Here is a 40,872-nt window from a genome sequence, read left to right as displayed (position 1 = left end):
CACCCGACCACCACCCCTCAACGAGGCTCCCCCGGACTCCGTCCGGGGGGACCCCCACCGCGCCGCCCATTCACCCTTTGCCTCTTGGAGCCGTGTGATGCCCGAAGCCGTGATCGTCTCAGCCGCCCGCTCCCCGATCGGCCGCGCCTTCAAGGGCTCGCTCAAGGACCTGCGCCCCGACGACCTCACCGCGAAGATCATCGAGACCGCTCTGGCCAAGGTCCCCGAGCTCGACCCGACCGACATCGACGACCTGATGCTCGGCTGCGGTCTGCCCGGCGGCGAGCAGGGCCACAACCTCGGCCGCATCGTGGCCGTCCAGATGGGGATGGACCACCTCCCCGGCTGCACCATCACCCGCTACTGCTCCTCCTCGCTCCAGACGACCCGGATGGCGCTGCACGCCATCAAGGCCGGCGAGGGCGACGTCTTCATCTCGGCGGGCGTCGAGATGGTCTCGCGCAGCGTCAAGGGCACCTCCGACGGCCTGCCCGACACCCACAACCCGCTCTTCGCGGACGCCGAGGCCCGTACGGCCGCGCGCGCCGAGCAGGAGGGCGCGGACTGGCACGACCCGCGCGAGGACGGCCTGATCCCGGACGCGTACATCGCGATGGGCCAGACCGCGGAGAACCTCGCCCGCCTCAAGGGCGTCACCCGCCAGGACATGGACGAGTTCGGCGTACGGTCCCAGAACCTCGCCGAGAAGGCGATCAAGAACGGCTTCTGGGAGCGGGAGATCACCCCGGTCGAGCTGCCCGACGGCACGGTCGTCTCCAAGGACGACGGCCCGCGCGCCGGCGTCACGGTGGAGGGCGTCCAGGGCCTCAAGCCGGTCTTCCGCCCCGACGGCCTGGTCACCGCCGGCAACTGCTGCCCGCTCAACGACGGCGCCGCCGCGCTCGTGATCATGTCCGACACCAAGGCCCGCGAGCTGGGCCTGACCCCGCTCGCCCGGATCGTCTCCACCGGCGTCTCCGGCCTGTCCCCGGAGATCATGGGCTACGGCCCGGTGGAGGCCAGCAAGCAGGCCCTCCGGCGCGCCGGCCTGAGCATCTCGGACATCGACCTGGTCGAGATCAACGAGGCGTTCGCCGCCCAGGTGATCCCCTCCTACCGCGACCTGGGCATCGACCTGGACCGCCTGAACGTCAACGGCGGCGCCATCGCCGTGGGCCACCCCTTCGGCATGACCGGCGCCCGCATCACCACCACCCTGATCAACTCCCTCCAGTGGCACGACAAGCAGTTCGGCCTGGAGACCATGTGCGTGGGCGGCGGCCAGGGCATGGCGATGGTCATCGAGCGGCTGAGCTGAGCTGTAGCGGAGGGTGGGGGCCGGGTGCGAGGAACGAGTGCCCAGCACCCGCCCGCAGCGGAAGCGAGGCTCAGCGCGACCAGCGGCACGCGCGGCTGAGCTGAGTTGTAGCGGAGGGTGGGGGCCGGGTGCGAGGAACGAGTGCCCAGCACCCGCCCGCAGCGGAAGCGAGGCTCAGCGCGACCAGCGGCACGCGCGGCTGAGCTGAGCCGCGTGACGCATCGCCCGGCAGGGGTGTGCGGGGAAAACGGACCAACTCCCGTTTCCCGCGCACCCTTCGCTGTTGCCCGGACACTCTCGGCGAGACCGCGTGACCCGGATCACCCGTTGACAAGATCGCGACCCAATCGCCGCCACGATTGTGACCAACATCCTGGGGCGGCAGCGTCCTTGCAGCTCAGGCGGGGGTCGCCCCGGCGCACGAGACCCTGGGGCCTGGCTATTTCGGGGCAAATTACACCGGGAAAGGTCGCCGACCAGGGCCAGGCTGATGTAGGAAGTCGGGGAACAATCTGCTAACGGGAGTACGCCGGCGAGCGAGCCGCTACAGCGAATGCGTGGACCCGTGAGCGAGCGCATCAAGGGGGGCACCCCGGCCGACGGCCGGGGGAAGTCCGAGCGAAGCGAGGTTTCGGCATGAGCGTCACCACCCTCGTCCTGCTGCCGGCCGCGGGCGTCGCGGTGGTGCTGGGCGCCGTCGCCCTGCACACCGCCCGTACGCTGCGCCGCCAGATCGGCGCGCTGCACGCCGACCTCGTCGCCGCCCGCGCGGACGCCGAGGCCCGCGCCGAGGACGCGCGGCTGGCCGCCGCGGCGATCCCCGCGGCCCGTACCGTCCCGGCCGCCGAGACCCCGCTCGCGGACATACGCGCCGCGGTCGCGGACGCGCTGGCCGAGGAGCGCGAGCGCGAGCTGGCCGAGGCCCGTGCCTTCTGGGCCGCGCAGGAGGCCCGGGACTCCCTGAACGCGACGGACGCCCCATCGCTGCTCGGCGGGCTGGCCGGCCTCGGCGACGAGGGTCCGCCCGACGGCCGCGAGGGCCGGCGCGAGCTGCCCGAGCGGCTGGAGCCGGACCGGCTCGACACCCAGCCGTTCGTGCCCCGCCAGGCGGATCTCGCCGGGCTGGAGCCGCTGCTGGGCCCGGAGGTGCTGGAGCCGCTGCCCGCCCTGGAGTCCGTCGAGGCCCTGGAGACCGTGGAGGCGCTGGAGGCGCTGGAGACGCCGGAGTTCGAGCTGGCCGAGGAGACCGAGTCCGCCGAGCTGGCCGCCGCCCGCCGGCGCCACCCCTCGCACCCGGACTTCTCCCCCGCCCCGGTGATCGGCGACCACGAGCGCACCGTCGCACGCCTGGAGGAGCTGGCGCGCGAGAGCACCCCGCTCGTCGACGTGCGCCCCGGCCCGCTGGGCACCCTGGACGTCTATGTCTTCGCCGACGGCACCACGCTGTGCCTCACTCCCGGGCACCGCGAGACCGCCGAGAGCGTCGCCGGTGCGCTGCACGCGGGCCACGCCCCGGTCCTGCTGGGCGGCTCCAGCATCTCCGGCGGCTACGCCCTGACGTTCTCCTGGGGCGAGGACCGGGACGAGAACGTCTACATCCTCGCCGACCGGGTCATCGCCTCCCTCTGACCCGCCGACCCGGCGCGGCGGCCCGGACCGGCCCTAACAGCGTTCCGCCGCCGCCCGGACCCATTGCACGGCCTCCGCCAGCTGTTCGGCGGGGGCCACTTTCGCGTCAGCTTCCGCTGCCGGCCCGGCGGCGTCCGGGGCGCCTGCGGCGGGTGCCGCCGCGGCGACGCGCAGCGCCTCGACGAGATCGTGGCCGGCCACCGCCAGTTGGTCCCCGGCGGCGAAGATCCCGGCGTCCGGGAGCTCGTGGGGCCGCTGTCCGGGGCGTTCGATCAGCTGCGCGCGGGTCGCCAACTTCCGCGCCAGGGCGAGCCCTTCGACTGCGGCTCCGCGCCGCAGGGCGCTCTGCGGCAGCGACCTCAGGCGGTCGGCGAGCGCGTCCACGGCGGTCTGCAAAGGCTTCACGTCAAGCACATCGTGAGCCTATGCGCCACTCCCGGGTGGTTGCCAATGCCGGAACGCTGAGGCACGGTGAGCAAAAGAACCAGCATCGACCGCGTCCGGAGGCGCCGATGTCTCAGCTCTTCTCCGAAGAGACCCACCGGAACATGCTCTCCCGTATCCCGCAGTGCACCGGCCGGGAAATCTCCGAATGGCTGCGCACCGTTGACGAAGGCCCCGCTCTCATCCGCTTCGACGAAAAGGTCAGCTGGCTGCGGGGCGAACACAATCTCGCCCACGGACACGCCAAGGCGATCGTCCACGAACACGATCTCAGGCGCGCCGCCCGCAAGTTCTGATCCGGGCGCGGCAGTGCCCCCGGAATGCGCCGAGGGCCCGCAGGCGGTTGCCTGCGGGCCCTCGGTCCGCTTCGCGGTCCGGCGTCAGTCGCGCAGGATCGAGATCAGCCGCAGCATCTCCCAGTAGATCCACACCAGGGTCAGGGTCAGGCCGAACGCGGCCAGCCAGGACTCCTCGCGCGGCGCGCCGTAGGCGATGCCGTCCTCGACGTGCTTGAAGTCCATGGCGAGGAACAGCGCGCCGAGGACCACGCCCACGATGCCGAAGACGATGCCCAGGCCGCCGCTGCGGAAGCCGAGGCCGTCACCCCCGCCGAACACCATGAACAGCACGTTCACCAGCGACAGCAGGACGAAGCCCAGTGCCGCGATCATCACGAAGCGGGTGAAGCGTTCGGTGACCCGCACGATGCGCGTCTTGTAGGCGATCAGCATGGCGACGAACACCGCCATCGTGCCCAGCACCGCCTGCATCGGGGCGCCGTTCATCTTCGGCAGGTCGTTGATGAAGCCGCTGAGCGCACCGAGGAAGACGCCCTCCAGCGCCGCGTATCCCAGGATCAGCGCCGGGACCGGCTTGCGCATGAAGGACTGGATGAACCCCAGCACCATCGCGACCAGGCCCGCGCCGATGGCGAAGGCGAGCTGGCCGGTCAGGAAGATCCAGCCGACGGTGGCGCCGGCGATGACCGTGCCGAGCGTCAGGCCGGTGCGCGTGACGACGTCGTCCATCGTCATCGGGCGGGACTGCGGGGTGTACTGCGGTGCGTACTGCGGCGCCTGGGTGGCGTACGGGTTGGCTCCGGCGTACGGGTTGGCTGCGGGGCCCCCGGCCTGCGGCGGTGCGTTGAAGCCCGCGTAGCCGGTGTCGCGGCTGAACCCCCGTCGCGAGAAGACCGGGTTGCTGCTCCTCATCTCACTCCTCCATGGCCGCCCTGCGCGGCCTTGACGCAAGCGTAATGGCTTGGCAAAGACACGTCTCTCGTACCTGGGCAGGATCTTCCCCTAAGTTACGGAGGACACGTCTCCTGCCTGGAGGACGTTCAGGAGGGCCCAGAGGTGCCCGTATCGGCCGGCGAGTTGCCGGACCGCGCCGCCTTCGTCACATCTGCCGCTGTGTCATATGCCACTCCGCCGTCAACGCGGCGGCCGTGCAGACCCGCCTGAAGGTCCGGACAAAATCCGGGTAATCGATCTTTTCCCGTCGTGATCGAACGAGCATTTCCCGCACCGTCAACTCCGACAGCCCCGGGTCACCGGCATGATCGGAATCCGATAAATGTCTGATCGCAAGGCGCGCGGGCAACCGATTCACCCCGGCCGCCGTCTTACCAACTAGCCGGAACCTGCCCTTCCTCGCGCGCCACCCCGTCACCACCCGTAGCGGACCGAGTGCGGACGGTCGTAAACCCCGAGTGGAGATGGGGCTATTCTTGCCGGAAACAGCAGCGAAAGAGGGTTGAGGTGCCTGTGCCTGACGTCTCAGTAGTCGTCATTGTCTACAACGACGCCGACCGGTTGCCGACCGCGGTCCAGTCCGTGCTGGATCAGACACTCCGGGACGTCGAGGTGGTGATCGTCGACGATTGCAGCACCGACCGTTCTTTCGACGTCGCGCAGCAACTCGCAGCCACCCACCCCGAGCGGGTCAGAGCCTTCCAGCTGCCGGAGAACAGCGGCGCCGGCGGCGAGCCGCGCAACGTCGGCATTCAGCACACCAGGGGACAGTACGTCATGTTCCTGGACAGCGATGACGTCCTGGAACACAACGCGTGCCGCAATATGCTGGAGGCCGCCGAGGAAACCGACTCGGACATCGTCTCCGGCCTGTGCGTCCGGCTGCACAAGGACACCCGTAACCAGAAGCGCGACGAGTGGTACTCCTGGCTGTATTCCACGACCCGCACGCTGGATTCCGTTACCGAATTGCCGGACCTTTTTGTGTGGGACACCCTCTCCACCAACAAGTGCTACCGCCGCGATTTCCTCATCGAGAATGATCTCCGTTTCCCCAAGGGGATGTTCTACGAGGACCTGATGTTTATCGCCGACGCATATCTCGCGGCGGAGCGCATCACCCTGATTCCCAATCAGGTCTACTTCTGGCACGTCCACGAGCAGGCCGCCGTGAAGTCGGTGACGAACCGTCGGCACGAGATGACCAATTACATCCACCGGCTCGAAGTGCACCGGCGCATCGACGCCCTGCTGGAGCAGCGCGGGCTCACCGGGATGAAGCTCGCGAAGGACGTCAAATTCCTCAAGCACGACCTCGTGCTGCACCTGCGGGACCTGCCCTTCCGGGACGACGCCTACCGCCAGGAGTTCGCCGAGCTCTCCCGGGAGTACCTGGCGGGCATCGCGCCCGAGGCGTACGAGCGCGTCCTGCCGATACAGGCCATCTGTGCCTACCTGCTCCAGAAGGGCGACTGGGACAACCTGATCCCGGCGGTGGACACCCTCATCAACCGCGACAAGGTCTCCTCGCCGCTCGCCGAGCACGACGGCCGCATCTACTGGTGCGACGGCCACTTCGACGACGCCTTCGGCCGCCAGGTGCTGGACGTGACCGACATCGGCTACCACGAGAAGCCGGTCAACCAGCTGTTCCTGCGCAACCAGATCACCCGGTTCTCCGAGGCGGGCAACGCGGTCTCCCTGGCCGGGCGGATCACCAACCCGCTCGGCGTGATCCCCGAAGGCGCGAAGCTGAAGGCCGAGCTGGAGTTCAGCGCCCGCCGGCGCAGCCTCCAGTCGTTCACCTTCCCGGTGCAGACGGTGCGCCACGACGGCGACGCCATCGCCTGGGAGACCACCGCGGACATCACCGCGCAGCTGCGCCCGCTGGGCATCGTCGACACCATCTGGGACGTCCGGCTGTCCCTGGACGTCAACGGGGCCCGCACCACGACCCGGCTCACCGTCTCCGACACCGAGCTGGCCGGCGGCCCGCTGCCGGTCCGGCCGCGGCTGACCCGGATGGTCGCCGACCACATCGAGCCGCACGCCTCCTCCAAGGGGCACCTGGCGTTCCGCCTGATCAGCGAGAGCCGCAACGCCGAGCGCGTCCAGGAGCTCATCGCCAAGGGCGTGCGCGGCAAGCCGGGCACGCTGGCCAAGAACGGCTTCCGCAAGGCGAAGGCGCTGCGCAAGACCCTCACCTCCGGGGACAGCAAGCTCCGGGCGTACCACGAGGTGTTCAGCCGGCTGCCGATCAAGAAGCGCACGGTGGTCTTCGAGAGCCACCTGGGCAAGCAGTACAGCGACAGCCCGCGCGCCATCTACGAGGAGATGCGCCGGCAGGGCCTGGAGTTCGAGGCGATCTGGTCGTACGCCGGGTCCCCGAAGGACTTCCCCAAGGACGCGACCCTCGTCAAGCGCTGGTCGCTCCAGTACCTCAAGGCGCTCGCGCAGGCCGAGTTCTGGGTGGACAACCAGAGCTACCCGCTCAAGCTCACCAAGCGCCCCGAGACCACCTACATCCAGACCTGGCACGGCTCGGCGCTGAAGAACATGGGCTTCGACCAGCCCTCGCTCAAGGCGCAGACGCGCCAGCAGCAGGCCGAGCAGCAGGAGTCGCTGGACCGCTTCGACCGGTTCCTGTGCCGGACCGAGCACGACGCGCGGACCCTGGCCAAGGCGTTCCGCCTCAAGGAGAAGACGCTGCTGCGGGTCGGCTACCCGCGCAACGACGTGCTCGTCAAGGCCCGGCAGCGGGAGGCCGAGCTGGGCCGCCGGGAGCGCGGTGCGCTCGCGGCGGAGCTGGGCATTCCGGCCGACAAGACCGTGCTGCTGTACGCGCCGACGTTCCGCAAGGCGGGGGGCCGGCACGGCCGGTTCGCCCTCCCCTTCGACGTGGAGCGCTTCGCCGACGAGTTCGGCGACCGCTACGTCCTGCTCGTGCGCTCGCACTACCTCAACCACGTGGTGCTGCCGCCGACGGTGCAGGGCCGGGTCATCGACGTATCGGCACGGCACGACATCAGCCCGATCCTGGAGCTGGCGGACGGTCTGGTCACCGACTATTCCTCGGTGATGTTCGACTACGCGCTGCTCGACCGGCCGCTGATGTTCTTCACCTACGACTACGACGAATATGTGCACGAGGGCCGCGGAACGTACTTCGATCTGCTGGAGCACGCGCCGGGCCCGGTAGTGCGCACCGAGGAAGATTTCTTCGAGACCATGCAGTCTTTCGAGACCCAGCAGCTGGAATACGCCAAGGACCGCAAGGAATTCGTCGCCAAGTTCGGGGAATACGACCGGGGCGACGCCGCACAGAGCATCGTCGACCAGTTCTTTGCGCAGTGGAGCCGTTGATGACCAAGTCGAACGCAGCCGGGCCGCGGGACATCTTCTTCGTCTCCAACAGCGTCAACGAGCTGGGCGGTATCACCAGTTGGTCGCACCAGATGGCGCGCCTGTTCGTCGAGCAGGGCCATCGCGTGCACGTCGTCGGCATCGTGCCGCCGCCCGAGGGGCGGGTCCACGAGCTGGCCGCCGATCTGCCGTACGAGACCACCACGCTCTACGACGTTCATCCGCCGAGCGTCCGCCCCGTACGCGGCCTCAAGGACAAGCTGAACCTCGTCGAGCAGCGCCGGCGGACCGCCCGCGAGGCCGGGATGCACGAGCAGGCGGCCAAGATGAGCGCGCTGTTCCGGGCGGCCCGGCCGGGCGGGATCGTGATCGTCACGCAGGTGTGGGCGATGGAGTGGGTCGCGCTCGCCGACACCGCGGGCCTCGCGGTCATCGGAATGAGCCACGAGTCCTTCGAGACCTGCCGCCGGTCGTCCCGCTTCGCACGCGTCAAGCGGTTTTACCAGGACGTCGACCGGATGTTGCCGCTCACCCGTGAGGACGCCGACCAGTGGATCCGGCAGCGGATGGACAACGTCGGCTTCATGCCGAACCCGCTGCCGTTCTTCCCTGACGTCCCCTCGGACCGGTCCCGGAAGGTCGTGGCCAGCATCGGCCGGCTCCACGAGGAGAAGGGCGTGGACCTTCTCCTGGAGGCATGGGCCAAGGTCGCCTCGCAGCACCCGGACTGGACGCTGCGGATCTACGGCTCCGGTGAGGAGGCCGACGCGCTGCGCAAGCAGGCGGCCGAGCTCGGGGTGACCAATTCGGTCGAGTGGATGGGCCGGACCAGCGATGTGGCCGGGGCGCTGCGCGAGAGCGCCGTCTTCGCGCTGAGCTCGCGCGGTGAGGGCTTCCCGCTCGCCCCCATGGAGGCGATGGCCACCGCCGTGCCGTGTGTGGCGTTCGACGTGGCGCCGGGCGTCCGCGAGATCATCACGGACGGTACGGACGGCTTCCTGGCGCCTCCGGGCAACGTCACCGAATTCGCCCGGCACCTGGACGCACTGATGTCCGACAAGGAACTGCGGGACACGATGGGCGAAGCGGCCCGTGAGAACATCCAGCGGTTCTCCACCGACGAGATTGTCGGCCGCTGGGAGGCGCTGTTCGCGCTCGTGGAGCGCTGAGCCGACTCGGCACCGAACGCCGCGGGCCGCCGGTTTTCACCGGCGGCCCGTTCTCGTTGAAAATTCAGGTACGTGCTGGTCTTTGTCCCCGCTGCTCGCGGGGAGTGCCCGGAGCCGGACTTGAACCGGCACGGCCCGTAGGCCAGCGAGGTTTAAGCTCGCCGTGTCTGCATTCCACCATCCGGGCTTGGGGTCCCCCATGCCGCCTCAAAGAAGGCAGCACGAGCGTAGCCCGCAGCGCACACGGCAGATCGGCCGCTCATCCCGAGGTTGTCTTATTTTATTGGCAACTGAGGGTGCATCAGCCACCGCCCGAGCCCCCGGCACATGCCTGATGCCCATGTTCGGCGTTACATACCACGGCGAAATTCGACCCCGAATTGACGGAAAGTCGACGCCCCTGTGGAGACCCTCCGGTCGGCTGCCCGGCCAGGGCGGCACCGCCCGCCGGGCGCCCCGGAAGCCGTCACGGCATCAGGGCCGGACTCATACCCAGGGATGACGGAGGCGTTGTCGGCTAATCCCCTGGGGTGGTTCAAGGACGGTCACACGGGTTGACGTCCCGGCCCCTTTCCCTGCCGGACGATGGAAGCCGTTGTTCTTCTGCCCGCTTCCCCGGCCGCCCGGCCGGCGCGGAGCGGCCGGTCCCCGTCCGACAGGAGCCCCTTCCCGTGACCACCACCCACTCCGGCGTCACCACCGCCGGCCGCAGCACCGCGGTGGCCGCCCGCGCCACGGATCTCTCCAAGGTCTACGGACAGGGCGAGACCCAGGTGGTCGCCCTGGACGCGGTCTCCGTCGACTTCCGCCAGGCCCAGTTCACCGCGATCATGGGCCCCTCGGGGTCCGGCAAGTCGACGCTGATGCACTGCATGGCCGGCCTGGACTCCATCTCCGGCGGCTCCGCGCGGATCGGCGACATCGAGCTGACCGGTCTGAAGGACAAGAAGCTCACCCAGCTGCGGCGCGACAAGATCGGCTTCATCTTCCAGGCGTTCAACCTCCTCCCGACGCTGACCGCGCTGGAGAACATCACCCTGCCCATGGACATCGCGGGCCGTAAGCCGGACCGCGTCTGGCTGGACCGCGTCGTGGAGACCGTCGGCCTGTCCGGCCGGCTCAAGCACCGCCCCAGCCAGCTCTCCGGCGGCCAGCAGCAGCGCGTCGCGGTCGCCCGCGCGCTGGCCTCCCGGCCCGAGATCATCTTCGCGGACGAGCCCACCGGAAACCTCGACTCCCGCTCCGGCGCCGAGGTCCTGGGCTTCCTGCGCAACTCCGTGCGCGAGCTGGGCCAGACCGTGGTGATGGTGACCCACGACCCCGTCGCCGCGTCGTACGCGGACCGCGTCATATTCCTCGCCGACGGCCGGATCGTCGACGACATGCCCGACCCCAGCGCCGACATGGTGCTGGAGCGGATGAAGGGCTTCGACGCCAAGGGCCGTACGAGCTGACCGGCAGCAGCCGCCCCCGCCACCCCGGACCTCTCCTCCAGGACTGACCACCCATGTTCCGTACCGCCTTGCGCAATGTGCTCGCGCACAAGGCCCGGCTGCTGATGACCGTTCTCGCCGTGATGCTCGGCGTGGCCTTCGTCTCCGGCACCCTGGTCTTCACCTCGACCATCTCCGACGCGTTCCAGTCGAGCTCCCAGAAGGGCTTCGACAACGTCGACGTCGCCATCCAGCGACACTCCTCCGACCCCGCGGCCGGCGCCCCCGGCGCGCCCGGCGCGTCCTCCCCACTCGACCAGAAGCTGCTCGACAAAGCCGCCCGGCTGCCCGGTGCCGCCTCCGCCACCGGCACCGTCTCCGGCTTCACCGCCATCGCCGACAAGAGCGGCAAGCTGATCGGCGACGGCTTCTCGACCCGCGGCGGCAACTACTTCCCCGGCAAGGAGGGCAAGGACGCCCGCTATCCGATGCGGGACGGCGCCGCTCCCAAGGGCGCCGACCAGTTCGCGCTGGACGCCCACACCGCGGACCGGGCCGGCTACAAGGTCGGCGACACCGTCCGGATATCCGTCGACGGGCCGGTCCGCGAGCAGAAGCTGACCGGCGTCTTCACCACCGACGACGGCACGGTCGCGGCCGGCGGCAGCCTCGCGCTGTTCGACACCGCCAGCGCCCAGAAGATGTTCGCGGCGCCCGGCGAGTTCAGCGAGATCGACGTCAAGGCCGCGCCGGGTACGTCCCAGACGGCCCTGAAGGACGCGGTCGAGAAGGTGCTGCCCAAGGAGGGCGCCGAGGCGACCACGGGCAAGCAACTCGCCGACGAGCAGGCCAAGATGATCGCCCAGAGCATGGACGGCATGAAGACCGGCCTGCTGGCCTTCGCCGGTATCGCGCTCTTCGTCGGCGTCTTCATCATCGCCAACACCTTCACCATGCTGGTCGCCCAGCGCACCAGGGAGCTGGCGCTGATGCGCGCGGTCGGCGCCAGCCGCCGCCAGGTGACCCGCTCGGTGCTGATCGAGGCGTCCGTGGTCGGCGCGGTGGCCGCGGTGACGGGCCTGGTGGCCGGTATCGGCATCGGCGCCGGACTGCGCGCGCTGATGAGCAGCACCGGCGCGAGGGTGCCGGACGGCCCGCTGGTGATCTCGCCGTCCACGATCGTCACGTCCCTGCTGGTCGGCATCGTCGTGACGGTCCTGGCCGCCTGGCTGCCGGGCCGGCGCGCCGCGAAGATCCCGCCGGTCGCCGCGATGAACAGCGTGCACGCCACCGCCACCACCAAGTCGCTGGTGGTCCGGAACACCATCGGCGCGCTGTTCGCCGGAGCCGGTACGGCCGCGGTCCTGGTCGCCACGGGCATGTCCGACGGCAAGGCCACCATGGCCGCGGGTGCCGCGCTGCTGCTGATCGGCGTGTTCATCCTGACGCCGCTGCTGTCCCGCCCGCTGATCGCCCTCGCCGCCCCCGTGCTGCGGCTGTTCGGGATCTCCGGCGTCCTCGCCCGGCAGAACGCGGTCCGTAACCCGCGCCGGACCGCTGCCACGGCCTCCGCGCTGATGGTCGGGCTGACCCTGATCACCGGCCTGACGGTGATCGCGGGCAGCGTGCAGCAGGGCATCGACAAGATGGCCACCGCCTCGCTGAAGGCCGACTACGTGGTCTCCATGGCGAGCCGGACGCCGCTCTCCCCCGACGTGGCGAAGCAGATCGCCGGCCTGGACGAGGTCACCGCGTCCAGCCCGCTGCGCAACTCCGCGTCCCGTATCGGCACCGGCACCGAGTATCTGACCGGCGTCAACGGCAAGGACTTCGGCAAGCTCACCTCGCTCGACTTCACCTCGGGCGCCCTCGGGACCCTCAGCGGCGACCGCGCCGTCGTCGACGACAGCACCGCGAAGAGGAAGGGCTGGCACACCGGCTCCCGCCTGCCGGTGACCTTCGAGGACGGCAAGCAGGGCACGCTCACCGTCGCGGGCGTCTACAAGGGCAACGAGATGATCCGCGGCATCATCCTCGACAACGCCACCCTCGCCCCGCACCAGAAGCACATCACCGATATGCAGGTGATGGTCAAGACCAAGGGCGGTGCGACCGCGGCGTCCAAGGACAAGCTGGTCACGGCGCTCGGCAAGAACCCGGCGATCACCGTCGCGGACAAGAAGGACGTCTCCGACGCCATCGCCCAGGTCTTCACCCTGATGCTGAACATGCTCTACGGCCTGCTGGCCATGGCCGTGATCGTCGCGGTGCTCGGCGTCATCAACACCCTGGCGATGTCGGTCTTCGAACGGGCGCAGGAGATCGGCATGCTGCGCGCCATCGGTCTGGACCGCCGCGGCATCAAGCGGATGGTGCGCCTGGAGTCGCTGGTGATCTCGCTCTTCGGCGGGGTGCTGGGCATCGGCCTGGGCGTGTTCTTCGGCTGGGCGGCCGGTGAGCTGATCGGCGGCTCGCTGCCGACGTACCAACTGGTGCTGCCCTGGGGCCGGATGGGCGTCTTCCTCGCCATGGCCGCCGTCGTGGGCGTCCTGGCCGCGCTCTGGCCGGCGCGCCGGGCGGCCCGGCTGAACATGCTCCAGGCGATCAAGGCCGAGTAGTCACAGCAGGCGGAGCAGGCGGGGTCGGCGGGGCGGCCTGCGCGCGCCACCCGGACGGCCCGAGGGCCCCGGTACCACGGCATCCGTGGCACCGGGGCCCTCGGTCGTACGCGGCCGGCCGCGGCCCTCCCCGGGCCGCGGCGGGCCCGGGTTTCAGCCTCGCCAGTCGCGCGCCCGCAGGTGCAGGCCGGAGGCGCCGGAGTCCGGTGTGCGGACCGCCAGCACCTGGTTGACCCCTATGCGGTTCCGCTCGAACGACAGCGCACACGCGGCCATGTAGAGCCGCCAGACCCGGGCCCGCCCGGGGGACGTGAGGCGAACTGCCGCCGCCCAGTGCGCCTCCAGGTTGGCGACCCACTGCCGCAGCGTCAGCGCGTAGTGCTCCCGGATCGCCTCCATGTCGCGCACCTCGAAGCCGGCCTCCTCCAGCTGGCCGGCGGTCCGCCCCACCGGCGCCAGCTCGCCGTCCGGGAAGACATAGCGGTCGATGAACTCGTCGACGCGGTACGTCTCCTCGTCGGCCAGCGGGCGGCGGGCGATCTGGTGGTTGAGCAGCCGCCCGCCGGGCTTCAGCAGGGCGTACAGGGAACTCGCGTACTCCGCGTACCGGGCCCGGCCGACGTGCTCGGCCATCCCGATCGAGGAGATCGCGTCGAACGGCTCGTCGTGGATCTCGCGGTAGTCCTGCACCCGGATCTCGATCCGGTCGGCGAGCCCGGCGTCGGCGATCCGCTTCCGGGCGTAGGTGGCCTGCTCCTCGGAGAGCGTGATCCCGACCGCCCGTACGCCGTACTCGCGGGCGGCGTGCAGCACCATCGAGCCCCAGCCGCAGCCCACGTCCAGCAGCCGCTGGCCCTCCTTGAGGCCGAGCTTGCGGCAGATCAGGTCGAGCTTGTCGCGCTGGGCGTCCTCCAGGGAGGCGGCGCCGCCTTCACCGGTCCCCCAGTACGCGCAGGAGTAGACCATCGACGGGCCGAGCACCAGCTCGTAGAAGTCGTTGCCGACGTCGTAGTGGTGGCTGATGGCCGCCTTGTCGCGCAGCAGGGTGTGCAGCGGGCCGCGGTGCCGCCGGGCCTCCTCGGCGGGCGGGGCGGGCGGGACGGGGGGCCCGGCCAGGGACAGCAGTTCCCGGGCGGCGGCGCGGATCCCGGGGCGGGCCAGGGCCCGCAGGGCGGCGGCGCGCTGCGGCTTGGGGGCGGCGGTGCCGCGCTCCCAGATCAGTCCGGCGAGGCGGTCGAGCGCTTCGAAGAGGTCGCCGTCGATGTCGATGTCGCCGGCCACCCAGGCGCGGGCCAGGCCCAACTCGCCCGGTTTGAACAGCAGTCGGCGCAGCGCGCGGCGGTTGCGGACCACGAGCACGGGTGCCCCCGGCGGGCCGGACTCGCTACGGTCCCAGGCGCGGATCCGCACCGGGAGCGGGGCTCCCAGCACCTCCTCGGCGAGCTTGGTGAGCCGTCCAGCGGCGTCGGCCATGTCGCACACCTCCGTGTTGACGAGTCGGGCAAAGAAGTTTCACCCACCACGTAAACGCCAAGTGGGCGCCCAGTTAGTCCCGTTCGCCAGCAAGAGAACCGCAATGCGCCCGGTTTCCGCCACACCGGACACGCCAAAGGGCGCCCGCCCCACGGATGGCGGACGCCCTTCGGGCTGGTCGGAGTACCCGACCGGAGAATTCAGGAAGCCTTGGCCTTCGGCTTGTCGCCACCGGTCGCGGCGGCCGGGGCCGGCGCCGGCTTGGCCGCCTCGTAGAACTCCTCGCGGGGGTTCTCCATGGCGCCGAGCGAGACCACCTCGCGCTTGAGGAACATGGCGAGGGTCCAGTCGGCGAAGACCCGGATCTTGCGGTTGAACGTCGGCATCGCCATGCCGTGGTACCCGCGGTGCATGTACCAGGCGAGACGGCCCTTGAGCTTGATCTTGGTCTTGCCCATGACGATCATCGCGACGCCCTTGTGCAGCCCCAGACCGGCCACCGCACCCTTGTTGGCGTGGCTGTATTCCTTCTGCGGGAAGCCGCGCATACCGGACACGACGTTGTCGCCGAGGACCTTGGCCTGCCGCAGCGCGTGCTGCGCGTTCGGCGGGCACCAGGCGTTCTCGTTGCCGGCCCTGCGGCCGACCATGTCGGGGACCTGCGCGTTGTCGCCGGCCGCCCAGATGTAGTCGGTGCCCTGCACCTGGAGGGTGGCGGCGGTGTCGACGTGGCCGCGCGGGCCGAGCGGCAGGCCGAAGCGGGACAGCACCGGGTTCGGCTTGACGCCGGCGGTCCACACGATGGTGTTGGAGAGCACCTCCAGGCCGTTGTCCAGGACGACGTTGCCGTCGACGCAGGACTTCATGCTGGTCTTGAGGTAGATCTCGACGCCCCGGGACTCCAGGTGCTCCTTGCCGTAGGCGCCGAGCTTCGGACCGACCTCGGGGAGGATCTTGTCCGCGACGTCGACCAGCAGGAAGCGCATGTCCTCGCGCTTGACGTTCTTGTAGATCTTCGCGGCGTCGCGGGCCATGTCCTCGACCTCGCCGACGGTCTCCGCACCCGCGAAGCCGCCGCCGACGAAGACGAAGGTCAGCGCCTTGCGGCGGACCTCCTCGTCGGTGGTCGAGTCGGCCTTGTCCAGCTGCTCCAGGACGTGGTTGCGCAGGCCGATGGCCTCCTCCACGCCCTTCATGCCGATGCCGTTCTCGGCCAGGCCGGGGATCGGGAAGGTACGGGAGACCGCACCCATCGCGATGACCAGGTAGTCGAAGGGCAGCTCGTACGCCTCGCCGACCAGCGGGGCGACGGTGGCGACCTTGCGGTCCTGATCGATGGTGGTGACCCGGCCGGTGAGGACCTCCGCCGTGGGCAGCACGCGTCGCAGCGGGACCACGACGTGGCGGGGAGAGATGCTGCCGGCCGCAGCTTCAGGGAGGAAGGGCTGGTACGTCATGTACGAGCGCGGGTCGACGACCGTGACGGTCGCCTCGCCGTACCGCATCTTCTTCAGAATGCGGCGCGCCGCGTACAGGCCAACGTACCCACCGCCTACAACGAGGATCCTGGGACGCTCCGTGGTGCTCATGCAATCGAGTATCCACCCCCACATGGGGGGTTGCTCGTGAGCCCCTTCACAAGGATGTAGGAGGCGTCTGCTACACTCCGCCGGCTCCGTGACCGACGCCATAGCGAAGTTGGGGAACCACGGTGTAACGCGACACGTTGGAGACCCCTGTTGATCAGGGCTTGTCCCGCCTCGCGCCGCCGAACCACCCCTCGTGCGCACACTCGCGTAACACGCCGGAGACACACCGAAGACCGGGCAATTCGCGGGCGGGAGGGTCCTAGGACCTTCGAATGAGGGTCGGATGGACAGATAGTTCGCCCATGAGGCGGGTTTTTCATGTGAAGGATTTCACGAACTTTCTTTCCGGCGCCCCGTCCGGAACCCCTGCAACCCGCCTGAAGGCCGCTCAGACGGCGTCCGACCCGCTCAAAATCCCGCTCGCCGGGGGCGGTTGCCGCGCCGGACACCGCCCGGCGGCACCGGCCGCCGGAACGGTCCCCGGCGCGGCGAGCCGGCCGGGGCGGGGGTCAGACCATGCTCCAGGCGATGCCGTCCAGAATGTCGTGTTCGCTGACGACGACCTCCTCGGCGTCGATACGTTCCATGATCGACAGGAGGACGAGGGCGCCGGCGCCGATCACGTCGACCCGGCCGGGGTGCATGACCGGGCTGGCCGCGCGTTCGGCGTGGGTGGAGGTGAGCAGGTCCTCGGTGATCTCGCGGACCTTGGCCAGGGAGATCCGGGAGTGGTGGATGGCCGCGGAGTCGTAGTGGTCCAGGCCGAGGGCGATGGCGGCGACGGTGGTCACCGAGCCGGCCAGGCCGACCAGGGTGGCGGCCTCGCTCAGCGGGACGGTCTCCTCGGCATGGTCCAGGGCCGCGGCGATGTCCGCCTTTATGGCGGTGATCTGGCCGGCGGTCGGCGGGTCGCTGATCTCCCCGTGGTGGACGAGGTGGCGCTCGGTCATCCGGACGCAGCCGACGTCGACGGAGCGGGCCGCCCGTACGGACCCGTCGCCGAGGACGAACTCGGTCGAGCCGCCGCCGATGTCCACGACCAGGTAGGGCAGCGCGATATGGGGGTGGCCGGTCAGTTCCCGGGTGGCGCCGGTGAAGGAGAACTCCGCCTCCTGGTCGCCGGTGATCACCTCGGGCTCGACGCCCAGGATGTCGACGACACCGCGGACGAAGTCCTCGCGGTTCTCCGCGTCCCGGGAGGCGGAGGTCGCCACGAACCGGAGCTGCTCGGCGCCCAGGCCCTTGATCACCGCGGCGTACTCGCGGCAGGCCGCGAAGGTGCGCTCCAGCGCCTCGGGGGCCAGCCGGCCGGTCCGGTCGACGTCCTGGCCCAGCCGGACGATCTGCATCCGGCGGTCCAGTTCCTTGAGTTCACCGGTGCCGGGGTCCAGGTCGGCGACGAGCAGCCGGATGGAGTTGGTACCGCAGTCGATGGCGGCGACCCGCTTCACTTGGCGTCTCCTTCGGGGGCGTCGGGGGTTTCCGAGGTGTACCGGGTCGCGGCGGCCGGGGACTTCGCGCCCTCCGGTGCGTCCGCGCACGGGGACACGCACGGGCCCTTGCGCCACCACTCCGGGAGCATCGCGAGGGCCTCGTCGCCGAGCGGGTTGACGCCGGGCCCGGCCGCCAGCGAGTGGCCGACGAGCACATGCAGGCACTTGACCCGGTCGGGCATACCGCCCGCGCTCGGGAAGCCCTGGAGCACCTCGATGTCGTCCCGGCGCCGGATGTAGTCCTCGTGGGCCGCGCGGTAGGCGGCGGCCAGTTCCGGGTCGGCCGCCAGCCGCTCGGTCATCTCCTTCATCACGCCGTTGGCCTCCAGCGTGCCGATCGCGGAGGCCGCGCGCGGGCAGGTGAGGTAGTAGAGCGTGGGGAAGGGCGTGCCGTCCTCCAGGCGCGGCGCGGTCTCGACGACGTCCGGCTGCCCGCAGGGGCAGCGGTGCGCGATGGTGCGCAGGCCGCGCGGCGGGCGGCCGAGCTGCTCCTTGAAAGCGGCGATGTCCGCGGCGGTGGGCTCGGTGGGCTCGGTCTGGGGCGGAGGCGTTTCCATGGGCGCTTTCGGTGAGGGCGGCGGATTCTGGTCCGGTCGCGGCGGGGCCGGGCGGGGCGGCGGGCCGCCCCGGGGGCCGGTCGGCCGCCGGGCTCGGTGCGCACCGCCGCGGGGTCGTGCGGGTGGGGCCGTGCGGACGGTCCCGGTGTCGACAGTACGGGCTACCGCCGGTCCGCGGCGTCGACCCCGTCCCACAGCTTCTCGTACCAGGGCGGCTGCGCCGCCGCCGACCCCTTCTGCGCCGCGCGCACGCCGGAGCCGTCCTGGACGGTGTAGGCGGTCTCGCCCGGCATGACGTAGTGCAGATGCCGGCGGGCCTGCTGCCGGACGAACTCCGGGTCCTGCCAGCGGGCCTTCTCGTCGCGCAGCCGGTTCAGCTCGGCGCCGGCGTCCTGGGCCTTGCGGCGCTGGTCGGCGATGTCCGAACGCTGGGAGATGTACTGCCTTATCGGGTAGGCGAGGGCGACGACCAGGGAGCACATCACCAGCGCGAGCAGGGCGGCGCGGCCGGTGAGGCGGTTGCGCCGGGGGCGGCGCTTCGCACGGTAGACGCGGGCGGCGGCCTGTTCGCCGAGCGCCTTGAGCCGGGTCGCGGTGGAGAACCGGTCCGCGGGCACGTGGCCTCGCCTCCCCTTCAGATTCCGTCGTGCCGCCGTGTCGCCACAACGACGTACGTCCCCGGCAACGGTACGGGACCGGTGCCGGGGACGGACGGAAGACGTACGGACGCTGCCGCGGGCTGCGGCCGTCAGCCCTTGAAACGGGGGACCGCCGAGCGTTTCAGGGCGTCAGCCCTTGAAACGCGGGAAGGCGCTGCGGCCCGCGTACACCGCGGCGTCGTCGAGGATCTCCTCGATGCGCAGCAGCTGGTTGTACTTGGCGACGCGCTCGGAGCGGGCCGGGGCGCCGGTCTTGATCTGGCCGCAGTTGGTGGCGACCGCGAGGTCGGCGATGGTGACGTCCTCGGTCTCGCCGGAGCGGTGCGACATCATGCACTTGAAGCCGCTGCGCTGGGCCAGCTCGACGGCGTCCAGGGTCTCGGTCAGCGAGCCGATCTGGTTGACCTTCACCAGCAGGGCGTTGGCGGAGCCCTCCTCGATGCCGCGGGCCAGGCGCTCCGGGTTGGTGACGAAGAGGTCGTCGCCGACCAGCTGCACCTTGGCGCCGAGCTTGTCGGTGATGACCTTCCAGCCGGCCCAGTCGTCCTCGAACAGCGGGTCCTCGATGGAGACCAGCGGGTAGGCCGCCACCAGCTCCTCGTAGTACTCGGTCATCTCGGCGGCCGAGCGCTCCTTGCCCTCGAACTGGTACTTGCCGTCCTTGTAGAACTCGGAGGCGGCGACGTCCAGCGCCAGCGCGATGTCCTGGCCGGGGGCGTAGCCCGCCTGCTTGACGGCCTCCAGGATGAGGTCGAGGGCCTCGCGGTTGGAGCCGAGGTTGGGGGCGAAGCCGCCCTCGTCGCCGAGGCCGGTGGACAGGCCGCGCTCCTTGAGGACCTTCTTGAGGGTGTGGTAGACCTCCGCGCCCCAGCGCAGCGCCTCGGAGAAGGACTCCGCGCCGATCGGGGCGATCATGAACTCCTGGATGTCCACGTTGGAGTCGGCGTGCGAGCCGCCGTTCAGGATGTTCATCATCGGGACGGGCAGGATGTGCGCGTTCGGGCCGCCCAGGTAGCGGAACAGCGGCAGGTCGCTGGCCTCGGCGGCGGCGTGCGCGACGGCGAGGGAGACGCCGAGGATGGCGTTGGCGCCGAGCGAGCCCTTGTTGTCGGTGGCGTCCAGGTCGAACATCGCCTGGTCGATCAGCCGCTGCTCGGTCGCGTCGTAGCCGACGAGCTCCGGGCCGATCTGCTCGATGACGGCCAGTACGGCCTTCTCGACGCCCTTGCCCAGGTAGCGGTTCGGGTCGCCGTCGCGGAGCTCGATGGCCTCGAAGGCACCGGTCGAGGCACCGGACGGCACGGCGGCACGGCCGGTGCTGCCGTCGTCGAGGCCGACCTCGACCTCGACCGTGGGATTACCTCGCGAGTCGAGAATTTCGCGGGCTACGACGACGTCGATGGACGGCACGTTGTCTCCTTCATGGGTGTCTGGAGGTCTCGGCATGAGCCTAACGGCCCCGGACGGATCCGCTCGCCCTCGGCCCGCTCCGTGGGACGGAAAAACCCAACAAGCAGCCCAAAATCCCAGTTCACGGAAGGTTCGGGCAGATTGTTCGCTGAGCGGGGAAACCGGCGGAAGGCGGTCGTCGGGCAGGCTGCGCGACGCCGTGGAAGCGACGCCGTGGAAAGGAGCCCTGGAAGCGACGTCATGGAGAAGCCCCGCCGCGGCGCGCTCGGGGGAAGTACGCGCCGGGGCGGGGCAGACTCGGACGGCCGGTCCGGGTCCGGCTCATGTCCGGCTCGGGGAGCCGGACCGGCCGAAGCGGCTCAGATGCTGAGCTTCTGACCCGGGAAGATCAGGTTCGGGTTGCCGCCGACGACGGACTTGTTGGCCGCGTACAGCGACTTCCAGTTGGTGCCGTGCGCCTTGGCGATCTTGGCGAGGGTGTCGCCGGCCTTCACGGTGTAGGTCTCACCGGAGCGGTGCGAGTGCTGCGGGGCCGGCTGGGCCTTCTCGCGGACCGGGGCGGACTTCTTGGTGGTGCCCTCGGACTTCTTGTGGGTCTCGGTGGTGCCCTGGCTCTTCTTGGCGGCGGAGCCGGACGGGTCGACGTCGGCGGCCGGGCCACCGGCGGTCAGGTTGCCGGCACCGGCGCAGGACCAGGCACCCGGGCCCTGGATGGCGAGCAGCTTCTCGGCGACGGCGATCTGCTGGGCCTTGGTGGCCAGGTCGGCGCGGGCCGCGTACTTGGTGCCACCGGCGGCGGCCCAGCTGGAGTTCGAGAACTGGAGGCCACCGTAGTAGCCGTTGCCGGTGTTGATCGACCAGTTGCCGCCGGACTCGCACTGGGCGACCTTGTCCCAGGTGGCGACCGAGGCGGCGGAGGCGGAGGTGGCGCCCATCAGCGGGACGGCGACGGCGGCACCGGCGACACCGGCGAGGGTGGCGACGCGGACGGCCTTGGAGCTGCGGCGGTGCTTGCCCTTGTTGATCAGCATGGTGCGTTCGTTTCCTCACCGACGCCTACGAGGTGAGCTGTCGGGTTCGGGCCATGTGAGTTGCCCGGCCGTGTGTGCTGCACACACGGCTTCACCCCAAGCCGGCTGACCCGCTCTCACGGGCGGGGCCGGCACTTACCTTGGGTCCCCCGCTCCTGCCTTCGGCGCTTGCGCGTCGGTTCCCCCGACCGCCGGCAGGATTCGGCGTGCGATCGAAGAGCTCGCTTTGGCGAGCGGTCCTGACCGTAAGCAGTAATCCTCTTGGTGTTCAAACCCCATGCTCTGAACCAAGTTGACCGTTTTTGATCACCAGGGTGGGCATTTCCGCAGGTCGGCACCGGTATGGCAACGGGGGGCGGGCCATGGCCCGCCCCCCGCAACGAGAGCCTTGTCTCACTTTGGAGAAAAGGGACGAACCGCCGGTAACTACCCTTCCCCGTGCCCGAGATCGAGCAGCTGACCTGGGCGAATCAGGTCCGCGTCGGCACCGACGACGTCCTTGTTGCGGTCGTAGAGCGCGGTCCAGCCGCCGGGCAGATCATGGCTGCCGGCGATGGCTGACAGGGTGTCACCCGGGCGTACGAGGTAGCGGTCGGCAGCGGCCGGGGGCGTGTCGTGCGCGTCACCGCCGCGGGAGGCGTGACCGTCCGAGGAGCGGTCGGGGTCGCCGCCCCGGCCCTCGTCACGGCCCGCACCGGCGCCCTTGCCGTCGTCCCCGCGGCCGTCCCCAGTGCCGTCCCCGCTGCCGCGCTTGCCGCCGTTCTTGCCGTTGCCGTTGCCGTTGCCCTTGCCCTCGCCGTCGTCCGGGGCGCCGCGGTGCTTGCCCCGGCCGGGCGGCGCGGACGGAGTCGGCCGGTCGTCGCCGGGCGTCGGAGAGGCGGAGCCGGACGGCGACGGGGTCGGGGTTGCCGACGGGCCGGTGGGGTCGGTGGGGTGGTCGCCCTTGTCGCCGTGATCGCCGTGGTCACCCCAGTCGCCGTGGTCACCGTGATCGCCCTGGTTACCCCGGTCGCCGTTGTCACCCTGGTTGCCCTGGTTGCCCTGGTTGCCCTGATCGCCGTTGTCCGCGGATCCCGGGGAGTCGGGCCCGGGCGCCGAACCGGACGGGCCGGCGGTGCCCGAGTCGTCGTCCGACCCGTCGGAGGGGTCGGCGGTGTGGGAGTGCGACGGGCGCGGGGAGGGCCGGGTCGTGCTGCCGGGGTTCACGTCCGGCGCCCGGCCGTCCTTGGCGAGGCCGGCGTTGCCCGCGCAGCCGGGGAAGGCGTCGGGGCCGCGGTCGTCGAGTATGGACTCGGCCACGGCGATCTGCTGGGCGCGGCTGGCGAGGTCGGGGCGGGAGGCGTAGGCCGAGCCGCCGTAGCCGTCCCACATCTCCTGGGTGAGCTGGAGGCCGCCGTAGAAGCCGTTGCCCGCGTTCGCGCTCCACACGCCGCCGCTCTCGCACTGGGCGACCTTGTCCCAGGTGCCGGTGTCGGCGGCGTGGGCGCCGCTCGCGGCGAACAGGGGCAGGGCGAGGCCCGCGCCGGTTACTCCTGCCGTGACAAAAATGGCCGGTGCTTGACGGGGTCGACGATGCCGGCCGTTCCCGGAACGCATGCGGTTGCCTTTCGCGCGGCGGTTGAGTTGTCGGATCGGCGCCGGAGCGGCCCCGACCGGTCCGCCGGGTTCTGCCGTCGGTCCGGCCGCCGGTCGAACACTCGACCGCGATCGTCCGTGGAAAGGTAACCGGGGTCACGGGTAGTCACAAGTCGGTGTAGCGGAGATCACGTGTAGGTCACGCAGCTGACGTCATGTCAGATGCGGGCGGTCGCGGCGCCCTTCGCCGGTCAGCGGACCTCCGGCGTGAACTCCACCGGCAGGGACCGCAGTCCGCGCATGATGAGCCCGCCACGCCAGCGCAGATCGTCCGGTTCCACCGCAAGTCGGATGTCCGGGAGCCGGGTCAGCAGGGTCGCGAGCGCGGTCTGCCCTTCGAGGCGGGCCAGCGGCGCGCCGAGGCAGTAGTGGATGCCGTGCCCGTACCCCAGGTGCGGGTTGTCACGCCGGGTGAGGTCGAGCACGTCCGGCTCGGTGAACCGCGCCGGGTCGCGGTCGGCGGCGGCCAGCACCACGAGCACCGGGTCCCCCTCGGCGATCCGCTGCCCGCCCAGCGTCAGCTCCCGGGTCGCGAACCGCCAGGTGGCCAGCTCCACGGGACCGTCGTACCGCAGCAGTTCCTCGATGCCGGTGGCGAGGAGTTCGCTGTCGCCGGCCGCCATCGACTTCTGGAGCAGCTCGCGCTGGGCGGGGTGGCGCAGGAGCGCGTAGGTGCCGTTGCCGATGAGGTTGACGGTGGTCTCGAAGCCGGCGAAGAGCAGGATGAAGGCCATCGCCGCGGCCTCGTTCTCGGTGAGGTGCTCGCCGTGGTCGGAGGCGCGGATCAGGCCGGAGATCAGGTCCTCGTCCGGGGCGGCGGTCGCGCCCAGGCCCGCCCGCTTGCTGTGGATCAGCTCGGCCAGGTACGTGCGCATCTTCTTCACCGAGCGGGCGACGCCGCCGCGCGGTCCCCCACCGTGCCCGGCTTTGGTGTGTCGCAGCATCATGCCCGCCCAGTCGCGGAAGTCGTCCTGGTCCTCGGGCGGGACACCGAGCAGGTCGCAGATCGCGTAGATCGGCAGCGGGAACGCGAACTCGTGGATCAGGTCCGCACTCCCCCGGGTCGCGAAGCCGTCGATCAGGCGGTCCGTCAACTCCTGTATGCGTGGTGCGAATTCGGCGACCCGGCGGGGCGTGAACGCCTTCGACACGAGGCGGCGCAGCCGGGTGTGGTCCGGCGGGTCGATGTTCAGCAGATGCGTCATCAGATTCGCGCTGCGCTCGCCGGGGATGCCGATCCTGCCCTTGCCGTGGGCCGCCTCGGAGTGGTGCACCGGGTTCTTGGACAGCCGCGCGTCGGCGAGCGCCTGCCGGGCGTCCACGTAGCGGGTGACCAGCCACGCCTCGACGCCGCTGGGCAGCTCCGTCCGGTGCACCGGCGCGTGCTCCCGCAGCCAGGCGTACGCCGGATACGGATCGGCGGCGAACTCCCAGGTGAAGAGGTCGGGCGCGGGGGCCGCCGCCGGGGCGGCGGGACAGCGCGCGGGACCTTCGGCGGGCGGGGCCTCGGGGCGGGCGTCGGCGTGGGCGTCGGACATCTGCTGCACATATCGACCGTAACTGGTGACGCACCCGCCCCATCCCGCCCGCGCGTCTCACCCCTGCTCGACGCCCAGCCCCTCCAGGAACGCCGCGGCGGCCGGCGACGGCCCCAGCCCGCTCCACACCACCCGCTCGGTGCGCTCCGGCGCGGGCCGTACCCGGACGATGTGCAGCCCGGTCAGCTTGCGGGCGAACGCCTCCGGCACCATGCCGATGCCGAGCCCGGCCCGGACCAGCTTCGCCAGGAACTCCACGGTGGTCACCTCGAACGCCACCTCCGACGCCAGCCCCGCCGCCCGGAACGCCTCCTCGCGCTGGCGGCGGGCCGCCGAGCCCTCGGCGTAGTCGACGAAGGTCTCGCGCGCCACCCGCGCCAGCGTCGTCCACTCCCGCCCGGCCAGCGGATGCTCCGGCGGCACCACCGCGACCAGCTCCCCGTGCGCCAGCACCTTCTCCCGTACGCCGACCGTGCGCGCCCCGGGCACCAGCCCGACGAACGCCACGTCCAGCGCGCCCTCCCGCACCCGCTCGATCAGCGGATCGCTCATCTCCATCTGGAGGCTGATCCGCACCTTCGGATACCTCGTCCGGAACGCGCCCAGCTCGCGGGCGAGATCGACGGCCTCCACGGTGGAGATCGCCCCCACCGCCAGCCGCCCGCGCACCTCGCCGGTCGCCGCGTCCACCTCGGCGCGGGCCCGCTCGGCCGCCTGGAGCGCCTGCCGGGCGACCGGTACGAAAGCTTCCCCGGCAGCGGTCAGCCGCACGCGCCGGCTCGTCCGGTCGAAGAGCCGGGCGCCCAGCTCCTTCTCCAGCCGGGCGACCTGATGGCTGAGCGCGGACTGCACCACATGGCAGCGCTCCGCGGCCCGGGTGAACCCACCGGTCTCGGCGACCGCGACGACGTACCGCATCTGCTGGAGCTCCATGCGCGCGATCGTAGGCGCGCGACCACCGGCACCCGCCGCCAGCAATCCCTCTCGATCCATCTCTTTTCACGATCGATGCGATGAAAACCATGCGTTGGACCGATGGATGGGGCAGCCCCGAGGCTGGATGCCATGAGAACCGTCGCGCCGCAGGACACCGCACCGGACACGCACGCACCGCCGCCCCACATGGGTCGCGGCACCCTGCTGCTGATGTCCGCCGCCGCCGGGCTGTCCGTCGCCGGCAACTACTTCGCCCAGCCGCTCCTGGACGTCATAGGCCACGACCTCCACCTCTCCACCGGCACCGCCGCACTGGTCGTCACCGTCGCCCAGACCGGCTACGGGCTCGGCCTGCTGCTCCTCGTCCCCCTCGGCGACCTCCTGGAACGCCGGCGGCTCGCGGTCGTCCTCTGCGCCCTGACCGCCGCCTTCCTCACCGTGACGGCGAGCGCCCCGAACGGCGCGCTGCTCCTCGCCGGCACCGCCCTGACCGGTCTGGCCTCGGTCGCCGCCCAGGTCGTCATGCCGTTCGCGGCGACCCTGGCCGCTCCCGAGGAACGCGGCCGGACCGTGGGCACCGTGATGACCGGCCTGCTGCTGGGCATCCTGCTGGCCCGTACGGCGGCCGGGCTGCTCGCCGAACTCGGCGGCTGGCGCACGGTCTACTGGGTCAACGCCGCCCTGATGCTGCTGATGGCCGTCCTGCTGCGCCTGCGCCTGCCCGCCCTCCGTACCACCGCCGGACTGCGCTATCCCGCCCTGCTCCGCTCGACTCTGGCCCTGTTCGCCCAGGAACCGGTGCTGCGCTGGCGGGCAGCGCTCGGCGCACTGACCTTCGCGGGCTTCAGCATCCTGTGGACGGCGATGGCGTTCCTGCTGTCGGGGCCCGCGTACGGCTGGCAGGAGTCGGCGATCGGGCTGCTGGGGCTGGTCGGCGCGGCCGGTTCGCTCGCCGCCTCGGTCGCCGGGCGGCTCGCGGACCGCGGGCTGGTCCACCGGGTCACCGGCGTCTGCGCGTTCCTGCTCCTCGGCTCCTGGGGACTCCTGGCGGCCGGGGGCGCGGGCGGCGGCTGGTCGCTGGCGGCGCTGCTGGCCGGCGTCATCGTGCTGGACCTCGCCGCCCACGGGGTGCACGTCAGCAACCAGAACCTGGTGTACGGGGTACGCCCCGAGGCCCGCAACCGCCTCAACTCGGCTTACATGACCAGCTACTTCGTGGGCGGCGCGGTCGGCTCCGCACTGACCTCGGTGGTGTGGAGCGTCGGCGGCTGGGGCGGCGTCTGCGCGCTGGGGGCGGGGATGGCGGTGGCTGTGGTGGGGGTTTGGCTGGTGGAGCGGCTCAGGCGGAGAACTCCCCACTCCTGACGGCCGCGACGAACGCCGACCAGGTTTGGGAGGGGAAGACCAGCGCGGGGCCGGTGGGGCGCTTGCTGTCGCGTACGGGGACGTGGGCGTGGCCGCGGGCTACTTCCAGGCATTCGCCTTGATCGCCGCCGCTGTGACTGGACTTGTACCACCCGGTGAGGATGGACGAGTCGGAGACGATGCCCTTAGTGCTGCCCATGCGCGTGTTCCTCTGCTGCCGCCCTGACGAGGGCCAGTGACTCCTGTTGCGACAACGCGTCGCCCAGAGCCAGAGCGTAGGCCGTCTGGCAGGCACTCACCAGGGCCGGGTCATCCATCAAGTTCCCGGTCACGAAGCCCTCGACGTAGGCCACCGGGGCCGAGTCCGCAAAGCTCATGAGTGTGAGCAGACTCTGCTGGAGCGCATGTGCCCCCACCTTGTTCGGCAGTACGTGGAGTCGCAACCGCCCCGCCTCGGTCATGTCCGCGATCCTGTGCAACTGGTCGGCCATGACTCGCCCCCCGCCGACGCGGCGCCGGAGAACGGCCTCGTCGAGCAGCGTCCACGCGACCGGCTGCATCGGCCCGTCGAGGATGCGGCGGCGTTTCGTTCGGATGACGACGAACTCGTCAAGCTCCTCGGCTGTGTAGTTCGGCCGGTAGGCGCGGAACAAGGCGCCTGCATAGTCGTCGGTCTGGAGCACACCGGGGACCAGCGTCAGCGCGAAGTGCTGGATCAGCGTGGCCTGTTGCTCCAATTCGGCCACGGCCGCGAAATGATCGGTGTACTTCGACTCCAGGTCCTCCAGCCACCGGACGAAGAAGCCATCCGTCCCCAGCGCCTGATCGATCCGCTGCGCGTCATCCGGCCTCGGAAGCCGCCTGCCCGCCTCGAAATGGCTGATCAACGTCGGCGAGCACACCACGACCTCGCTCAGCGCCTCCTGTGTCATGTCGGCCGCGATGCGCCGGATCCTCAGCTCCTCCCCGTACTTCTCCCTGGGAGTGCGTGGCCGGTATTGCCTCTCCATGGGCTGAACTCCCCTGCTTGACAGCTGCGTTGTCGGGCTCGTCCCACTAGCAGCGTAGCCAGAACAGGCCCGACCCTGTGAGGGAACGACCACACAGCGTGAAGAAGCGCAGGACCCTCGCGACCGGCGCACACCGGCCCGAGGGCGTGGCCACCAACCCCATGGAGGTTGACGACATGACCGAGCCTAATCGAGGGCTCCCGGACGGCGGGCGGCTTCTGCCATGGACCGGTCCGGAAGGGAAACCGTGCTATCTCCTCGCGAGCGACGGGGCCGGATACGTCTCCCGTATGGCCGACCGGGTCGAGGCAGCGCAGCTCGAATCGGCGGCGGAACTCATCGAGGAAGCCGGTCACGTCCTGCGCGCACGTACGTGGACGCCCGGCGAAATCCACCTGCTCGCGGCCGACTTGACCACCTCGCTCGCCAACGTGCGCCGGGTGGCGGTGAGTCGGGGCGCCCGGCTGCCCGCGCCTGCGTACGACGACCCGGATGACGGCGCCGAAACCGACGCCGACGACGGGCACCGGGCGGGCAAGGCGGATCATCTGCTCTGACCCGCAGTGCCGCCTGTCTCCGGCTCGGCTTCGGGGCCTCCCCGAGTGCGCGCTTGGCCCCGGGGTGGCCCAGACCCAGGAGGTGGTTGATGGCGGCCACGTCGGAGATCACAGGACACCCACACTCTCCTGTGCGACGCCTGCGGGCGACCGTGACGAAGGCAGCGCGGGTTAGAAGTTCGTGCAAGTCGCTGGCAAGCTGGGGTGATCAGGCGCAAGCTCAATCATGTTGATCGTCACCCAAGGCAGGGGAGGACACCATGGCTTTGCAGCGACTGGGCAAGGACCCGGAGAGCCCTAACAACGGCTCACCGACTGTGTACCTGGACGACGAGACCGGGAACTACATCCTGCAAGGATGGCGGGTCACGGACGCTGAGCGGCTTGCCCAGATGGACATCCCGGCTCATGAAACCGTGATCGAGTTCCCCAGGCGCATGATGCAGTTCTTCCCGGAGGTGAGCGGTGGTGACGGCGGAGCCGGCATTTGAGGAGCTGTTCCGGTCTGCCCAGCAGAGTGCGTGGCACTTCGAAGCCAGGGACGCGTACGCGCTGGATGCGGACTACCAGGAGTGGACAGCGGGAAACCATTTCGATCCCGCCGAGCGCTGGCCCTGGTGGATCAACCTTGTTTCCGCTTCGGTGGCCCGTGGCGTGGACGTGCGGCGTGCGCGAGTCGTCTCGGAACCCGTCTCCACCTACATTCGCTATGAGCACGCGCTCACCAGCGGACACAACGTCAAGGCCGGCGAGTCGGTGCGCTGGCTGCCCCGTCGGCAGGCATCTTCGCTGCTGCTGCCGGGTAACGACTGCTGGGTCTTCGACGGGTCGTCCGTACTCTTCAATCACTTCAACGGTGACGGAGAGATGACCGGCGGAGAGCTGGTGACCGACCCCGCTGTGGTTCGCGCGTGTGTGACGGCGTTCGAAGCGGTCTGGGAACGGGCGACTCCTCACGAGGAGTACCGGCCGTTCTGACAGCACGCACCCGGAACACTCGAACGTGACTTCATCGTCCAGCGTCCAGCAAGCCCGAGAGGCACTAGGCAAGCGCCTGCGCGAGATCCGGAAGGACTCAGGACTGACAGCGCGGGAGCTTGCCGCTCGGGCAGGCTGGCATGAGAGCAAATGCAGCCGTATCGAGAACGGCCGTACAGCGCCGTCCGACGATGATCTGCGGGTGTGGACACTGCGCTGTGGCGCAGAGGAGCAGACGGCCGATCTGATAGCCACCGCGCGCAACATCGACGGTGCGTATATCGAGTGGCGACGCATGGAACGGTCGGGTCTCCGCCGGGCACAAGAGTCGGTACTCCCGCTCTGGGACCGAACGCGGCACTTCCGCGCCTACTCGTCGTGGCTGATCCCCGGCCCCCTCCAAACCCGTGCCTACATCGAGGCACTTCTCAGGGCGATTCGCGACCGGCACGACCTGCCCGACGACCTGGACGAGGCCGTTCAAGTCCGGGTGGACAAGCAACGCATCCTCCAGGAGGGGCCCCGCCGCTTCGCTGTCCTTTTGGAAGAGAGCGTCCTACGACACGGCATCGGCGGATCAACGACCATGGCTGGCCAACTCGGCCACCTCCTGTCTGTAGCCACCCTCCCCAACGTCAGCCTGGGAGTGATCCCGCTTGGCGCTGACCGCACCGCGCTGTGGCCAGTAGAGGACTTCTGGATCTTTGACCACGCCCAAGTCAACGTGGAACTCGTGTCTGCCTTCCTGACCATCACGCAGCCACACGAGATCAGCATGTACGCCCGCACCTTCGCTGGCTTGGCGGACTTGGCCGTCTATGGTGCCCAGGCACGGGCACTGATCACGGCGGCAATCGGCTCTATCGGGTGAGCAGGCGCAAGTTCGCGCAAGTGCGTTGAGGCCAACTCCCGGCTATTTCTAGCGTTGTCGCCATGCGGAAGACGTGTGGAGACGGCGAGAGCCATGACCAGCCGATTCGGTACAGCCCAGCGCCCTGGAGAACTGTCGCTGGACGCCTGGCCATTGGAAGACACCCCGGCCCGTCATGTGGGTCTACCGCATCTGCCCGGCGGTAGTCGGAGCCTGAAGACTCCCGCCCCGGCGGCGGAAACCCTGGACAGGTGAAGCGCCGGGACGGGTGCCCCAACCGCAGAGAAACCGCTCTGCGGCTTACCGGCCATGCCCTCGACGGTACGGCGGCGTGGCCCCTCGCGAAAGAGGAGGTTGGTAAATGAGTGCAGTGAGCGTCGATACGTATGAGACGCGCACACCCGACACCGAGGGATGGCGCGGTATCCCGTTCCGCCACCCCGTCGGCATGGAAGCCGATGGCGGGAAACACGACGGTGGCCCCATGCCGCCCGAGGCTCCGCGTGACCCGCAGCCGCAAGGGGGAGACGGGAAGTGACCCCGGCCCGCTGAGCGACCGCGAGTAAGGCAGCTCAGTGCGTCGGACAGCGACGCTCCCGACCGGATAAGCCTGGACTGAGCGCGCTCAGGTTCCCGCCCCGGTCCGCCTCCCTTGGCGAGGTGCCGCTTCGGCGGTGAGGGCGCGGCACTGGCCCCGTCCGTGCACTGCGGTGCATGGGCGGGGCGCTGTGCTGTCCGGCCCCGCTCCCCCAACGGTGCTAAGCGGCGCCCCCCTCGGCCGCCACCACCGCATCCCGGTACGTCCGGGCCGCGGCGCGCAGGGCTGCCTCCGGGTCGACGCCCTCGGACTCGGCGCGGACGGCGAGGGAGAGGAGTTCGTAGCCGATGCCTTGGCCCGAAGGGGTCGGGACGTCCAGGCCCGCCGTGCGGACCCGTGAGGCGAGCTTCGCCGCCAGGGCGAGGCCGGGCTGGGCGAGCGGGATGCCCTCGGTGACGGACTCGCGCTGCTTCTCCTCGGCCTTGGTGCGGAGCCAGTGGGCCTTGACGTCCTCGGGGGTCTCGGCGGTCTCGGCGCCGAAGACGTGGGGGTGGCGGTGGAGCAGCTTCTCGACGATCGTGCCGGCCACGTCGTCGACCGAGAACGGCTCGTCGGGGTCGTCCTGGGCGATCCGGGCGTGGAAGACGACCTGGAGGAGCACATCGCCCAGCTCCTCGCGCAGCGCGTCGCGGTCGCCCTCCTCGATGGCCTCGACCAGCTCGTACGCCTCCTCGATGGCGTACTTGGCCAGGTCGCGGTGGGTGCGGATGCTGCTCCAGGGGCACTCGGCGCGGATCTGGTCCATGACCTGGACGAGGTCGAGCAGGCGGGCGCCCGGCAGGTCGTAGGAGCCGGGGAGCAGTTCCAGGTCGGGCATGGTCTCGCGGCCGGAGCCGGCCAGCCGGGCCAGGCCGTCGGTCAGCGCGCTCTCGCCGGCGGCGGAGGTGATGACGACGGCCGTACGGGCGCCCGGCACGCAGTAGTCGACGAGCTCGCGGGCGGTGGGGGCGGCGATCTCGACCGTGACGCCGGCCTCCCGCAGGTAGGGCAGCTGCGGATGGTCCGGGTCGGCGCACAGCACCCGCTCGGCGGCCCGCACGATCTGCCACGCGGGCCAGGACAGCAGTCCGGGGGCGACCCGGTGGCTGGTGGTGAGGAGGACCAGGCGGCCGGTGCCGGCGCCCTGGGGGTGGGGCTCGGCGCCGGTGTCGTCGGCGGCGGAAGTGGCGTCAGCGTTCACCCATCGAACGTAACGCAAGCCGGTGACAGCGACGCCGGCGCCCGTCCCTCCTCGCGCTCCCCTGCTTCCCTACACCTGCTGCTGCCGGGGCGGCGCCGCCGGGGTGATCCACGGGTCCTTGGTCTCGCCGAGGATGACCTGCTGGTCGTCCCACTTGCCGAACCGCGGATTGACGTCGATCCCCATGTCCCGGGACGTCTTGGACAGCGCCTGGGCGAGCTTCTGCTGGCCCTCCGGCTGGTTGCGGTCGGCGCGGAGGTGCCGGGCCAGACCGTCCAGCAGGAGCTGGTTGCGGACCATCGCGTCGATCTCGTCGGGCGCGATGCCCTGCTGGAGCCACATCAGTTTCAGCCGCTCGGCGCCGCCGGACCGCTGCTCCGCCACCGCCCGCCACTGCTGGACGTCGGAGCGGTCGACCGTCACCCCGGCGTCCTTGGCGGCCCGCGCCAGCACCTCGTCGAAGATCATCCCGTTGAGGGTGGCCAGGCTGAGCCGCCCGGTGTTCATGACCAGCTGCGCGCCCTGCGGGGACTTGGCCTGCGCGGTGCGGATGTCCTTCACCCGGGACTGCAACTGCGCGACGGTGATCCGCTTCCCGTCGACGATGGCGGCGGCACCGGGATGCGCAGCGGTGCCGCAGGCGGCGAGCAGGGGCGTCGCGGCCAGCAGAGCGGCGGCGGCGGAAACGGAGAGCGCTGTCCTACGGCGGAACACTTGGCCTCCCGGCAGATCGTGCGACGACGGAACGGACGGAGACTCGACCTTGAGGGGTCGATGCTATGGAGTCGGCGTGGCTGCGGCCACTGCTTCGGCCAACGATCCGTGCGGGGGTCGGGTTCTTTGGGCGGGGGCCGGGCGGGGGCCGGGTGCGTGACCGGAGCACCGGGCCGCGGGCCGCCGGCTCAACCCTGCGCTCAGCCCTGCACCTGGCCCAGCCAGTACAGCGTCCGGCGGATCTCCGACGGGAAGGCGTGGTGCGCTCCGTGCAGGCGTTCGGCGTCGTAGAGGAGGCGGGAGAGGGCCTCCTTGGCGGCGCCGCGTTCGCCCTGGGCCAGCAGGAGGTGGCCTATGGAGCGGCGGATCTCCAGGGGGCGGACGGGGTCGTCGGCGTAGTGCTCGAAGTACGGGAGGAGGGCGCGGTACTCCTCCAGGGCCTGGGACACCTCGCCGAGCTGCTCCAGGCACTGGGCGGCCTCGTAGTGGAACTGGAGGGCCTGCCGGGTGGCACCGGCGCCGGACTCCTTGGCGAACTCCTCGGCCAGGAGCCGGAGTTCGGGCAGTGCGCGGCGGTACTGGCCGTCGTCCATGAGGGTGGCGGCGTACTGCTTGCGGAGGGTGCGGACGACCGGGGAGTGGGCGCCGTGGCGTTCGGCGGCGGCCGGGAGGATGCCGCCGAGGATGTCCACGGCGCGGGTGATGCGGCCCTGGTCGAGGAGGACCTTGACCTCGTCGACGGCGGCGGCCACGTCCGGGACGGCACCGGTGGCCGGGGAGGAGGCGGAGCCGTGCGAAGCGGTGGCGGGGCGGTCGTTCCAGCCGTTCCGGTCCTGCCGGTCCTGCCGGTCCTGCCGGTCGTTCCGGGCGCTCTGGAGGGAGGTGCGGGGGTCGTGTACCGGGCGGGCGGGGGCGGCCGTCGCGGGGACCGGGCGGGCGCCGGGCGACGGCTCGGGGGCGCGGGGGGTGGACAGCGCCGCCGGGGCGGGCGCCGAGCGGACGGGCCAGGGGGCGTGCGGCTGGCGGAAGGGGCGCGTGGGGTCCATGGGAGCCAGCGGGGTGGCTGCCCGAGGGGCCTGTGGGCCAACGGAGGCGGTGGGGAGGAGGGGGGCCAGCGCCTCGTAGACCTCCTGGGCGTCGGCGGGGCGCGCCTGGGGGTCCTTGCGGAGGAGGTGCAGAACGAGCGCTTCGAGGGCTTCGGGGACGTCGGGGCGGAGCCGGCGGACCGGGACGGGCTCCTCGTAGAGGTGGCGGTGCAGGACGCCCAGCGCGGTGGAGCCGGCGAACGGGACCTCGCCGCTGAGGAGTTCGTGCAGCAGCACCCCGAGGGCGTACAGGTCGGTGTACGGGCCGACGGCGCCTCCCATCGCCTGCTCGGGCGCCATGTACGCGGGGCTGCCGATGGGCGAGCCGGTGTGCGTGAGGCGGGTGGTGTCGGTGTCCAGGGCGGAGGCGATGCCCAGGTCGAGGACGATGACGGAACCGTCCGGCCGGATCATGACGTTGCGCGGCTTGAGGTCGCGGTGGACGATCGGCACGGCGTGGACGGAGGCCAGTACGGCGCAGAGCTGGGCGGCGACGGAGACCGCCCACGGCCAGGGGTAGGGGTCGTGCTCGGCGAGGTGGTCGGAGAGGTCGGCGCCGTCGACGTACTGCATGACCAGGTAGAGGTCTTCGTTGTCGCTGCCGGCGTCGTGGACGGTGACCAGGCCGGGGTGGTCGACCTGGGCGGTGACCCGACACTCGCGGACGAAGCGGCGGCGCATCTCCTCGCCGTCCGGCGTGCCCGCGACCCGGTCGGGGCGCAGCAGCTTGACGCCGACCCGGCGGTCCAGACGGCGGTCGTAGCCGATCCAGACCTGGCCCATGCCGCCCTGGCCGAGCAGCACGGAGAGTTCGTAACGCCCGGCGATGACCCGGCCGTTCACCGTCCCTCCTCCTTGCGGAGGTAGTCGCTGAGTTCGTCGAGCTCGGCGCGGACGCGGTCGATGCGCTGGGGCCGTGGGCGCCGGTCGGTTCCGTAGGGCGCGTGGGGAGGCGGTGCGGGGTGAGCGGCCGGCGGCGCATACGGGGGGAGTCCGGTGGCCGTGACGGCGTACGGGTCGGCGGGGGCGGCGGCCGGGGGTGCGCCGTAGGGGGGCGGGGCGGCGGCTGGGGGCATGGCGGGGTGGGCGGGGGCGGCGGTGCCGTATCCGGTCGGCCGGGCGCCGGCACCGTAGCCGCTGGTGCGGGCGGCGCGGATGTCGACGACGAGGTAGTAGGCCACGGCTCCCGCGATCTGGAGCAGCAGGCCGCCGACCGCCGCGTTCGTGCGCCAGTCGGTCGCGGGGTAGCTCGTGATCACCACGCAGCTGCCGAGGAACAGCGCCAGGCCGCCGCCGAAGACCCACCAGCCCTGCTGCCCGCGCTGCACGATGGCGGCCCGCAGCAGCGCGGCCCAGGCCAGGAAGCCCAGGCTGAGCACCGTGGCGGCGACGAAGACCACCCGCAGCGTGAGGACCGTCCCGCGCGCCGGGGGGCGGTGCGGCGGAGGGGCCTGGACGGGGCCGTGCATCACTGCTCCTGAGGGATCGTTCGTGGCCGGGGCCGGGGGCCGTGCTGCCACGGCGGCCGATGGGGGCACCACCCTCTTCGGGCGGGGGGAACTCGGGGAGCGCGGGGCCGGGTGTTCCGGTGCGCGCACGTGCTTGCGAGCGTATAGACGACGCCGGGCGCATGTGCGGGGTTGTGCGGAATGGGTCGGGCCAAATGCCTTTCCCGGCGGGCGCGTTCGGCCGTCCCGCGCGCACCGCCACCCCGGTCCCCCGGACCGACCCGGCCCTACCGTCCATACCGGCCGGGCCCGGACCGGACCGGATCGGTCCGGACCGGATCGGCCCGGCTCAGTCCGGCCCGACCGAGCCGTCCGTCAGCCCGTCGTAGAGCCCCTGCACCAGCTGCTCGCCCAGCCGGGACGCCTGCCGCAGCGCACCCTCGAAGGCGGCCAGGTCGCCGAACCGCCGCCCGTAGCACCGCTGTTCGGCCAGCGGGAGCCGGGGCAGCTGGAGGCGGCGGACGTCGAGCCGGGTGGCGGTGGAGGCGTAGCTGCTGGCCTGCCGGTTGTTGGCGGTGCCGCGCAGGAAGCCGGCGAGGAACCAGGGGTCGAGGGCGGTGGGGTCGGGGCGCAGCAGGGTGAGGTTGCGGCCGAGGGCGGCGCCGGCGGTGGCCTCGTCGACGACCCGGGCGATGGCGCCGCCGCCGAGGACCGGCACCACGACATCGCCTTCGCGGACGAGCACCGGCTCCTCGGGCGGGCCGGCGGACGGCGCTTCGGGGAGGGTGCCGGAGGGGGCGAAGCCGCCGATGACGTCGTGGTCGGTGAGGACCGCGGGCGCTCCGTCGGGTGCCGCGGTGCCCGCGCCGCCGGCGCGCAGGACGAGGGCGCCGGAGCGGGCCAGTTCGCCGACGGTGGTCAGCGGCCAGCGGGCGGCGGACGTCCCGGGGGCGGCGGTGTCCTCGCCGGGGCGCGGGGTGAGTTCGGTGGTACGGGCGAGGGTGGCGGTCAACCGGTCGTGGACCCGGGCGAGTTCGGCGGGGCCGCCGGCCGCGGCGGGCGGTGGGAGGTGCCGGGCGGGTGCCAGGTCGACGTCGTCGCCGAGGAGGTCGATGGCGGCCAGCGAGCGCCGTACGCCGGGCACTTCCTCGATCTCGCCGTCGCGGTCGAAGAGCTGCCAGGCGTCGAGCGCGGTGGCCCGGACGGTCTGCCAGTCGGGCTTGTCGCGGCCGGTGCCGCCGGCGAGCGGCGCGGCGGTGTCGACGACGAGCAGGTGCGGGGCGAGAGGGGTGGTGCCGCCGCGCAGCGGCGACGATGAGGCGCGGTGGCCGGGTGACGGGTGGGCGCCGCCGGGCTTGCGCAGCACCCAGAGGTGCAACGGGATGCTGTGGGGCGGTGCGGCGCCGGCGGGCAGCGCGATGACCGCCCGCAGTGCGCCGCGGCGCAGCAGGTCGGCGCGGATCCGGCGGCCGGAGCGGCGGGAGGCGGCGGCGGGCGGCATGAGGAGGACGGCGGTGCCGCCGACCCGCAGCCGGGCCAGCGCGTGCTGGACCCAGGCCAGTTCGGATTCCGTACGGGCCGGGAAGCCGTACTCCCAGCGGGGGTCGTAGGCGAGTTCGTCGTGGCCCCAGTTGCGTTCGTTGAACGGCGGGTGGACGAGGACGGCGTCGGCGGCGAGCTGCGGGAAGGCGTCGGCGCGCAGGGTGTCGGCGGCCCGGACGCGGACCTCGGCGGCGGGGGCTTCCAGGGCGAGCCGGAGCGCGGTGAGAGCGGCGAGGTCGGGGTCGGCGTCCTGGCCGTGGAGGGTGAGCGGGGCGGCGCCGGGTGACGGGCGGGAATGCTCGCGGGCGGCCGTGAGCAGCGCGCCGGCGCCGCACGCCGGGTCGAGGACGGTACCCAACGTGCCTTCCGGCGCGGCCAGTTCGGCCATCAGCGCGGCCGGTCCGGGCGGGGTGAGGGTGTACTGACGGGGGTTGGCGTCCAGATGCCGGCCGAGCAGGAAGGCGTACGCCTCGGGGGCGCCGTCGGCGGTGGCGAGGTCGCCGGCGGCCCGCACCAGGGCGGCGGACGGGGCGAGCGCCTCGCGGGTCAGGCCCCGTACAGGGTGCTCCGTGCCGAGCCGGCCGGTGAGGACGGATTCCAGCATCGCGGGCAGCACGCCGGTCAGTTCGGCGTCGTCGGCGGCGGCGCGCAGCTGCTGCCAGGCGGCGGGCCGTTCGTGGACCAGCAGCAGCACGGCGCCGGCCTGGCGGAGCGCGGCGGCGGCGCCGGCGGGGTGTCCGACGAGCTGTTGCCAGACCCGCTCGCGCGGCGGCACCTCGGCGAGTTTGCCCTGGTCGCGCAGCCACTGCTCGATGTCGCGGAGGGCGAAGGCGGGGCTGGTCTCGGTGCCGCCGACCGGCTTGGGGAAGTCGGCGTGCCGGCGCCGCCAGTTGCTGACCGCGGCCCGGCCGACGCCGGCGAGCCGGGCGATGCCGGCGGCGGTCACCTCGGCCGGGCGGCCGTCCGCCCCGCTTCCCGCGCTCGCGCCGGCACCCGCGGCGCCGCGGGTCGCGCTGTCGTCCGTCGCCTTCTGCGGCACCTGGCTGGCTCCTGTCCCGATGACCCCCGTGATCTCTGTGTCGACGAGCATACCCATCCACCTTGCACATCCCCCTTCACGGCGTGAACTCATTCGATTGACAGATCCATGTTGACTCGGTTCACACCCCATGCTCTTATTGACCCACCGATTCGACGGAACAGCTTCCAGCGCCCGGAAGGGGCCCCTTCGCATGTCTCAGCAGATGCACTACCAGCCCGTCCCGGAGGGGCCCCACGGCATGCCGGGCCCCGCCCCTCAGGCGGCGCGCAACGGACTGGGCATCGCCGCCCTGATCCTCGGCATCATCGGCGCGCTCAGCGGCATCCCGATGCTGCTGTTCTGGATCGCCGGACCGCTCGGCATCCTGGCGCTGGTCTTCGGCCTGGTCGGGGCGAGCCGGGCCAAGAAGGGCCAGGCCACGAACAAGGGCGTGGCGATCACCGGCACGATCCTGGGCGTGCTCGCGATCATCCTGGCGATCGTCGGCGGCATCGTCACCGTCATGGCGACCAAGCAGGCGGTCGACGAGATCAACAAGCAGGTCAACGGCTCGCAGGCGCAGCCCAAGGACGGCAGCAAGGGCGGCAGCAACAAGTCCTACGGCCCCGGTGAGTTCGCGACCTACCCGGACAAGGGCCTTGAGGTGAGCGTCGCCAAGCCGGCGCCTTACGCAGTCGGCGACATCGCCTCGGGGCACACCGCGGGCAACAAGGCGTACAAGGTCACCGTGCAGATCAAGAACAAGGGCAAGGCCGCCTTCAACCCCGCCCTGACCCAGATCAAGGCGAAGACCGGCGCCGACGGCCGCAAGGCGGAGCAGATCATCGACGGCAAGATCGGCATCGGCTTCGACGGCTCGATCGCCCCGGGCGCGACCGCCACCGTGGACGTCGCCTTCGACGCCCCGCCGACCGCCAAGGAGCTGGACATCGAGGTCACCCCGGACATCGACATGCAGGCCGTGCACTGGAAGCTGCCCACCAGCTGACCCGGCCGCAGCCACCGGGCTCCGCCCCCGCACAGCTCCCCCGACGGCCTCCGGCCCGGCACCGCGTCACCGCGGTCCGGGCCGGAGGCCGTTGTGGCGCACGGCCCGCCGCACCCCCGGTTCCCGGCCTGCCCGCGGGAACGGACGGGCGCGCCGTGGCGTCTGAGTCACCGACGCGCGGCGAGGGGGCACGGCGCGGAGGTCTCCCGACGGCCGGGCCGCGGGGCGTACGGCGCGGTCCGCACCGCACCACTGTTCCCGCGCATGGCCACGGGGGTGCGGGACAGGTGAACAAGGAGGCGGATCGCCCTCCGGGCCCCGCGCCGACCCGTTCACCCATTCGAGTATCTTTTCGGAAACCGAGAGTGAGGACCCCATGGACACGGCCGCAGCACCGGCGGCGCGCGGCCACATCGGGCCGCGCGGCACCGCCGCCACGGCGACCGCGTCCCCCGCCCGTCCGCCGGCGGCCCGCCTCGCCGCCCTCCGGGCGCCGCACCTCGACCCGTACTGGATCGCCGGGCTGTGCTTCCTCGTGTTCGCCGTGCTCTCGTACTGCCGCTTCCGCTCCCTGTCCGACGTGTCCTGGGACCTCGGCATCTTCGAGCAGGCGATACGGGGCTACGCCCACTTCCAGGCGCCGATCGTCGACCTCAAGGGGCCCGGCACCAACATCCTCGGCGACCACTTCAGCCCCGTCCTGGTCCTGCTCGCCCCCTTCTACCGCCTCATACCGTCGCCGCTGACGCTGCTCACCGCGCAGGCCGCGCTGTTCGCACTGTCCGCGGTGCCGGTGACCCGCGCCGCCGCCCGCCACCTCGGCCGCCGGCCGGGCCTGGCCATCGGCGTCGCCTACGGCCTGTCCTGGGGCATACAGAAGGCCGTCGACTTCGACTTCCACGAGATAGCGTTCGCGATGCCGCTGATCGCCTTCGCCCTCGAAGCGGTGCTGCGCGGCCGGTGGAACGCGGCGGTGTGCTGGGCCACGCCGCTGGTGCTGGTCAAGGAGGACCTAGGCGTCACCGCCGCCGCCATCGGCGCGCTGGCGCTGCTCCGCACCCGGCGCGCGAGCCCGCTGCCCATCGCCCTGGTCGCGTTCGGCATCACCGCCACCGCCGTCACCCTCGGCCTGATCATCCCCGGCTTCAACGGCTCCGGCTCGTACGACTACTGGAGCAAACTCGGCGCGCACGGCGGCGCGTCCCCCGCCGTCCCGGTCGACGTCGCACTCCGCACCGTGCTGTGGGTACTGCTCCCCACCACCGGGCTGCTCGCGCTCCGTTCCCCGCTCCTCCTGGTCGCGCTGCCGACGCTCGGCTGGCGCTTCCTCTCCCACGATCCGCACTACTGGGGCATCGACTGGCACTACAACGCCGTCCTGATGCCCGTCGTCTTCCTCGCCCTGGTCGACGCCCTGCCGCGGGCCCGCGCCGCCGCCCGCCCGTGGCTGCGCTCGTACGCACACCACCTGCCGGCCGCCGTACTGGCCGCCGCGCTCGCGCTGACCACCGGCCTCCCGCTGGCCCGGCTGACCGACGCCGCCACCTACCGCAAGCCCCCGGGCGTGGCCGCCGCCGAGCGGCTGCTCGACCAGATCCCCGACGGCGCGACCGTGGAGTCCGACGTCCGCCCGATCAGCCACCTCACCGGCCGGGCCCGCGTCTACTGGACCGGCGACACGGGCGGTCTGGCCCCCGACTACGTCACCGCCCAACTGCCCGACCACCACACGCCCGAACAGGCCCTCGCCGATGTGACCGCCCGTCACCCCAAGTCCACGTACGTCCCCCTGGGCACCGCCGCGGACATCGTCGTCTTCCGGCGGACGTCGGCGGGCTGACGTTGTCGGCCTGCCCACGTTGTCGGCTTTCCCGCCGTGGGGGTTCCGCCGTTCTCCGCCTTCGGCGGAGGGGTTGTTGGGCGGGGGCGCCCGGTGTGTGGTGGGT

The 40,872-nt window shown here is 71.4% G+C and carries 33 protein-coding genes, 1 tRNA gene and 1 riboswitch; of the genes, 14 read left to right on the top strand and 20 right to left on the bottom strand.

Annotation, left to right across the window (positions count from 1 at the left end):
* Window positions 1–97 precede the first annotated feature (97 nt).
* Together IEZ17_RS35030 and IEZ17_RS35025 are read left to right on the top strand one after the other, a co-directional pair.
* Window positions 98–1,318: an acetyl-CoA C-acetyltransferase gene (locus tag IEZ17_RS35030; protein WP_189307369.1), complete on the top strand. Its 1,221-nt coding sequence runs from the start codon at window positions 98–100 to the stop codon at window positions 1,316–1,318.
* A gap of 636 nt (window positions 1,319–1,954) precedes the next feature.
* Complete coding sequence (locus IEZ17_RS35025) at window positions 1,955–2,947, top strand: hypothetical protein (protein WP_189307367.1); 993 nt, start codon at window positions 1,955–1,957, stop codon at window positions 2,945–2,947.
* Window positions 2,948–2,980: 33 nt separating this feature from the next.
* On the opposite strand, the gene IEZ17_RS35020 is transcribed toward IEZ17_RS35025, so the two are convergent.
* Window positions 2,981–3,361, bottom strand: coding sequence for a hypothetical protein (locus IEZ17_RS35020; RefSeq protein ID WP_189307365.1), 381 nt, complete (start codon window positions 3,359–3,361; stop codon window positions 2,981–2,983).
* Between the two features lie 98 nt (window positions 3,362–3,459).
* On the opposite strand from IEZ17_RS35020, the gene IEZ17_RS35015 reads away from it, so the two are divergent.
* Window positions 3,460–3,687 (top strand): DUF4287 domain-containing protein, encoded by a 228-nt coding sequence (locus tag IEZ17_RS35015; protein WP_189307363.1) that lies wholly within the window; start codon window positions 3,460–3,462, stop codon window positions 3,685–3,687.
* A gap of 84 nt (window positions 3,688–3,771) precedes the next feature.
* Here IEZ17_RS35015 and IEZ17_RS35010 read toward each other — a convergent pair whose 3' ends face one another.
* Entirely contained in the window at window positions 3,772–4,602 is an 831-nt protein-coding gene (locus tag IEZ17_RS35010) for a Bax inhibitor-1/YccA family protein (RefSeq protein ID WP_189307361.1), read from the bottom strand.
* A gap of 555 nt (window positions 4,603–5,157) precedes the next feature.
* Between IEZ17_RS35010 and IEZ17_RS35005 the strand changes: the two genes are divergently transcribed.
* A complete protein-coding gene (locus IEZ17_RS35005) occupies window positions 5,158–8,007 on the top strand; it encodes a bifunctional glycosyltransferase/CDP-glycerol:glycerophosphate glycerophosphotransferase (RefSeq protein ID WP_189307381.1) in 2,850 nt (949 codons plus the stop codon).
* Window positions 8,007–9,176: a glycosyltransferase gene (locus IEZ17_RS35000; RefSeq protein ID WP_189307360.1), complete on the top strand. Its 1,170-nt coding sequence runs from the start codon at window positions 8,007–8,009 to the stop codon at window positions 9,174–9,176. Before IEZ17_RS35005 ends, IEZ17_RS35000 begins: the two co-directional genes overlap by 1 nt.
* Before the next feature lie 105 nt (window positions 9,177–9,281).
* Here IEZ17_RS35000 and IEZ17_RS34995 read toward each other — a convergent pair.
* Window positions 9,282–9,363: transfer RNA gene (locus IEZ17_RS34995), tRNA-Leu, on the bottom strand.
* 484 nt (window positions 9,364–9,847) lie between these two features.
* On the opposite strand from IEZ17_RS34995, the gene IEZ17_RS34990 reads away from it, so the two are divergent.
* Window positions 9,848–10,630 carry an ABC transporter ATP-binding protein gene (locus IEZ17_RS34990; protein WP_189307358.1) on the top strand — a complete coding sequence of 261 codons (783 nt, stop codon included), beginning with the start codon at window positions 9,848–9,850 and terminating at the stop codon, window positions 10,628–10,630.
* Between the two features lie 53 nt (window positions 10,631–10,683).
* Complete coding sequence (locus tag IEZ17_RS34985; protein ID WP_189307356.1) at window positions 10,684–13,227, top strand: ABC transporter permease; 2,544 nt, start codon at window positions 10,684–10,686, stop codon at window positions 13,225–13,227.
* Window positions 13,228–13,380: 153 nt separating this feature from the next.
* Here the strand turns inward: IEZ17_RS34985 and IEZ17_RS34980 are convergent, their stop codons facing one another.
* The 10 genes from IEZ17_RS34980 to IEZ17_RS34935 form a co-directional block, all read right to left on the bottom strand.
* The gene (locus tag IEZ17_RS34980; RefSeq protein ID WP_189307354.1) at window positions 13,381–14,700 is read right to left on the bottom strand and encodes an SAM-dependent methyltransferase; all 1,320 of its coding nucleotides are present in this window, start codon (window positions 14,698–14,700) and stop codon (window positions 13,381–13,383) included.
* Window positions 14,701–14,900: 200 nt separating this feature from the next.
* The gene (locus IEZ17_RS34975) at window positions 14,901–16,289 is read right to left on the bottom strand and encodes an NAD(P)/FAD-dependent oxidoreductase (RefSeq protein WP_189307352.1); all 1,389 of its coding nucleotides are present in this window, start codon (window positions 16,287–16,289) and stop codon (window positions 14,901–14,903) included.
* A 509-nt stretch (window positions 16,290–16,798) separates the two neighbouring features.
* Window positions 16,799–17,740: a Ppx/GppA phosphatase family protein gene (locus IEZ17_RS34970; protein ID WP_189307350.1), complete on the bottom strand. Its 942-nt coding sequence runs from the start codon at window positions 17,738–17,740 to the stop codon at window positions 16,799–16,801.
* Window positions 17,737–18,339 (bottom strand): DUF501 domain-containing protein, encoded by a 603-nt coding sequence (locus IEZ17_RS34965; RefSeq protein ID WP_229852942.1) that lies wholly within the window; start codon window positions 18,337–18,339, stop codon window positions 17,737–17,739. Before IEZ17_RS34965 ends, IEZ17_RS34970 begins: the two co-directional genes overlap by 4 nt.
* Before the next feature lie 161 nt (window positions 18,340–18,500).
* On the bottom strand, window positions 18,501–18,956 hold the full coding sequence (locus tag IEZ17_RS34960) for an FtsB family cell division protein (protein WP_189307348.1): 456 nt from the start codon (window positions 18,954–18,956) through the stop codon (window positions 18,501–18,503).
* A gap of 171 nt (window positions 18,957–19,127) precedes the next feature.
* Window positions 19,128–20,444, bottom strand: coding sequence for a phosphopyruvate hydratase (gene eno / locus IEZ17_RS34955; protein ID WP_189307346.1), 1,317 nt, complete (start codon window positions 20,442–20,444; stop codon window positions 19,128–19,130).
* A gap of 323 nt (window positions 20,445–20,767) precedes the next feature.
* A complete protein-coding gene (locus IEZ17_RS34950; protein ID WP_189307344.1) occupies window positions 20,768–21,439 on the bottom strand; it encodes a LysM peptidoglycan-binding domain-containing protein in 672 nt (223 codons plus the stop codon).
* A gap of 7 nt (window positions 21,440–21,446) precedes the next feature.
* Window positions 21,447–21,616: riboswitch (cyclic di-AMP (ydaO/yuaA leader) on the bottom strand.
* Window positions 21,617–21,865: 249 nt separating this feature from the next.
* Complete coding sequence (locus IEZ17_RS34945) at window positions 21,866–23,035, bottom strand: LysM peptidoglycan-binding domain-containing protein (RefSeq protein ID WP_189307342.1); 1,170 nt, start codon at window positions 23,033–23,035, stop codon at window positions 21,866–21,868.
* Window positions 23,036–23,265: 230 nt separating this feature from the next.
* Window positions 23,266–24,612, bottom strand: coding sequence for a cytochrome P450 family protein (locus IEZ17_RS34940; RefSeq protein ID WP_189307379.1), 1,347 nt, complete (start codon window positions 24,610–24,612; stop codon window positions 23,266–23,268).
* A 57-nt stretch (window positions 24,613–24,669) separates the two neighbouring features.
* Window positions 24,670–25,545, bottom strand: a complete 876-nt coding sequence (locus tag IEZ17_RS34935) for a LysR family transcriptional regulator (protein WP_189307340.1) — start codon at window positions 25,543–25,545, stop codon at window positions 24,670–24,672.
* Between the two features lie 132 nt (window positions 25,546–25,677).
* Here IEZ17_RS34935 and IEZ17_RS34930 point away from each other — a divergent pair, with 132 nt between their 5' ends.
* Window positions 25,678–26,913, top strand: a complete 1,236-nt coding sequence (locus IEZ17_RS34930; protein ID WP_189307338.1) for an MFS transporter — start codon at window positions 25,678–25,680, stop codon at window positions 26,911–26,913.
* Here the strand turns inward: IEZ17_RS34930 and IEZ17_RS34925 are convergent.
* Both IEZ17_RS34925 and IEZ17_RS34920 read right to left on the bottom strand, forming a co-directional pair.
* The gene (locus tag IEZ17_RS34925; protein WP_189307336.1) at window positions 26,888–27,112 is read right to left on the bottom strand and encodes a DUF397 domain-containing protein; all 225 of its coding nucleotides are present in this window, start codon (window positions 27,110–27,112) and stop codon (window positions 26,888–26,890) included. The two genes, IEZ17_RS34930 and IEZ17_RS34925, sit on opposite strands and share 26 nt — an antisense overlap.
* Complete coding sequence (locus tag IEZ17_RS34920; RefSeq protein WP_189307334.1) at window positions 27,099–27,923, bottom strand: helix-turn-helix domain-containing protein; 825 nt, start codon at window positions 27,921–27,923, stop codon at window positions 27,099–27,101. The genes IEZ17_RS34925 and IEZ17_RS34920 overlap by 14 nt, the downstream gene beginning before the upstream one ends.
* A 98-nt stretch (window positions 27,924–28,021) precedes the next feature.
* Here IEZ17_RS34920 and IEZ17_RS34915 point away from each other — a divergent pair, with 98 nt between their 5' ends.
* The 4 genes from IEZ17_RS34915 (at window position 28,022) to IEZ17_RS34900 (ending at window position 30,329) form a co-directional block, all read left to right on the top strand.
* A complete protein-coding gene (locus IEZ17_RS34915; protein ID WP_308427745.1) occupies window positions 28,022–28,480 on the top strand; it encodes a hypothetical protein in 459 nt (152 codons plus the stop codon).
* A gap of 260 nt (window positions 28,481–28,740) precedes the next feature.
* Window positions 28,741–28,971 (top strand): hypothetical protein, encoded by a 231-nt coding sequence (locus tag IEZ17_RS34910; protein ID WP_189307333.1) that lies wholly within the window; start codon window positions 28,741–28,743, stop codon window positions 28,969–28,971.
* Entirely contained in the window at window positions 28,949–29,458 is a 510-nt protein-coding gene (locus tag IEZ17_RS34905) for a DUF6879 family protein (RefSeq protein ID WP_189307331.1), read from the top strand. Before IEZ17_RS34910 ends, IEZ17_RS34905 begins: the two co-directional genes overlap by 23 nt.
* A 25-nt stretch (window positions 29,459–29,483) precedes the next feature.
* Window positions 29,484–30,329, top strand: coding sequence for a helix-turn-helix domain-containing protein (locus IEZ17_RS34900; protein ID WP_189307328.1), 846 nt, complete (start codon window positions 29,484–29,486; stop codon window positions 30,327–30,329).
* A 758-nt stretch (window positions 30,330–31,087) separates the two neighbouring features.
* Here the strand turns inward: IEZ17_RS34900 and IEZ17_RS34895 are convergent.
* The 5 genes from IEZ17_RS34895 to IEZ17_RS34875 form a co-directional block, all read right to left on the bottom strand.
* Window positions 31,088–32,107: a nucleoside triphosphate pyrophosphohydrolase gene (locus tag IEZ17_RS34895; protein WP_189307326.1), complete on the bottom strand. Its 1,020-nt coding sequence runs from the start codon at window positions 32,105–32,107 to the stop codon at window positions 31,088–31,090.
* Between the two features lie 69 nt (window positions 32,108–32,176).
* Window positions 32,177–32,821: a SurA N-terminal domain-containing protein gene (locus IEZ17_RS34890; RefSeq protein ID WP_189307324.1), complete on the bottom strand. Its 645-nt coding sequence runs from the start codon at window positions 32,819–32,821 to the stop codon at window positions 32,177–32,179.
* 200 nt (window positions 32,822–33,021) lie between these two features.
* Entirely contained in the window at window positions 33,022–34,749 is a 1,728-nt protein-coding gene (locus tag IEZ17_RS34885) for a serine/threonine-protein kinase (RefSeq protein ID WP_189307322.1), read from the bottom strand.
* Window positions 34,746–35,375, bottom strand: coding sequence for a hypothetical protein (locus IEZ17_RS34880; protein ID WP_189307320.1), 630 nt, complete (start codon window positions 35,373–35,375; stop codon window positions 34,746–34,748). The genes IEZ17_RS34885 and IEZ17_RS34880 overlap by 4 nt, the downstream gene beginning before the upstream one ends.
* A gap of 328 nt (window positions 35,376–35,703) precedes the next feature.
* Complete coding sequence (locus IEZ17_RS34875) at window positions 35,704–37,986, bottom strand: N-6 DNA methylase (RefSeq protein WP_189307318.1); 2,283 nt, start codon at window positions 37,984–37,986, stop codon at window positions 35,704–35,706.
* 142 nt (window positions 37,987–38,128) lie between these two features.
* Here IEZ17_RS34875 and IEZ17_RS34870 point away from each other — a divergent pair, with 142 nt between their 5' ends.
* A complete protein-coding gene (locus IEZ17_RS34870) occupies window positions 38,129–38,926 on the top strand; it encodes a DUF4190 domain-containing protein (protein WP_189307315.1) in 798 nt (265 codons plus the stop codon).
* Between the two features lie 376 nt (window positions 38,927–39,302).
* Window positions 39,303–40,766 (top strand): DUF2079 domain-containing protein, encoded by a 1,464-nt coding sequence (locus IEZ17_RS34865; RefSeq protein ID WP_189307314.1) that lies wholly within the window; start codon window positions 39,303–39,305, stop codon window positions 40,764–40,766.
* The last annotated feature ends 106 nt before the right edge of the window (window positions 40,767–40,872 follow it).

This window comes from Streptomyces albospinus, from assembly GCF_014648695.1.
GTDB classification, from domain to species: Bacteria; Actinomycetota; Actinomycetes; order Streptomycetales; family Streptomycetaceae; genus Streptomyces; species Streptomyces albospinus.
This window is presented reverse-complemented; position numbering and strand designations above follow the sequence as displayed.

Excerpts from the sequence above, each read along its gene's own strand:
- IEZ17_RS34975 (WP_189307352.1), bottom strand. The coding sequence starts at position 16,289 with ATGAGCACCACGGAGCGTCCCAGGATCCTCGTTGTAGGCGGTGGGTAC.
- IEZ17_RS34945 (WP_189307342.1), bottom strand. The coding sequence starts at position 23,035 with ATGCGTTCCGGGAACGGCCGGCATCGTCGACCCCGTCAAGCACCGGCC.
- IEZ17_RS34880 (WP_189307320.1), bottom strand. The coding sequence starts at position 35,375 with ATGCACGGCCCCGTCCAGGCCCCTCCGCCGCACCGCCCCCCGGCGCGC.
- IEZ17_RS34910 (WP_189307333.1), top strand. The coding sequence starts at position 28,741 with ATGGCTTTGCAGCGACTGGGCAAGGACCCGGAGAGCCCTAACAACGGC.
- IEZ17_RS34925 (WP_189307336.1), bottom strand. The coding sequence starts at position 27,112 with ATGGGCAGCACTAAGGGCATCGTCTCCGACTCGTCCATCCTCACCGGG.
- IEZ17_RS35030 (WP_189307369.1), top strand. The coding sequence starts at position 98 with ATGCCCGAAGCCGTGATCGTCTCAGCCGCCCGCTCCCCGATCGGCCGC.
- IEZ17_RS34865 (WP_189307314.1), top strand. The coding sequence starts at position 39,303 with ATGGACACGGCCGCAGCACCGGCGGCGCGCGGCCACATCGGGCCGCGC.
- IEZ17_RS34940 (WP_189307379.1), bottom strand. The coding sequence starts at position 24,612 with ATGTCCGACGCCCACGCCGACGCCCGCCCCGAGGCCCCGCCCGCCGAA.
- IEZ17_RS34870 (WP_189307315.1), top strand. The coding sequence starts at position 38,129 with ATGTCTCAGCAGATGCACTACCAGCCCGTCCCGGAGGGGCCCCACGGC.
- IEZ17_RS34935 (WP_189307340.1), bottom strand. The coding sequence starts at position 25,545 with ATGGAGCTCCAGCAGATGCGGTACGTCGTCGCGGTCGCCGAGACCGGT.
- IEZ17_RS34985 (WP_189307356.1), top strand. The coding sequence starts at position 10,684 with ATGTTCCGTACCGCCTTGCGCAATGTGCTCGCGCACAAGGCCCGGCTG.
- IEZ17_RS34950 (WP_189307344.1), bottom strand. The coding sequence starts at position 21,439 with ATGCTGATCAACAAGGGCAAGCACCGCCGCAGCTCCAAGGCCGTCCGC.
- IEZ17_RS34875 (WP_189307318.1), bottom strand. The coding sequence starts at position 37,986 with ATGCTCGTCGACACAGAGATCACGGGGGTCATCGGGACAGGAGCCAGC.
- IEZ17_RS34920 (WP_189307334.1), bottom strand. The coding sequence starts at position 27,923 with ATGGAGAGGCAATACCGGCCACGCACTCCCAGGGAGAAGTACGGGGAG.
- eno (WP_189307346.1), bottom strand. The coding sequence starts at position 20,444 with ATGCCGAGACCTCCAGACACCCATGAAGGAGACAACGTGCCGTCCATC.
- IEZ17_RS35025 (WP_189307367.1), top strand. The coding sequence starts at position 1,955 with ATGAGCGTCACCACCCTCGTCCTGCTGCCGGCCGCGGGCGTCGCGGTG.
- IEZ17_RS35015 (WP_189307363.1), top strand. The coding sequence starts at position 3,460 with ATGTCTCAGCTCTTCTCCGAAGAGACCCACCGGAACATGCTCTCCCGT.
- IEZ17_RS35010 (WP_189307361.1), bottom strand. The coding sequence starts at position 4,602 with ATGAGGAGCAGCAACCCGGTCTTCTCGCGACGGGGGTTCAGCCGCGAC.
- IEZ17_RS34965 (WP_229852942.1), bottom strand. The coding sequence starts at position 18,339 with ATGGAAACGCCTCCGCCCCAGACCGAGCCCACCGAGCCCACCGCCGCG.
- IEZ17_RS35000 (WP_189307360.1), top strand. The coding sequence starts at position 8,007 with ATGACCAAGTCGAACGCAGCCGGGCCGCGGGACATCTTCTTCGTCTCC.
- IEZ17_RS34980 (WP_189307354.1), bottom strand. The coding sequence starts at position 14,700 with ATGGCCGACGCCGCTGGACGGCTCACCAAGCTCGCCGAGGAGGTGCTG.
- IEZ17_RS34930 (WP_189307338.1), top strand. The coding sequence starts at position 25,678 with ATGAGAACCGTCGCGCCGCAGGACACCGCACCGGACACGCACGCACCG.